The sequence below is a fragment of the Cutibacterium sp. LaCa_89 genome, from assembly GCF_058177555.1.
In genome coordinates, this window is record NZ_CP190889.1 from 2588759 (window position 1) to 2646429 (window position 57671).

Sequence of the window (57671 nt, forward strand, 5' to 3'; positions counted from 1 at the left end):
CGACGCCCTGATGTCCTCCACCGGCTACGACCTCGACGACGTCGCTCGCATCCAGGCCGAGACCAAGGTGGGTCACACCCCGCTGTACGAGCTGCACCGTCTGACCGAGGCCGTCCGCGAGATCGCCCGACCTGGCAAGGGAGCTCGGATCCTCCTCAAGGACGAGGCCGCCAATGCGTCCGGCAGCTTCAAGGCTCGTCGTGCATCCCTGAGCGCCCACGAGGCGGAGGTCAAGGGATTTGCCGGCATGGTTACGGCCACCAGCGGAAACTACGGTGCCGCCGTCGCCTCCCAGGCCGCTCAGCGCGGACTGGCCTGCATCGTCATCCAGGAGATCTACGACTCCCACCACGTGGGCCAGCCGGAGATCGTCGAGAAGTCCCGGGCCTGTGAGGCCTACGGCGCCGAAGTGATCAAGCTGACGGTCGGGCCGGAGCTTTTCCACGTCCTGCTGCGTACCCTGGAGGACACCGGCTACTTCAACGCCAGCCTCTACACGCCCTACGGAATCGCGGGCATCGAGACCCTCGGCGCCGAGATCGGTCACGAGGTACAGCAGCGTTACGGACGCCAGCCCGACGCTGTCGTGGTCACCAATGCCGGTGGCGGCAACATCACCGGAACTGCCCGCGGCCTGCGCAAGGTGGGCTGTGACGAGACCAAGGTCGTCGCCGTCTCGGTGGATCTCACCGGATTGCACATGGCCTCCGACCACGACTTCAACAACAAGTCGTTCACCACCGGCCACACCGGTTTCGGCGTGCCGTTCGCCACCTGGCCCGACCGCGTTGACGTCCCACGCAACGCCGCTCGTCCGCTGCGGTACATGAATGGCTACCATCTGGTCTCCCAGGGCGAGGTCTTCTACATGACCGAGCTCCTGACGAAGATCGAAGGTCTGGAGCGGGGCCCGGCCGGAAACACCAGCCTGACGGCCGCGGTCGCCATGGCTCGCCAGATGGATCGCGACCAGATCGTCGTCGTTCAGGAGACCGAGTACACCGGCGCCGGAAAGCACCACAACAGCCAGCTGTCCTTCGCCCGCTCGCGCGGTATCGAGGTCCGTCGTGGCGACCCTGCCGGCAACATCCCCGGCAAGGCCATCGTCATTCCGGAACGCCTCGACCAAGTCGGCACCCGTGCCCTCGACCTCGACAAGCTGCGTCGCAGCTACCTGCGCCATGCCAGCCAGGTGATGCCCCCCGACAAGTGGGGAGACGCCGAGCTGGAATTCCTGGCCGACGAAACCAACACCACCACCGATGCCGTCCGCCAGATCGGCGCTGATCTGGCCAAGGAAGGAGCATGATGTCCGACCCGGATCAGGAGCGCGTCGAACGCTACGAGGCCCTGCGTGCCGAGCTCGCCGACCTCGATGACGCTGCTCTCAAGGAACGCTTCTGGCAGCTGTGCGAGCAGGTCATGACCCCGGTCGTCGACCTCGCCCGCACCCACACCACGCCGTCGATCGAACGGTCCGTCCTGCTGCGCATGGGGATCGACTCCGTGACGACCCACGCCGTACTGCGACTGTCCCGTCGTGACGGCATGGACCTGCGCGACGCCGCCACCCGCATCGCCGAGGACCCCAAGGCCCTCGACGGACTGTTCGACGGCAGCCCACCGCCCCCGGCAATGGCACCGACGGAATCCGAGGAAGGAGTCCCGGCATGACCATCCAAGACCCGTGCCTCCACCACAAGCACGCTCAGGAACGCGAGCAGCTCGACCCCATGGACCCGCCGCGTGAGTCCACTGTTCCGCCTGTCGAGTCGACGGAGCCCACTGAGCCCCGCCCCGAGCAGGAGTCCCTCGGCCCGAACACCAAACTTGACGTCGAGGAAATCCTCAGCGACCTCGAGCACTATCACCCCCGTCGCAAGGGATGGACCTGGCGCAACGTCCCGGAGGAGGGAGTCGACATGGGCGACTTCCACTACCGGAACATGTCCACCCCGCTGAAGCAGAGCATGCCCCTGCCCGCCGCGGAGTACTTCGAGAACATCGATCCCCAGCCGGCCCCAGTCGTCACCTCCGAGATCGCCTCCGGACATTTCGAGGATGACCTGCGCCGCATGAGGATGGCCGCCTGGAACGGTGCCGACCACATCATGGTCATCCGCACCACCGGACAGAGCCACATCGACGGGCTCCTCGAGGGCACCCCGGAAGGCATTGGCGGCGTCCCGATCACCCGCAAGCAGCTGCGCGCCAGCCGCAAGGCCTGCGACCTCATTGAGGACGAGGTGGGACGCCCCATCAACTTCCACTCCTACGTCTCCGGAGTGGCCGGCCCTGAGGTGGCCGTTCTCTTCGCCGAGGAGGGAGTCAACGGTGCTCACCAGGACCCGCAGTACAACCTGCTGTACCGCAACATCAACGCCTACCGCAGCTACGTCGACGCCGGTGAGGCCAAGAAGGTGATGGCGGGAGCCCAGATCTTCCAGATCGACGGCGCCCACAACGCCAATGCCACCGCTCGCCATGGCTGGAAGGTCATGCCCGAGCTGATGGTCCAGCACGGTCTCAACTGCATATTCTCGGTGTTGGTGGGTATGCCGAAGGATCTCATCGGTCTGTCGACGGTCCCGCCGAGCGCTCCCCCGGCCCCGAAGCTCTGGTACGACCTGCCGTACGCGGTGGCCCTGCGTGATCTGTTCAGCGAGTACAAGATGCGCGCCCAACAAAACACCCGGTACATCGAGTCCGACCTCGCCGAAGCCATCCGCACCCACACCATCGACACCCTCATCTCGATGCTGACGAGCGCGGACATCCAGAGCACCATCACCCCTGACGAGGGTCGCAACCTGCCCTGGCACCACAACTCCATCCGTGGTGTCCAGACGGTCAAGCAGACCTGGGCCGCCCTGGACGGCATCAAGGACATGGTCACCATCAACCGTGAGGGGCCGCTGGGCGCCATGGTCCGCGACCTCAAAGAGAGGGCCATCGGGTTCCTCACCGAAATGTTGCACGTCGGTGGGTACTTCGCCGCCGTGGAGGATGGGTTCTTCGTCGACTCGGCAGAATTCCCGGAGCGCAACCATGACGGCATCGCCCGTGACGGCCAAGGCGGTATCGCCGAGGGAACCGTCGTCGAGCGTGACCCCGACTACCTCGCCCCGGTCTGCGACCATTTCGGCAACAACAACCTGCCCGAGGGGCTCGACAAGCCGTGTGACCTCATCGACGGCTGCACCCTGTGCAAGCCCGAGAAGATCGTCTACATCGACGAGCTCGACCCGAACGACTCCGCTGCCACCCGTCTGGCCCGGACCCGTCCGTTCCGCGACGGCACGGCACTGCGTCCGGAGGCCGAGTGGGCTGGCGACGGCGTTGTCCTGGTGCAGATGAACATCACCGCCTCGGAGGACATCGCCCGTGAGGCAGCTGTCGAGATGGCGCGCAAGATGGGCATTAACGACCCGCAGGTGTGCAACCTGCAGGTGCTGCACCCGGCCGAGGGATGCTTCGTCGAGGTCAAGGGCCAGGCAACCCACGTCGACGTCGACCCGTCCAAGCTGACGATCCCGAGAAGATCGAGCTGCTTCCTTCCGACGAACTGCGTCAGTACGTCACCGACCACGAGTTGTCGGTGGTTGCCGGCACCGTCGGCGAGGACGAACACAGCGTCGGTCTGCGCGAGATTCTCGACATCAAGCACGGCGGCATCGAGAAATATGGCGTGAAGTACCGCTACCTCGGGACTTCTGTACCGGTGGAGAAGATGGTTGACGCGGCCATCGAGAGCGGCGCCGACGCGATCCTCATCTCGACCATCATCAGCCACAACGACATCCATCGCACGATGATGCGCAAGCTGGCTGATCTGGCCACCGAGAACGGCATTCGCGACAAGGTCGTGCTCGTCGCCGGCGGTACCCAGGTGAGCCGAGAGATGGCTGCCGAGACTGGTCTCGATGCCACCTTCGGACGCGGCACCAAGGGCATCGACGTCCTCGACGCCATCGTCCGCACCATGCGGGCCCGCGAGGAGGCCTGACAAAAATGACCGTGCTCACGACTCTGGAGATCGGCTCCACCATCACCAAGGCCAACGCCTTCAAGCTGGAGTCCGGGTTGTTGCACCACATCGGTCAGGGCTTCGCCCCCACCTCAGTGGCCGCCGGCGACGTGCGTATTGGCGCGGACGCTGCGATCGCCCAGATGAGTGAGCGGTGTGACCTACCGCTGGACGCCGGGGAGGTCTTCGTGAACTCCTCGGCGGCCGGTGGGTTGCGCATGAGCGTCCACGGTCTGACCAAGTCCATGACGGCCAGGGCTGCCCGCGAGGCAGCCCTGGGTGCCGGGGCCATCGTCACGATGACCACCGTCGGGGCGATCGACGAGTTCGATCTCGAGGATCTGCAGGAGAACAACCCCAACATCATCCTGCTGGCCGGCGGAGTCGACGACGGGGAGAAACGGACCGTGGTCGAGAACGCGAGGATCATCGCCTCTGCCAGGTTGGGGGTGCCGGTGATTTACGCCGGGAACTCTCGAGTCCGGAGACGGATCCAGGACATTTTTACCGAGGCAGGCCAGCCGCTGACATGCGTTGACAATGTCTTCCCTGATGTCGATGTTTTGCGCGTCGAACCGGTGCGAGCCGTCATCCACGACGTCTTCAATGACCACATCACCGCAGCACCGGGGATGCAGGGGCTGGCCAAAATGACCAGACACGAGATCCTGCCGACCCCGGGAGCGGTACTTCTCGCCACCGAGCTCTTCGCCGACGCGGTCGGGGACGCCGTGGTGGTCGATGTCGGTGGTGCCACCACTGACGTCCACAGTGTCACGGACGGGTCCTCGGAGTGGACTGCCCGAGTCATCGATCCGGAGCCGCGTACCAAGCGGACCGTCGAGGGGGACCTGGGAGTTTTCGTCAACGCCCGGCGGGTCGCTGCCATGACTGACGAGGGCGAGGACGAGGAGCGTCTGGAATGGTTGAGTGCCATTCCCAGTGATGAACGCGAAGCGGAAGTCACCCGATGGCTGGCTAAGGAGGCCGTTGAAATCGGGGTGGGTCGCCACGCCGGTACCGTGACTGAAATATTCACTCCCACTGGTAAGACCCAGGTGGTGCGTGGCAAGGACCTCAGTGCCGTGCGTTGGGTGGTGGGAACCGGCGGTGCTCTGACGCGAATTCCTGGTGGTGCGGACATCCTCCGTCGTATCTGCACCGGAGCTGGAGCCCAACTGCTGCCGAGCCCCGAGGCCACCATCGTCATCGACCGCGACTATCGGTTCTCTGCCCTCGGAACGGTGGCCCAGTGCTACCGCGACGAGGTCCGTCAAAGCTTCGCAGCCTGGATCGACGCCATCACTGACAACACAGAACTGCCGGGTGACGAGGGGCCAGGCGTCAACGGAGACGTCCCCTCGCCCGACGTGACGAAAAACGACATCTCACATGGGATGGAAAGCACATCATGAACGGCCCCACACCCCGGTTGGAGATTTTCGCCGACCGGATTCACGACAACGCACGAGCAATCGTGCACCAGTGCGCCGACCACGGCATTCAGGTTGCTGCCGTCACCAAGGTCTTGCACGCCCACCCAGCCCTCTTGCGGGCTCTGGACGATACCGGTATCACGATGCTCGCCGATTCCCGGTTGCAGAACCTGCGCCGCATCGCTGAAACCGGAACCTCCCTGCCAACTCTGTTGCTGCGAGCCCCGGGACGTCACGACATTGACGCCGCCGTCCAGCTCGCCGACATTTCTCTCAACTCGTCGCTCATCACGATGACCGCATTGTCGGACGCCGCCGTCCGAGCGGGAACCCGCCACGGGGTGATCATCATGGTCGACGTTGGTGACCTGCGAGAAGGCGTCTGGCCCGACCATCTCGTCGAAGTGGTGTCTGCAGCGGCCAAACTGCCCGGGATCGACGTCAGGGGAGTTGGCACCAACCTCGCCTGCTATGGCGGAGTCCAGCCAAGTGCCGAGAACATGACCCGCCTGGTCCAGCTCCGCGACCTCGCTCGAGAGGCGACTGGTCTGGAACTCGGCCTCATCTCCGGCGGGAACTCGGCCAACCTCCCCCTCATGATGAGCGGGGACATGCCGTCGGAAATCAACAATCTACGTATTGGTGAGGCCATCATCCTGGGGCGTAACACCTTGGACCGGTCCCCGTGGCCAGGGACTTGCCAGGACACCATCGATGTGGTCTCCGAGATCATCGAACTCGAGCGGAAACCGTCAATCCCGCTCGGCCGCACCGGCGAGGACGCTTTCGGCCAGCACGTCACTTTCACCGACCGCGGCGTTCGGCTGCGCGCCATCTGCAATCTCGGGCGTCAGGACGTCAACCCGTCTGATCTAACGCCCATTGATCCTGGGCACATCGTGCTTGGGGCCAGCTCGGATCACCTCATCGTCGACGTGACCGATTCTGCCAGCCCGGTTGAGATCGGGACCGAAGTGAGGTTCCGTCCGACCTACGCGGGCTTACTTGCCACCGCCACCTCCTCTGCTGTCTGGAAGGAAGCAGCTACTCCCCATCGCCTGTGAGGCGTCCGTTATCACGCTCAGTGGACAAAGGAGTTCCCCATGAGTGCACGAGAAACGCAATCCGGCGGCGCATCCCGCCGCAGCAATCTAACCAGACCGATGAAGAATGCATCAGCGACCCTCAAGTAGATCGACCCTGCTGAAGAGCGGGAACTGCAGCGCGGCCTGACCAACCGGCATCTGCAACTCATCGCCCTGGGTGGGGCCATTGGCACCGGAATGTTCATGGGCTCCAGCAGCACCATTCACCTTGCCGGCCCATCCAGTGCCCTCATCTACGCGCTGATCGGCTTCTTCATGTACTTCATGATGCGTGCCTTCGGCGAGATGCTGCTCTCAAACCTCCACGACAAGTCCTTCCGTGACATCGCTGAGGACCTGTTGGGGCCTGCCGGAGGTTTCATCGCCGGGTGGACGTATTGGTTCTCGTGGATCGTCGCCGCCATGGGAGACCTCGCGGCCATCACCGCCTACGCGCAGTACTGGTGGCCAAACATCCCGAAATGGCTGCCAGCGACTGCCCTGGCCACCGTCCCATCATTGCCGTGCAGTTCTTCGGCGAGGCCGAGATCTGGTTCGCGCTCATCAAACTCATCGCTGTCGGTGCGCTGGTGGTCGTCGCCATTGTGCTCGTGGCCACCCGCTTCGTGTCCCCGGACGGGGACCCAGCCACGATTGCGAACCTCTGGAACGACGGTGGCTTCTTCCCCAACGGAGTGATGGGATTCCTCGGCGGATTCCAGATTGCCTTCTTCGCCTTTGTCGGCATCGAGCTCGTGGGCACCGCCGCCGCCGAGATGAAGGACCCCTGCACTACCCTTCCCAAGGCGATCAACGCCATTCCTGTGCGGTTGGCCCTGTTCTACGTGCTCGCCCTGTTAGCCATCACCACCGTCATCCCCTGGCGCAAGGTGGTGCCTGGTGTCAGCCCGTTCGTGTCGCTGTTTGGCTTGGCCGGTTTCGGAGCTGCTGCCAGCGTGATGAATTTCGTCCTGCTCACCGCCGCGGCATCGTCGGACAATTCGGAGCTGTACTCCACATCGCGGATGATGTACGGCTTGGCTCTCGATGGTCAGGCTCCGTCAAGGTTCCGAAAACTGTCGGGCAACAACGTCCCGCGCAACGCGCTTGCCGCATCCTGCCTGCTGCTGCTTTGCGGCATCATCTTCCTGTACACCTCAGACTCGATCATGCAGGCTTTCGCCCTCGTGACGACTGTTGCCGCTCTGCTGTTCCTGTTCAGCTGGTCCCTCATCGTCGTCTGTTGCATCGTGTACCGCCACAAGAGCCCCGACCTGCACGAGGAGTCGGTGTACAAGATGCCTGGCGGCGTCCCGATGTGCTGGGTCGTGCTGACATTTTTCGCGATCAGCCTCGTCATCCTCGCCTTGGATCCGACGACGCGAATCGCGGTGCTCATCACGCCGATCTGGTTCGTCTTCATCGGTTCGATGTACCTCGTCTACCGCCACAGCACGCAGCGCAAGGAGGGGTTGCGCTGGCCGTCATCGACTTCTGGTCCGCGGAGCAGACACGCCTCGCGAATCAGAGATGCTCCCTGGAAGCAGCCAGCCTCGATCGAGGTTCTTGACCACACAGACACGGCAGTTGTCCTGACGGGGTCAATGGTTGTTGATATGGGTTGATAGCCATCTCATTGGCGGATGGATCACCATAATGATTAGAAATCGACGAGCATGGCACTCGTACTCCAACCACGACTATTTGGCCATCCTTTAAATGACGATCACCAGGGGTCGACCGGCCGGTGCTATGCTGCAAACAAATTTCATCGTGGAAGGTTGAGACACCGTCGATTCACCCTCACCGCGCGACTCTGACGTCCATTTCACGGAGGCGACACATGACTGGTTTCGGCGAAAATCCAGACACTTCGCGGCGCCCTCAAATGCCAATGAGTGAGGCTTCCCTGGCTGCGGATTCATCACATTCCGAGGAGCACGGCGAGGTGCACCTCCACCGCAATCTGAACAACCGTCACATCCAGCTGATCGCGATCGGTGGCGCCATCGGGACCGGCCTGTTCCTCGGATCCGGGAAAGCCATCCACGCTGCCGGACCAAGCATCATCGTGTCCTACCTCATCATCGGGACCATGCTCTACTTCGTCATGCGAGCCATGGGCGAGTTGCTCATGTACAACCTCGATTACAAGAGCTTCCAGGATTTCACAGCCGATCTGATCGGCCCTTGGGCAGGATTCTTCCTGGGATGGACCTACTGGCTCTGTTGGATTGTCACTGGAATGGCCGAACTCATTGGAATCACCACTTACTGGGATTTCTGGATCAAAAACCATAGCCTTGCTACTTTACTAGCAGCTGCGACACTCTTCCTACTTCTCTGTTTGAATCTCCTCACTGTTAAAATGTTCGGTGAACTGGAGTTCTGGTTCGCACTAATTAAGATCATCGCGATTATCTCACTTATCATTCTTGCCATCGTGCTGGCAATCATTGGATTCAAGTCCCTCTCTGGGGGCGCCGCATCATTCACCAACATGTGGGATCACGGTGGATTCATGCCAAATGGATGGAGTGGGTTCTTCGCTGGATTCCAGATGGCGGCCTTCGCATTCGTAGGGATTGAACTCATCGGCACAACCGCAGCCGAGACCCAAGACCCTGAAAATACGCTTCCCCGAGCCATCAGTGCTGTTCCGGCACGAATCCTCATCTTCTACATCGGCGCTCTGGCCGCGATCATGACAGCCGTGCCGTGGAACGAGGTCCGCCCGGATTTATCCCCGTTCGTACAGGTTTTGGGACTCGTCGGATTCACTGGGGCCGCCAGCGTGATGAATTTCGTCGTACTCACGTCCGCTGCATCGTCATCGAACTCCGGGATCTACTCCATTTCACGGATGCTCTTTGGCCTCGCGCATAAGAGGATGGCTCCGAGACAGTTTGGGCGCCTCAGTAAAAATGGCGTCCCGCGATGGGGGCTCGTCGTCACCGTCCTGGTTCTCAGCACAGCGCTTTTGCTGGCGGCGTCAGAATCCTTCATCGAGGCTTTCACTCTTGTGACGACAATTTCCTCAGTGCTGTTCATCTTTGTCTGGAGCATGATCGTCATCAGCTACATGAAGTACCGAAAGATTGCTCCGGACGCCCATTCAACGTCGAAGTACCCCATGCCTGGTGGGCGCGGCATGTGCTGGGCGATCCTGGCGTTTTTCGTCTTCACCCTCGTGTTGCTGGCCCAGGAACCTGACACCGCCCATGCTCTCGCACTCACGCCTCTCTGGTTCCTCATTCTCGGAATCGGCTGGTTCTTCGACCGCCACGACGCCATCCGCGACGACGCGGGGACCGACGATACCGATTAGAGAGGGACAGTCGAGCGACGATGATGACCAGCACGTTCTATCCGGACCGCACCAAATCTTGGCTGGTAGGGAATTGGACCCGAGTGTGAGGCACGATGACAACTGATGCAACCGGCCCGCAATGAAGTGCCCGGAATGGGGCCGTCCGCCAGCCACGCGGACGTGGCCAGTTCCATCATTCCGTCATGCGTGCCGGCGCCGCCCTCCCCTATCCGTTGACCGCATCGCAATTTCTGACAGCTCAAAGGAGTTATGACACATGTCAAGATGCCCGTCGCCCTCACACGCCATTGTTGATCTGTCTGCCATCGCTGCGAACCTCGCCGTCGTCAGGAAACGGGCTGGTGGCCGGAAGATCCTTTTCGCCGTCAAGGCCGATGCTTATGGGCACGGTGCCGTCGAAGTCTCCCGCTATGTCGAAAAACATCACTGCGCTGACTGGCTTGCCGTCGCCACTGTCGCGGAAGGCCAAGAGCTGGTGGAAGCCAACATCACACTCCCCATCCTCAAGCTCTCCCCCGTTGACCCCTGGGACCTCGATGCTGCTATCGAATCCGGCATGCGCCTCACGGTGGTGGATTTCGACACCCTGGATGCAGTGAACTCTGCCGCCGGGAAACGGGGAGTCACCGTCAAGATCCACATTGCCGTCGATAGCGGTATGGGGCGTATTGGGTTGCGGCCGGAACAACTTGGCGAACTCACGGCCGCCGCGGATCGTGCCGAGAACGTCGAGGTCGAGGGAGTATTCACTCACCTGCCCATCAGTGACGTCCCCGAGGGAGAGGACTTCACACGACGCGAGATAAGCACCTTCATGGATGCTGTATCCCGGATCGAGGCGGAGCGCGGACCCTTCCCATTGGTGCACCTTGCCAACTCCGGCGCCATCCTTGGACATGACCTGGGACGAACGTCGATGGTGCGCGCAGGCATCGTCGGTTACGGATACGACCCCGACCCGCACGCTGATCGCGCCGAACTGCACCCTGCTTTGTCCTGGGTGAGTCACGTCACCTTCGTCAAAACTGTCAATCCAGGCGACACTATTGGCTACGGACGAACTTGGACCGCAGGCGAGACGACAAAAATCGCCACCGTGCCTGTCGGATACGCCGATGGGCTATCCAGGGCGTTGTCGAACAAGGGGCGCGTGCTCATCGGAGGCGCTGTTCACCCCATCGTCGGTCGGGTGTGCATGGATCAGTTCATGGTCGATCTCGGCCCTGATTCAACTGCCACCGTGGGTGATGAGGTAGTTCTCATTGGAACCCAGGAAGACGAGGTCTTGACCGCCGACGACATGGCCGAGCAGCTCGGAACCATCAGTTACGAGATCACCTGTGACATTTCGACGCGGGTGGATCGTCATTGGACCGGGGAATGATGGGCTAATCGTCACTGGGCTGCGTGGATAGCAACAAGGCACATCCTCACCTCATCCGCGCGTCGTGCCCCCTGCCCCCGAGCCCAATACCGGGCAAAATCCCCGCTTGGTGTGTGGTCACGTCACGCCTCTGTCGCAACCACACACCAAGCGGGGAAAACCCATCACCAGGCCAACTGCCCGGGTCGCCGGGCCCAGCCCCTTGGCGTAAGCAGGGCCACCCCGTCACTCGAATTGATAGTGCTCAACGACCTCGTCGATGCACGCACGGGCCATCTCAGCGTCCGGCATCTCGCAGAACACTCGTAGCAGGGGCTCGGTACCGGAGAAGCGAACAATGATCCACCCACCGTTGGCGAAGTACACCTTGACTCCGTCCATGTCGCTGATGTGGTCAATCTCGAGGCCAAAGTCGGGAAGATCCTTCTCCTCGTAGATGCGCTTCTTGAGCGCCTCCTTGTCCTCGGACGCGAAGGAGAAGTCGTCCTCCACCATCTCGAGGCGACCGTAACGCTCCTCGATGTCAGCGTAGATCTGGGAGAGCTTCTTGCCCCGTTTGGCGATCATTTCCACCAGCAGGGTGCCCGCGTAGACGCCGTCCTTGCCCGCAATGTGTCCCTTGACGGTCAAACCTCCCGAGGACTCACCGCCGATCACAGCGCCGGTCTCAGCCATCTTGGACGACACCCACTTGAAACCGACCGGAACTTCGTAGCACGTCTGCCCGTGGGCCTCGGCAACGCGATCGAGCAGGTGTGTCGTCGCGAGGTTGCGCACGCACCCGCCCTTCCAGCCCTTGTCCTCCAACAGGTAGGTGTACAGCAGGACCAAGATCTGGTTGGGGTGCAGGAAATGTCCCTGATCATCAATGATACCGAGTCGGTCAGCGTCACCATCGGTGGCGATGCCGATGTCGGCTCCCCGCTCGACGACCTCCTGGGTCAACGCCTGCAGGGTCTTGGAGTTCGGGGAAGGGAGACGCCCGCCAAAGAGGGTGTCGCGGCGCTCGTGAATGGTGTCGACGTCGCAACGAGCCGTCATGAGGATGGTCTGGAGGCAGGTGCGAGAGACTCCGAACATCGGGTCGAGGACAACCTTGAGGTGGGCGTGTCGAATCGCTTCGAGGTCGACATGGTCGAGGATCGCGTCGATGTACCAGTTCATCGAGGTTTGCACCTCGACCAGCCCGTCACGAAGGGCGTCAGCGCGGTGTACGCGCTTGATGTCGGATGGGCCGATGGAATTGGCACGACGCTGGATGGGTTCAGTAATCTCCACCTTGGCGTCACGACCGCCCTCCGTGAACACCTTGAGTCCGTTGTACGTCGCGGGGTTGTGGGAGGCCGTGACCGCCATGCCATAGGCACAGTCCAGGTCGCGGACAGTCCACATGATCATCGGGGTCGGAGCAGGCCGGTCAATGATCCGAACGGTGAGCCCATTAGCCGCGAGCACTTCTGCCGCCCACCATGCGAATTCTGGGGAGAGGAAGCGTTGGTCGTACCCAATGACAACCGGGCGCTGCTGTTGGTTCTCGTCATGTATACGGTCTGATAGAGCTTGAGCGACTCGCTCAACATTGAAACGAGTGAAGGTATCCGCGATGATCGCTCGCCAGCCGCCAGTGCCAAATTCGATCTCTTCCGCCACGGTTCAAGGATAAGCTGGAAAACGCCTTCAGGTTCCAGGACGACCGCGGTCGCGAAGATCCGCTCACCACCCCTGCGCGATGGCGAGATGGCGATGAGCGGACTCCCGGCTTTTCAGTCCAGGCGCCGAGCAGAGGGTCCCGGACGGGCAACGACAGTCATCGCTTGGGACGCTTCTTCCGGGTACTCGTCGCGATACGAGGCGATCCATTTTTCGGCGAACTCCTTCGACTCCGCGGACGGAACCAACGCCCACACCGAGCCGCCAAAACCAGCACCAAAGGAGGTTGAACCAACCGCTCCGAGATCATGCGCGATGCGCGCCAAGGCGGCGGTCTGCGGAACCTGGTTGCCAAGAAGATCCTCGGCCGCTCGCTGAGATTCCTGGGCCATTCGACCGAACTCCTCGAGGTCGCCACACGATAGCGCCTTGGACGCCTCCGGGATGATCTTTTCGGACTCGGTGAGGAAATGATCCAGGCGTCGGGTGAGGTCCTCTCGATCCCGCACCACCTCGTAAAGCTTCTCGGCGTCAGGGTCAACGGCAAGGACATCGCCGATAACCGCGTCATGACGACCAGTGTTCGAATTCCACCGACTGACGATCTCCCGAGTCGCCAGGGACGCTGCGTTGTAGAGATCCCGCGCAGCTCCGGTCTTCTCAGCCGCCACCCCAGAAACAATGACGACGAACGACATGTCCTCGGGGAACGGGACTCGTCTCTCCAGTCGGATCGGGCAGAAGCGGAATTGCCCGAGTCGACCGTCCTCGCTGCACACCATCGCCGTGTGGTCCTCTGAGCCGCCAAAAGTTCCCACGCCAGCGGCACCAGCAAGGTTCTTGAAGGTCATGCCGTTCTCGTGGCAGGCCAGGTATCCTGCCAGGTCAACGTCATCGGTGATGTTGTCTTGCCAAGCAGTGGTATCCGACAGCCCGTTGAAATCGGCCAGACCAAGCACAATCGCGCTGACCAGAGCTGACGAGGAGCTCATCCCGCTGGCAAGCGGCAGGTCGGAGATCAACCGGATCCTCGCCGGGGCCAGGTCGCCAAAATTGGCCGTCAGGCGATCGAGTACGGCCTGGGCGTACCTGCCCCAGTGCCCTGCCGGCAATTTTGGATCGTAGCCAGCCTTCAACGACAACTCACCGGGAGCTGCGTCGGTCGATGCCGTGAGCCCCCTGTCCCCTGGCTCCACCGAAATTGTCACGCCGCGATCCACTGCGGCCACCAACGTCGACCCACCGGCGTAATCGGTGTGCTTCCCGAGGACCTCGATACGCCCTGGAACGAACCAACGCGTCATAGTTTCACCTCGCGACCACCGAGCGCGTCAACCACCGAGGCGATGTCCCCACGGTTCGACATGTCAAGAACGCCCGCTTCGACGGGAACAACGGCAAACCGCTCGCCTTGCTCGACCATCCACCGCACCGCATCGACGATCTCGTACTCACCACGCGCAGATTTCTCGATGGAACGACAGGCTTCGAAAATCCTCGGGGTAAGCAGGAAACAGTTCATCGAGACCAAGGCGGTCTCCCCAGCAGCGTCAACAACTTCGGGGGCCGGCTTCTCGATGATGTCGGTGAGCTGACCAGAATCGTCAGAATCCAGCAGAGCGAAGGCACGAATACGCTCCGGGTCGATATTGGACTGATCGATCATGGCACGCTTCGTGAAGCCGAGCGTCGCAGATGCGGGTACTTCGCGAAGCCTGGCAACAGCGTCCTCGGGGTAGAAATTGTCCGAGTTCACAACAAGGACTCTGTCGTCACCGGCGAAGTCCTCGGCAGCTGCAACTGCATCAGCAGTACCTAGCGGCTGTTCCTGAATCGCGTATGTGATCTCGACTCGTGACTTCTCGCAAGAGTCGTAGTAATCGCGAATCAGATCATGCTCCGGACCAATCACCAGACAGAATTGGTCAAACCCGGCATCTGCGAGGGAAGAAATCACATAATCGAGGAAAGGACGGCCATCCAGACTGATCATTGCCTTGACGCCCGCTTGTGCGGCGCTTGCCTGCTCTGCAGTGAGGGAGACACCCACAGCGGCCTTGCGCATGCGGGTTCCCAGGCCTCGAGCCATGATGACGGCCTTGTGAGGAGCTCGTTGTGTCACGGGATCGTGTGTCATGTGAGTAATCCTAGGAATCGTCTCGTTCTCGCACGCAGCTAGGACGGCACACGGTCACTTCAGGTGATCCTTTTCCATTTCCGCCGGCAGAGTGTCGGGGACACCAATCACGTATCCTCGTGACATGGCCACCGGTAGCAAGGGCACCTCGGGCAAGGGCTCGTCAGCTAGCAAGCACTCATCGACGATAGTCTTCCTCACCATTCTCCTTTTCGTCATGAAAGACAGCGCCTTCGATGGGATCATCGGCTTGGTGCTGCTCGCGACGGTGATCATGTGGATCGTCCAGGCGCAGAAGGACAAGAAAAAACGCAAGACCGGTCGTGATTACGAACACGAATCTGGCTCGGATGACCAAGAACTGCGGATTCTGAGTCCCGGCTCCTTGGGGCAGAAGAAAGTCATCAAGCGGCGGCCTCACACATCGGCGAAAGCTACTGACCCGCTGTCGGGCCTCTCAGCTGACAAGTTGCTCAGCGATTCCTTCACCGCCCTGACCAGCGCGCTCTCAGGTATTTCTGACGACTGCGAGAAGCACGACGAACCTGCACGTCCTCACCCTCGTCAGACCCTTCCGACACCGTCGTATTCTCAGCGCTCGTCGTCTCCTACCCCGGATCCACGTGAAGACGTTCCCGAATCCTTGGGGATTGACAATTACGAACCCCCTCCGTCCGAAGTTGCTGCCCCTCGTTTCGACGCAGCGAGTCTCCCAACTCCCAACGCATCCTCGGCTCACCTTGTGCAGGGCGCGCATCCATCGGCACCCCCGAAGACTTCCGCTACTCCCCGGAAGCCCTCCACTACTGCAGGCACGAAATCCCCCAGCGGCCTTGGCACGGCAGGACCCGTCAGGGAGCGTCGTTTTGACGACATGTATCGCGGTTCAGCTGCCATTTCCATGACCCACGAATCATCAACCATGCACCTTCATGACGCCTCGGAGGACCACGGCTCGTGTCTGTCCGCCTCGTCCCTCTTCTCTCAGGACTGACAGCCTTCAACATGTGGCCGATTCTCACTGTGAGGCATGAAAAGTCTCCGGTGCTCCAGGGGATCTACACGAATCTGCTCCGCCCCTTCTTGAGGTGACAGTTTTCGCACCCGCGTCAACCACCCATCTTGGGCACGCTCCAATACTCCGAGCCGAAGCACCGTCAGCCGCGCCTCACACCGGAACGAGCACCCCTTGATGTCGACGCCACAATGCTGACCTGATGGTGTCAAGAACCAGCTCCGGAGCTTCGCGGATCATCGTCGGTGTCACGCGGATGACACGCCACCCAGCCCCCGCCAGGAGCGCATGACGCCGAGCAGTCATCTCGTAATCCCGGGGCTTCCCATGAAAGGTGTAGCCATCAACCTCGACGATCACCTTCTCGTGCTTGAACCAGAGATCGGGGAAGAGCACGCGCCCGTTGATCCACAACCTCTCATTCGCCCTCCACCCGTTGACTCGATACTCGTGCAAGAGCGCATGAAGCTCCCGTTCAGCTACCGACCAGGGTCGATCGAGGAGCTGCCTCAAGACCTCTTTGGTGGTTCCAGGTGACACCTTACGGGCCAAGCGACGTCGGGCATCTCGGAGCTCCTCAGGACTCACCCATCCTGCGCGAAGGGATGCCGTGGCCGCTTCCCAGTCCCCCCGAAGTGCCAACCAGAAGCACGTATAGGCATGAGTCGTCCTGAATCCATTACGGTCGTCAATGATCGACTCGCGTCCGGCTCGGTGAAAACGTAGCCAACTCCTCCTTGGCAGCCGGGGCATCGCATGCGGGATTATGACGTCGATCTCCGTGACGTCAACGTCTCTCATTCCCGCCAAGTAGAGAGCGGCACGCCCGGTGAAGATTGCATTTGGTCGCCACAGCATGACGGCCCGCATCCAGGCATCAGGTCGCCGCACTGCCTCCGTTGTCATGACGATTCGGGGCAAGGGTCTGATGACCCAACCTTCTCGTGCGGCTTTACGCGCCTGTCGCGCAACTCGGCCCACCGAACTGATTTTCGCCACGCCACCGCTGGCCTCAAGGATGTCAACTAGTTCCATATCTTCAGTTGTCGTTTCCGGGCGGGCGTTTCAGTCATCCAATGTGAAATTTGTGGATAACCCTGCGATCGGGACTCGGCGTTATCCACAGGCATCTTCCCAAGCCGACGGACCGGGCTTCTTCCCGTCCCATCGAAAACCGTCGATTCGAACGTGATGCTTGCACCCCAATGCCCACGGCTCCAGCGAGATGACCGTTTTCGTCCGCGCCCCCACAGAACCGTGAACATTCCGGCAGATCATTTGCCAGGAGTAGGCACTCTGCGTCATCCCGCCACCAGTGCTCGTTGACGAAAAATCCCAACACCCCACCCAGTCCCGTCACCCACCTGCAAAGTAGGCTTGCGACATGGCAGAGATGCGCATTGAGAAAGACAGCATGGGCGAGGTCGAAGTACCCGCCGAGCATTACTGGGGCGCCCAGACACAGCGCTCCCTTCACAACTTCGAGATCGGTCGTGACACCTTCGTCTGGGGCCGAGACATGATCCGTGCTCTCGGAACCCTCAAGAAGTCCGCGGCACTGGCCAACAAGGAACTGGGTGAGCTGCCGGGCGACGTCGCCGACTTCATCGTCCAGGCCGCTGACGAGGTCATCGCCGGAAAGCTCGATGACGAGTTCCCACTGGTCGTCTTCCAGACCGGTTCGGGCACCCAGTCCAACATGAACACCAACGAGGTCATCAGCAACCGCGCCATCGAGCTGGCTGGGGGCGAGCGCGGCTCGAAGAAGCCGGTCCACCCGAACGACCACGTCAACCGCGGCCAGTCCTCCAACGACACCTTCCCGACGGCCATGCACATCGCCGTCGTCTGCGCCCTCAATGAGCGCCTGTACCCCGCCGTCCAGCAGCTTCGCGACACCCTCGACGAGAAGGCCAAGAAGTACGACGACGTCGTGATGGTTGGCCGCACCCACCTGCAGGACGCCACCCCGATACGGCTCGGCCAGGTCATCAGCGGCTGGGTCGCCCAGATCGACTTCGCCCTCGACGGCATCCGTTACGCCGACTCCCGCGCTCGCGAGCTGGCCATCGGCGGCACCGCTGTCGGCACCGGCCTCAACGCTCACCCCGACTTCGGCCCGACCGTCGCCAAGCATGCGACCGAGGAGACCGGCATCGAGTTCAAGCAGGCCGACAACCTCTTCGCCGCACTGAGCGCCCACGACGCTCTGGTGCAGGTCTCCGGGTCCCTGCGAGTTCTCGCCGACGCCCTCATGAAGATCGCCAACGACGTTCGCTGGTACGCATCCGGCCCCCGCAACGGCATCGGTGAGCTCCTCATCCCCGAGAACGAGCCCGGCTCCTCGATCATGCCTGGCAAGGTCAACCCGACCCAGTGCGAGGCCATGACGATGGTCGCCACCCGCGTATTCGGCAATGACGCGACGGTCGGTTTCGCCGGTTCTCAGGGCAACTTCCAGCTCAACGTGTTCAAGCCCGTCATGGCTCACGCCTGCCTGGAGTCGATCCGCCTCATCGCCGATTCGTGCATCAGCTTCGACAAGCATTGCGCCTACGGCATCGAGCCGAACCCCGACAAGATCAAGGAGAATCTCGACAAGAACCTCATGCAGGTCACGGCTCTCAACCGTCACATCGGTTACGACCTGGCCTCAAAGATCGCCAAGAACGCGCATCACAAGGGCATCAGTCTGCGTGAGTCCGCTCTGACGATCGGTGGCATGAGCGAGGAGGACTTCGACAAGTGGGTCGTTCCCGCCGACATGACTCACCCCAGCGCCGCTGAGTGATTTTCGCCGCCCCAACGACGTATCGGGCCGGTCACTGCATTGACAGTGACCGGCCCGATGTTTTTATACACGGCAGGAAGGGGACAGGAGGAGCAAGCGTCCTCAGGGCGCGAACTGCCCTTGACCGGTCCGAGGGTCCCCATAGGGGGGATCCCACCGAGGATGGAATCCATGCTGCTGAAGTCCTATCGGACCCCAGCTGTCATCAGCCCTTGACGGCGCCGGCGGCGAGCCCGGACTGCCAGTAACGCTGGAGTACCAGGAACAAAATCACCAGCGGAATGACGCCAATGACAGAGGCCAGCATCACGGCACCCTTGTCCGGGGCGAAGTAGGCCATCATGCCGTAGAGGCCCTGGGTCACCGGCTGCAGACTCTCGTTGGTGATCATCATCAACGGCAATAGGAAGTTGTTCCACGTGGCGACGAAAATGAACAGGAAGATCGTCACCATGGCAGGAGCCAGCAGGCGCAATACCATCGTGGAGAAGATTCGGAATTCGCCAGCCCCGTCGATGCGAGCAGCCTCTAGAAGCTCAGTCGGAACCGACGAATCGGCGTAAACGTTGCCGAGGAAGACCCCGAAGGGGCTCACCATCGACGGGATGATCATCGCCCACACGGTATTGACCAGATGCATCTTGATGAACAGCAGGTAGAGCGGAACGGTGAGCAGTGCCACCGGCATCAGCAAGCCGGTCATGATGACGACGAGCAGCACCCGGCGCCCCGGGAACTGGAACTTTGCCATCGCATACCCGCAGGCGACAGAAATGATCGTCCCAACGGCACCTGCCACGGTCGAGTAGACCAGCGAGTTGAGGACCCAACGCGGGAACATCCCCTTGGTCCAGGCCATCAGGGAATGCCAGTTGGTGGCCCAGTTGAACTCGCCGAAGGCGAATCCGGGGGTGCTCACGAGATCGGTGTTGTTCTTGGTTGATGCGACGACCAACCAGATGATGGGAAGCAAGAAGTAGCAGGCCACGAAGGCCAGGATCACGAAAGTGATCGTCCTAGCTGTCTTGGAGGGAGCAATGGAGCGCGGCGGCAGCCCCGCCAGCGACGGACGATAGCGAATGCCATCCTTGGTGACGGCGGTCTTGTCGCGTGCCATGTCAGTCCGCCTTCCTCTGGACGAGGGCATAGATCATTGCGAGCACTCCAGCAACCAACGCCATCATGATGGACACTGCCGAGGCCGGTCCGGCACCACTCGGGCTGATATTTCCGTTCATGGTGTTGTAGGCCATCATCATCGGGGTGTAGTCACGCGGCATCCAGGTCGCCACGGTGGCCAGAACCGTCGGCTCGTTGAAGAGCTGGACGGTGCCGATGATCGACAGCAGGACGGCCAGCAGCGCAGCACCGCGAACCATCGGGATCTTGATCTTCGTCATGATCTGCCACCCGGAAGCACCGTCGATGCGAGCTGCCTCGTAGAGATCCGACGGGATGGCCTGCAAGGCGGCCAAGAAGATGAGCATGTTGTAGCCGGTGAACGTCCACGTCGTCATGTTGGCCATTGAGCCCAGGATGACGTGGGAGCTCAGCAGACTGAAGCCGAGATGCCCGGCGAACGGGGAGATTTCGGGCAGGTAGAGGTAGGTCCACATGATTGCGCCGACGAGACCCGGAATCGCGTAGGGCAGGAAGTAGGAGAGGCGCCAGAATCCGGGGTGGCGCACCAAGTAGGAGTCGATGACCAGGGCCAGGAACAGCGCCGCCAGGATCATGATCGGGATCTGGAAGATTCCGAAGAGCATGACGCGACCAATACCGTGCCAGAAGGCCGGATTCGTGCACACCTCCTGGAAGTTCTGCAGACCGACGAATTTCTCCACCGTCTGGCCGCCACCGAACAGCCCACCGCCTTCGGCAACCTGCCTGTGGAAGCCTGCCCGGATGCTCTCGATGATGGGGGCGATGAACACGATGATGAAGACGACGGTGAACGGCAACGCGAAGAGCCAGCCGGTCAGCGCCTCGTGTCTGGCCTTTCGACTGGCCATCGTGGTTGAGGACATGACGTCTCCTGTAAGGAACTGTCACGGTGTGGATCGTCTCGCACCGTTCGTGAGGTGGCCAATTGCCGACCACCGGGAACCGCGTCCATGGCGGACCAAAAATGTCTGCTGGGGTGAGGACCGGGGCCTCTTGGAGCTCAAGAGGCCCCGAGCTGACGAAAATCGTTGTCCCGATCCGCGCTCGTCATGCGACAGATGGGATCTGGGGCCGGCAATTGATCCCGGCCCCAGTCGACATCACTCGTTGACCGGAAGGCCGGCGTCCTTGAGCGCCTTGACCGAAGTGTCCTGAGCGGTCTGGAAGATGTCCGATACCTTGACCTTGCCGGCTGCGGCATCGGCAGCCTTCTCATTCATCTTTGTGCCCACAACGGCGAATCCAGGGATGTAACCGAACTTAGGAGCGAGCTTCTCGTTGGCCTTGGCGAGCTCAGCCATGACGTCCTGTCCGCCGAACTGCTTCTTCATCTTCTCGGGGGTGGTCACCTGGCCCTTGGCGGCGGGAACCAGCCCCTGGGTGGCAAGGTCATCGACCTGGGTGTTGAACCAGTCGTTGAACTGCATCGCCTGGGCGGCGTACTTGCAGCCCTTGACCACCGCCACGCCGGAACCACCGTCAGGACCGGTCAGCTCAGAGCCACCGAAGGGCGGCAGCTGAGCCACACGCCATTGGCCGTTGTAAGGCGTCTTGTCCAAGGCGTCGAGCATGAAGCCGGTCTCCCAGGCAGCAGCAATGTTGCCGATGAGCTTTCCGTTGACGAGAGCCTTCGTGTAGGCGTCGCTCCAACGAGCGTCGGTGAGGGCGCTCTTGTCGTCGAGGGCCTTCTGCCAGAAGTCAGCAACGACCTTGGTCTTGTCGCCGTTGGTGTCAACCTTCCACTTGTCACCCTCGGCGGAGTACCAGACGGCACCAGCGGCAGCCGCCTGGGCGGACAGCGAGTTCTGGGCCTCATCGGGCTCGAACCCGAGAATGTACTTGCCCTTGGCCGCGGCTTTCTTGGCAGCGGTGAGCAGTTCATCGGAGGTCTTCGGAACCTCGATGCCGAGCTTCTTGAACTCAGCCTCGTTGTAGACGTAGATCAGCGGGCCGGTGTCCTGGGGGAGACCGACGACCTTATCGCCGACCGACATCTGCCCGTAGGCGCCGGAAAAGTGGTCCTTGTACTTCTCAGCTTCGCTGGTGACGTCCTGGACCAGGCCCTTGACGTACATGTCCGGGACCTCGGCATATCCGGCCTGCACCAGGCAGGGGGCGGTTCCGGCCTTGACGTCGGCCTCGAGCTTCGGCATGAGCTCGTTGGCCTTGCCTGGGAACTTCGTCGTCTCGACCTTGATGTCGGGGTGCTCGGAGTTCCACTTCTTGACGACGTCAGCAACCTTTGTCATGCCCTCGCCGTCGGGAAGACGATGCAGGTACTTAATGGTGACCGGGCCGGACGCAGATGTGGCAGCGGACTGCGAAGCGCTCTGGCTCGACGACCCGGATCCTTCCGAGGAACTGCCACAGGCACCGAGAACGAGCGTTCCGGCGACCATCGCAGCCACAGAGGCCACCCGACGAGTACGGCGTGTGATCATGTCAACCCTCTTCCTTGAGCGTCGGGACGCGGAGAGCCCGCATCCTCGGGATGTTGACCGGCGTGTGGTGGAGACCGCCTTGGATCCGCCACAAACGTCGTGTACACGTGTACATTACGGCATGCCACCCCACTCCGACAAGTGAGGGCCCACAATCGGAGCGTCGCCGATGACGATCCGGGGACAAAAGGAGGATTGCCGATGAGCGAGGACACAGGTCGGCCCACCATGCATGACGTGGCTCGGGTGGCCGGCGTATCCCATGCGACGGTGTCACGAGTTCTCAACGGTCACACCAATGTGGCCCCCGCAACTGCTCGTGCCGTGGCTGACGCGATCATCACCACCGGTTACGTACCCAATCGGGCAGCAAGGTCACTACGGGTTCAGTCAACTGACACCGTGGTCCTCGTCGCCCGCGAGAACGTCAATGTCTTCTACACCGAGCCGACCCTGTCCCCGATGGCATCCGGCGCGAACCTTCGTTTGTCGGAGCACGGCTACCAGATGCTGCTTGCCCTCGTCGATGATCCCCGCTCAGCAGAACGTGTGGGATCATTGATTGCCGGAGGATCCTTCGACGCGGCGATTCTGGTCGCCATGACCAACGAGGATCCGCTCGTTGCACGCCTCATGGCGACAAATATCCCGCTCGTGACGGCATCAACGCCATTCCCCGGATCCGACATCCCCTCCGCTGACACGGACAACGTCGGAGGTGCCCGAGCCATTACCGAACGGCTGGTGGCCACTGGTCGGTCAAAAGTGGTCGCCATTGGTGGGCCTTCCTGGGCACCAGTCACCCCGTTGCGTCTCGACGGGTTCCACCAAGGTGCGAGAAATGCCGCGCTCGGGCACACCACGGTCGATGGGTGGACCCTCGCCGCAGGCGAACGGGCAATGTCCGAGCTCCTCCAGCGCTACCCGGATCTCGACGGAGTCGTCGCGGCCTCCGATCTACTCGCCACCGGTGCGATCCGCGTCCTCAACGAAGCTGGGCGGCGAGTACCGCAGGATGTCGGAGTCGTCGGGTTCGACGATGCGCCGGCTGCGACCCTCAGCGATCCGCCATTGTCGACCGTACGAAGTGATGCCAGGGCGACCGGAGCCGCCCTGGCAGACATGGTGGTTGCACAGATTCGTGGTCAGGAACTCCCCCAACGCCACCTCGTCATACCGAACGAAGTGCTTTGGCGGGAGTCAGCCTGAGACGTCACACCGCCGACGGACGCTGCAGGTCGGTGTAATTCACCGCCTTGGCGTCCAGCAGATCGACAAAATCGTCGAAGCCGTTGACCTCCAGCCACTGACGTTCGGCCTCGGTGATCGGGACGCCCAGGAGCCAGTGCACCTTGAGATCACCAATTTCCACCCGGTCGAGTTGCGGGGTGGTGAATGGATGACACCACATCAAATGCGGGGTGGTGGAATTCGGCGCGTACATCGACACGACGTCGCCGAAGACGATTCCCGGGGCCATCGGCCAGTGGTCACGCAGCACCGCAAAAGCGCACGACCCCAGAACCTTGCCCATGACGTCGGAGCCGGGAGCGCCCACGACCATGAGCTCAGCGCGAATGTCACTGCTGGTCCCGTCGACGAGGGCTATTGAGTTCGGCTCAGCGTGCAAGCTCACCGTCGACCAGGTTGACCATCCCGGTGCAGGTGCGTCCGCGAAGGACAGGACGTCGATACGAACTTCTTCAGCGGCATCGACCATGCCGTCGGCGCGCGGAGTGCCGCCGACGGCCTCGACCACGGCCTGGGCAACCTGAGGGCCAGTCGAAGGCATCTGTGTCGGCTCGGCCAGATGCTCAGGCAGGTCTTGCGGATCCAGCGGTCGCTCTGCGGCCGGCTGATCACCGCCGGGAAGGCGTGCTGCAGGGGAGACGTTGTCGTCACTCATGCCTTGATCCTGTCATGTTGATGGCTCGGACGCGTCCGGGGAGGGTTTTTTCTTGCCCGGAGTGGGAAGGTGGAAGTGTTACCAAGAGCACATCTGTCACCTGAACCCGACCGCGAAGGGAGACCATGCCTCCGCTGAAGTCCGACGTGTGGACCTGGGACACGCTGATCCACATCCTCATCATCATCGCCCTTGCGATAGTTGCCCGCTGGCTGCTACGCAAAGGCGTCGACTGGACGATTCGCCTCATGGTGTCGCGCTCGGAGAAGCGCGAGGCCACCATGCCCGGGCGCACCCGCCGTATCCTCGCCGAAGCGACAGGTGCGACTCTCGACAGGCAGAATCAGCGCACGACGACCGTCGGCGGACTGCTCTCGAATGTCGGCGTTGCCGTCATTATCATCGTCGCCCTGCTGTCGGGATTCAGCACCATTGGCATCAAGATCACCCCAATCCTGACCTCCGCCGGAATCGTCGGCGTCGCCCTGGCCTTCGGCGCGCAAACGCTCGTCAAGGATGTCCTGGCGGGACTTTTCATCATCTTCGAGGACCAGTATGGCGTCGGTGACGCGGTGAAGATCAACGAGGTGGAGGGCCTGGTCGAGGACGTCGGCCTGCGCGTGACCCGAATCAGGGATTGGAATGGTGCCGCCTGGTACCTTCGAAACGGGGAAATCACCAAGGTCGGCAATGTGACTCAAGGATGGACGACCTCGTTCACCGACATCAAGGTGCACGCCTTGGAGGACCCGAATCAGGTCATCCGGGTCATCCGGAAGGTCCTCGACGATATTGCGGTCGAATTCGAGGGCACCCTGCTCGACAAGCCCCTGGTCTTGGGAGTCGGCGACATCACCGGCGACACCATGACCTTCCAGGTGATGACGAAGTGCATCGCGAACCAGCATCATGACGTGCTGCGCGCGCTCCGCCGGGACTGCAAGAATGCCTTCGACGCGGCACACATTCGCGGGGCGTTCTGAGTCGACCTTGTGGACACCACGTCATCCACATGACTTGTGTCACATGATTCCCGGACCATCATCAAGCAGATGCTCACCCAACTGTAATGATTTCTGTTCTGAATCTGGACATGCTCTGACCTGCATTCAATGATCAATTCCGTGCGATATTCCACAACGCACGGAGAGGTCGCAGACAATGACAACAGAAAGCATCCCCACGCGGCTGCTCGTGTGGCACGAGCAGACCGATCCGACCAAGCTCCTCAGGATCACCGACGCGATCAGGAGGGGGGATCCCCTTCCCCCCATCGAGGCCATGGCGATCGGCCACAGATTCCTCGTCCTCGACGGTGCGCACCGGGCCCAAGCCCACCAGTACTGCCATCGATCTGAGATCCGAGCCCGCCTCCACAACCTCCCCCTCAGCGCGGAAGTACCAGGCTGGAGCCACTCCATACCCCGCGATGCAGCAGCGAAACTGGCTCACCTACTCCTCCCCGTGGACGCTCTCGGTCAGGCGGAAGTCGTCCTGCACGGGGTGCGCCGTCAGGTGGGGACCGCTTCACAACGACCGCGCGACATCTTTCTCGCCTGCCACCGGATCGCGCGAGTTGCCTACGCGCATGGAATCAGACCTCTCGGCCCGGAGTTCTCCAACGCTCCGACGATCGACGCCGCCACCATGACCTGGCGCCCGCCGAACGTGGGCACGTTGTGGGCCATCGCCAGCAGTCTCGGACCCCTGCCCGCAACTGTGACCCGGTTCGCCCCGATCCTCCGGCACGACGCCATCGGGGATTCCGCGATGACACCCGTCACCTCCGCCGCGTGACGACCCGCGCCAATTCCGCCCCACCACTGGATGAGGGGCAGCCGCGTGGACGATGCTCCTGTTCAGGCAGGGACTCCATACGAGACCAATAGGAAAATCATGATCAAAAACACAAGCCCTCTGACCGTGAAAAATGTCTCGAAAACATTCCGTGGCTCCAGCGGAGAAGCCATCAAGGCCGTGCAAGACGTGTCATTCACCGTTGAGCGTGGTGAGGTTGTGGCATTCCTCGGCCCGAACGGCGCCGGGAAGTCCACCACCATCGACATGGCTCTCGGCCTCACCCGCCCCGACAGCGGCCAGATCGAGGTCTTCGGTACTGACCCGCTCAGCGCGGCCCGGTCGGGACGCTGCACCGCGATGACACAGACCGGCGGGTTGCTGCCCGACCTCACGATTGGGCAGACCATGGAGATCATCTCCTCGCTCTATCGTGGCTCCCACATGAATGCCTGCATGGAGCGAGCAAGGATCACGCATCTGGCCGATCGGCAGGTGTCGATGTGCTCGGGAGGCGAGCGCCAACGACTTCGCTTCGCACTGGCTCTGCTGCCCGATCCTGACTTCCTCATCCTCGACGAGCCCACTGCGGGGATGGATGTGGAGGCGCGCCGGGACTTCTGGGCAGAGATCCACGAGGACACGCGTCGTGGTCGGACAATTCTGTTCGCAACGCACTACCTCGACGAGGTGGACGAGTTCGCCGATCGGGTCATCCTCATCAAGGAGGGCCGCGTCATCGCCGACGACACCTCCGACGCGATCCGCACCATGTCGGGGGGTTGCACCGTTACGGCGACCATTCCCGACTTCTCCCTGGCACGACTGAATCTGCCGGGCACCCAACTCATCAAGCAGGGCGGCGCACGCGTTGATCTGCACCATCCCGATTCCGATGCCCTCGCAGCGCGAGTCATCCAGCTCGGCGGCACCGACCTGCGCGTGGTCCCCCGCAGCCTCGACGACGCCTTCCTCGCTCTCACCTCAACCACCAAGGAGTCCTGACATGACCGCCCAAGCGCTTCCCGCAGTCGCCACTCCCAAGGCCCGCCACCGATCCGCCATCTCGCTGAAGTACTTGTGGTGCGAGATGCGTCGCCCCTTCCGGCGTTCGACGATGCTGTTCAACCTCGCCCTCCCCGCAGTTCTGTACCTGGCCCTGTTCCGCACCGTCCACACCGCCGAGCTGCCGGACGGGAACTTCGCGATGTGGATGATGATCGGCATCGCTGTCTACGGAGCGGCCACTGCGAGCACCAGCTACGCAGCCTCCATCTCCGTCGACGAGGCCAACGGGTGGACCCGCACCATCCGCCTGACGCCGTTGTCGTCGGTCGGGTACGTGCTGGTGAAGGTCCTCTGCGCCATGGCCATCGCCCTGGCCCCGACCCTGCTCATCGGTCTCATCGGGCTGTTGACCGGAGCTCACGGCACGCTGCGGGTCTGGGTAATCGGACTGGGGGCGGCTTGGCTCAGCTCAGCAATCTTCTCCGCCTTCGGCCTGGCTCTCGGACTGTCCCTGCGTCCCGAGGTCGTCATGCACGTCCCCGGCCTGGTCATCACCGGTCTGGCGTTCCTGGGCAACGTCTTCGTCCCCCTCAGCGGGACGATGCTCACCATTGGCCGCTGGAGCCCCGCCTACGGCATCACCGCGCTGGCTCGTTACCCGCTCACCAACGGCATCGACATCGGGGGCGGCCACGACTCCCTGACGGCTGCCCTCATCGGCACCTTCTGCTGGTTCGCCGGATTCGTGTTCTGGGCCTCCCGTCGATTTACCAAGAGCACGGGTCGTCAGTGACAGATTCGGCCGATCTCCGGAAGGAGCAGTGTTATGACCAAGCCCCTCATTGCAGTGGTCACCGCGGGCCAAGGAGCGCAGAAGCCTCGCCTGCTCACGCCATGGCTCAAGGTCCCCGGCGTCACGGAGAAGCTTGCTGCATGGTCCGCTCAGGCCGATGTGGACCTCGTCGAGCTCGGTACCAGGGCGAATGCAGAAACCTTGGCAGCGACCGAGAATGCGCAGCCACTACTGGTCTGTCTCGGAGTCCTCGTCTCGGATCTCCTGGCCGACCAGAACATTGTGCTCGCAGGACACTCCGTGGGCGAGCTGACAGCAGCGTGTCTCGCCGGGGTAGTTGATCCCGGGACGGCCGTCACTCTTGCACGACGGCGTGGACTGGCCATGGCGCGGGCCTGCGCTCTCCACCCGACCACCATGGCGGCCATCATTGGTGACAATCCGGATGACGTCCTCCGGCGGCTCTCGGAACTGGGACTCACGGCTGCCAACATCAACGGAGGCGGACAGATTGTTGCGGCCGGCTCCACCGACGCGATCGCGGAACTGGTGGCGACCCCTCCCAACGGGACCGCAGTCAAGCCGTTGCGAGTTGCTGGCGCCTTTCACACCAAGTACATGACACCTGCGCAGGACGCTTTCGCCCAAGCTGCTCAGGACGTCACCTTCTCCGACCCGCAGCACCCGATCATCTCCAACCTCGACGGGCAGGAGGTCCGGTCCGGCAATGACCTGCGTGAACGGCTGATTGCCCAGGTGACCGCGCCAGTTCGATGGGATCTCTGCATCCAGCAGATCGCGGATCGTCAGCCGGAACTCGCCCTATCGGCCCCTCCGGGGAAGGTGCAGGCGTCGCTCTTGTCTCGGCAGATCCCGGACCTCGTGACGGTCTGCATCACCACACCACGGGAGGCAGCCCAGGCTGCACAGCGGATCGACCAGTCCGTATCCGTCCTTCAGGGGGCATGATGCTCATCCCCGAGTACTTCCTCACAGCCTGTTCGGACCATGCTGAGCGCCTGGCGATCATCACCCACAATGACGTTGTGACGTGGGCCGAACTGGCGACTCGCGTCGACGGTTTTCGGCGCTGGCTGCGGGACCATGGCGTGCACCGCCAGGACAGGGTCGTTCTCCAGACGCCAAGCACCGTAGGCACGGTAGCCCTCATGTGGGCCTGCCTGCTCGACGGCGTGACGATGGTCCCGGTGCACCAGGACCTCACTGCCTCCCAGGTGCAGCAAGTCATCGACGACTGCCGTCCAGCTCTGGTGTGTGGCAGCCCGGACCTCGTCCAACTCCTCAACTCCCCCGGAATGAAGACAAGCACACCTCCAACGCGGCCGGAGTCAACGAGTATTCTGCCGTCCTTGTCCCGGGTCAGCCCCGATGACCTTGCGATGCTCATCTATACGTCCGGCACGACGGGTCTCCCGAAGGGGATCATGTGTCCCCACCGGCAGGTCGCCACCGCCGCACGGATCGTCCATGACTGTCTCGGGTACCGCACGGACGACGTCATTCTCTGTCGCCTGCCGTTGTCCTTCGACTACGGGCTCTATCAGATTCTGATGTCTGCCATCTCCGGTAGCGCGGTTGTCCTGCGGGACGGAGGCGCGCAGGACCGCAACCTGGTGCGCGACATCGCCCGTCACGGCGTCACTGTCGTTCCAGTCGTGCCGTCCATGGCGTCAATGCTCATCACCCTGCAGCGTCGTGATCAGTTGCCGACCATCGTCAGACTGTTCACGAATACCGGGGCGCGTCTGGCACCCGAGACCGCGAACCAGTTGCTCGCAAGCTTCCCCGGCTCCCGCTATGCGTCGATGTATGGCATGACGGAGTGCAAGCGCATCTCCATCCTTCCGGTGGAGGAGTACGAGACGCATCCGGACAGCGTGGGAAGAGCTCTGCCCAGCACTCACGTCGAGATCGTTGACGCTCAGGGAGTTCCGGTTCCGGCGGGCGAGCACGGGGAGATCACGGTGTCCGGCCCGACCGTGATGAACGGCTACTGGCAGGTGCCGAACAGTCCCAGTGGACGATTCCGACCCAGCGGCCACGGCCTCACTCTGTTCACCGGTGATCGCGGCTGGATGGATGAGGAGGGACGTCTCTACCTCCTCGGGCGCGACGACGAGATCGTCAAGCATCACGGCATCCGAATCAGCCTGCAGGAGATCGAGATAGCCGCCGAAGCCGCGCCGGGCGTCGACGCAGTCATCGCTCTCAAGCCGGCCTCCGACTCGGCCCCCATTGAAATCGCCTACTGCGGCAGCACGAGTCCCGAGAACCTGGCCCGCCATCTCGAAACCGTCCTGGACCGGGCGCGACGACCCCAATTCATCCACCAACTCCAGCAGATCCCCCTGACCCGTAACGGGAAACCAAACCGGTCAGCAGCCGCCGAGGCCATCCGCTCAAGGGCGTGACGGCGAAGGCCAACACCCACAGACGAAAGGAAACCACCATGACCCAGGCCGAGTTCAACCAGTTCATCGAGTCCACCTGCTCCGCGACGATCGTGGATCCCGACCGTCCTTTGGTCGATCAGGGCATCGACTCCCTCGGAATGCTCACCCTCATGGTCGCTATCGAGGACAGCCTCGGCATCGAACTGGATCCCGAGTCCCTCGCCGACGGTAGGGGTTCCACGCCCTCCGGTCTTCTGTCCCTTGTCGAGCAGCCGAAAGCGACGGTGTGACGACATGACGACGATGGTTCCTTGCCGCCGTGTGGAGATGCCGCAACTGTTCGACCACATCCCCGGAAGCATCTCTCTCTCAGGAGGGCTGCCCGATCTGAGCGTGCTCCCGAGCAATCAGATCGCCGAACTGACGTCCCGGATCATGCGTCTCGGCTCAAGAATCCTCCTGCAATACTCCACCCCTTCGGTCTCGTCCTCCTTGGTGCCGGCCATCCTGGACCTGGCGGAACGAACATGCATGTCACCGGATCCGCGGAATCTGATCCCGACCGCGGGTTCCCAACTGGGCCTGGCCATGGTGATCAATGCCTTTGACGGCGATGAGATCATCTGTGACTGCGCCACCTATCCCGGGGCGCTGGCCGCCTTCGCCTCTGCCGGCGTGGAAACAACGGGGGTGGCCAGTGACGAGGAGGGGCTCAACCCAGACGCGCTCGCTCACGCCGTCGCAGAGGGTCGGGCCAATGGCCGCCGCATCGCAGCCGTCTACACCACGCCCACCTTCCAGAATCCCACCGGCTCCGTACAGTCCGAGAACCGCCGTGCGGCCCTGCTCAAGGTGTGTGCTGACAATGACCTCCTCCTCATCGAGGACGATCCGTACGGCATGCTGTCCTTCGACGGGCAGACGTGGCCAGCTCTGAAGTCCATGGACCCACAGCGCGTCATCTACCTGGGCACCTTCTCGAAGGTGTTCGCACCGGGCGTCCGTTCCGGCTGGATCGATCCGCCCGCCAATCTTGTCGAGAAACTCCGCGCTGTGTGCGAGATCATGACACTCTCGCCATCAGCCCTCAACCAAGCGATCATCGGCGAGTACCACCGTCGTCACGGATGGGACGAACTGTTGGAGGGCTATCGCGCCTCCTACCGCGACCGAGCCCGTCTCCTCATCGGGGCTCTCGAGGCTGAACTGGCAAGAACGAATTGCACTGGCACGTGGACCTGGCGTGAACCACGGGGCGGCTTCTACCTGTGGTTGGAGAACGTCGCCAGCACCAGCGGTATCGACGTTGCGCGTCGCGCCGCCGACAACGGAGTGGCCGTGGTGCCCGGGAAACACTTCGACGCAGCCGGACACGATTCGCCGAGCCTGCGGGTGTCGTTCAGCAATTCACGCCCGGCTGATCTGGTCGAAGGAGCTCGTCGTCTCGCCCGTGCACTGGTGGGAGAGGACGTTCAGAAATGACTCTCGCGACACGCACCGCCACCGACACCCTGCAGCAGACCTTGCCCTGGGGCACCCACGAACGTCTCGTCTTCGGGCGGGCGCTCCTGCGCAGCACCGGCTTCCCAGCCGAAGGCTTGGCCCTGCTCGACTCCGACGACATCCTCCCCCTCCTCGACTCCTTTCTTGCCGGGGACATCGACAGAACTCACTTCGAGAAGGAATACACCAGTCGCGAGGAGTCCGGCGCAAGGGCGCTCATCAACGTCTTGAAGGACGATGCAGTATCGCGCGCCATCGCATGGCAGAACCCCACCGCGTGGAGGTCCTTCGAATCCCTGTCGTCCACGAGCGGAATCAATGCTTCGACTCGGCGCAAGGTACGCCAACTCGCCCTCTACTGGCAACGTTACTGTTCCAAGGCTGAGACCATTGGATACTTCGGCCCGTTCGCCTGGGCCGAAGTCGACCCGGAGGCCTCTGCGGTCGAATTCATCTCCTCCGACCATCTGATCGACCGTTCCCACGTCGCAATGGAGGCGTGGGCGGTCATTGAGATCGGGAAAGCCCTGGCATCACGGGCCGACCTTCAGTGGTGGATGCCACCAATCCTGTCCCCCGCCGTCGACCTCAACATGGAGAGAGGCACCGTGACGGTGGCTGGACACCAGCCACGACGGGTCCGGGAGGACGAGGCACGAGTTCTCTTCCTGACCGACGGCACCCGTCCCGCCGCCCAGATCGCCAAGAGCCTCGACATGGAGCCCGAGCGGTTGCGCAGGATCCTCGTGGCCCATGAACGTCGTCACACCGTGATCTGGGACGCCAACATCCCTGTCTCAGTGCACGCGTGGGACATCCTGCACGAACGCATTGCCCAGATCGGAGACGCTGGGCTGCGAGATGAGGCCACTGCTGTTCTCACGAGGTTCGACGAGCTTCTGGAGGTCATCCGCAACATTCCCGACGCCCGGTCCCTGACGGAGGCGACGGAATCCCTGTCCCGTCTTTTCGAAACCGTGACAGGAACCTCTTCGAACAGACGTGCGGGCCAGGCATATGCAGCCCGCAGCCTGTGCTACCTGGACTGCACCCGCGCCGGAACCGCCAAGGTTGGGACCCGGCTTCTCGAAGCCCTCGACGCCCCCCTCAACCTCGTCCTACAATCCGCTGACTGGTTCGCGGCGACCTTGGCAAAGGAATACACCACCGAAATCACGGACCTCGCAAATCGAAAGCAGCGGGCCTCCCACCAGCCACTGACCATGGCTGATGTCTGGCCGTCCACGATGTCGCTGTTCTGGGGGGACTCACCGTCCCCACTGCAGCGAGCCGTGACCGAACTGTCACGGCGGTGGAGCAGAGTCCTCGAGGGGCTGCAGCCAGTCGACGGTCGCATCGACACGACATCGTCCGCTCTCTCGGGCGCCGTGGACGAGCAGTTCCCCGTGTGCACCCCGATTCCAGAACTGTCAGTGCACAGCCCGGACCTCCAGGTCATCACCTCGAGCACTGACAACATCGCCTCCGGACGAGTCACTGCAGTCATGGGTGAGCTACATGCCTGTCTGAGCAGTCTCGACATGCCGTTGCTCGAGTGGTCGCTGCCCCATGGTTCCATTCGCGATCGCATCAACACCGCGCTCAACCTGCGACGTCTGGTTCCCTTGTTCCCCGAGACATGGAGGCGCAACACCGGCCGCATGGTTCCAGCGACGGTCGGAGTGGGGGATCGCGCAATCGGGTTCACTCGGACGGCCGATCAAGACCGTGCGAACACATGGTCGATGTCGGCACTGCTGTTCGAGCAGACCGAGGACGGACTCATGATCCGTGATCCCGATGGCAGGCTCTGGACCATCGCACAAGCGTGGAGCGTGCCCATCTCCATGGTCGCCGCCGATGCGTTCAAGATCGGGCTGCCCGGCTCACCAGCCCCTCGGCTCACCATTGACAATCTCGTCGTGTTCCGTCGTACCTGGAGGTTTCCCGCTGGCTCCATCGACATCATGCACGGTTCAGCCGCCGAGAAACACGCTCGGCTGAGGGAGTGGCAGGTCACGAATCACCTTCCTGACCACCTCTTCGTCAAGTTCCCCTCCGAACCCAAGCCGATCTACTTCTCCTTCGAGTCCCCCGCCATGGCCACGGTCTTCACGCGATCACTGCAGCGCGACGCCCGAGAGAATCCAGACAGTCTCGTGACGATGTCCGAAGCACTGCCCGAGCCTCAATCCTCATGGCTGCACGACACCCGGAGCCACCACTACGTCCACGAATTCCGGCTGCAACTGACCAAGGAGCGACATGACGACCACAGTTGAGACACATCCCGAAACACGTGGCACAACCGCGACATCCATCTCCAATCTGATCGGTCACACCCCTCTCGTAAGAATGGACCATCTGTTCGACGGCCTCCCCTTCGAGGTGTACGGCAAGCTCGAGAAGCTCAATCCTGGCGGAAGCATCAAGGATCGAGCAGCACAATCCATGATCGAACGGGCAATTCGACGGGGTGAGATCGTCCCGGGCCGTACGACCGTCATCGAGTCCAGTTCGGGAAATCTCGGCATCGCCGTGGCGATGCTGTGCCAGGAGCACGGCCTGAATTTCATCTGCGTAACCGATGCCAAGGCCACGCCAACGAACATTCGACTCATCGAAGCGTTCGGGGCCACTGTTGAGGTGATCGAAGAACCTCATCCCGAGAGTGGCGAATTCCTCCCCATGAGGCTCAAGAGGGTAAGAGAACTGCTGTCAGAGATTCCAGATGCATGGTGGCCGAATCAGTACGGGAACCCCGACAATCCGGCGGCTCACGAGCGGACTGTCCGCGAGATCATCGAGGCAATCCCGCGGGTTGACACGATTGTCTGCGCGACCGGCTCGTGCGGAACCCTTCGCGGCTGCCACGAAGCATTGCGAAAGCTGTCCCCACGCACCCGACTCGTCGCCGTGGACGCCAAGGGCAGCGCCATCTTCGACGAGGCAGGAGCACCCCATCCCCGCTGTGTCCCGGGACACGGTGCGTCAGTGCGACCGCCGCTGTGGCGCGCGGGGCTCGCCGACCAACTGGTTCTGGTCTCCGACGCGGACTGCGTCGTGGGATGCCAGGAGGCCCTGCGCACCGAGGCTCTTCTCCTCGGCGGATCCTCGGGAGCAATTCTGACGGCCATTCACCGAGTGTCTCCCACGATTCCCGCTGGTTCCACCGTGGTGACGATCCTCCCCGACGGCGGCGAGCGCTACATCGACACCATCTACAGCCGCTCGTGGGTCGACTCACACATCCCCGGGCTGCCCTCTCTCGCCGACTGGGGGGCTCCCAACCCCGCCAATTCGTATGACCTGAACAGAAGTGCCTCATGAAGCTCTACACCAGAGAGACCGTCGAAACTGCGCTTGTCGGGCGTCATGGCCAGGTTCTCAGTGCCGTACAGAGTGCATACATGCTGCATTCGACGGGAGAGACATCGCTGCCATTCTCAACCTTCCTCCGCCCGGCCGGGTATCCGAACGATCGGATCATCGCACTTCCCGCCCACATCGGAGGCGACTTCGACATAGCCGGTATCAAGTGGATCTCATCCTTCCCGGAAAACCTCGACCGGGGCCAGCAACGAGCTTCCTCCGTACTCATCCTCAATAGTCTGGAGACGGGATACCCGACCGCCCTGCTGGAGTCCAGTCAGATTTCAGCAACGCGAACGGCAGCATCAGCCGCCCTGGCCAGCGCCGCCCTCCATGGCTCCGAAGACCATGTCAGCACGATTGGCATCATCGGCTGCGGAACAATCAATCTTGCAACGATCGACTACCTCTTCCACGTGCACCCCCAGATCAACGAGGTCCTCTCCTTCGATCTGAGGCGGGAGCGGGCCCATGAGTTCTCGCACCTCGTCAAGGCTTCGCACCCAGAGGCCCGGGTCCGTGTCGCCAAGGAGCCCGACGAGATTCTGGCCGCAAGCAACACCATCGCGATCGCCACGACCGACTCGAGTCATTGGTTGGACCTTCCGCCGTGGCACGGGCCGGGGCACCAAGTCGTCCTGCACACGTCGCTGCGAGACCTGTCAGTGCCCTCGATCCTGGCAGCGGCCAACGTCGTTGACGATCCTGATCACGTCTGCCGTGAAGCGACGTCCTTGGATCTGGCAACTCAGCAGACCGGCAACCGGGACTTCATCACGGGGAGAATCGGAGACCTCCTTCTTGGCGCGCCGCTGTCCTCAAGTCCTGACTCCCGTGTCATTTTCTCACCCTTCGGGCTCGGCATCCTCGACCTCGCAGTCGCCTCCGTCGTCATTGCTGCCGCCTCCTCTTCAGCAGTCGAGATCAATGGGTTCGACCCCGGGAAACACGCCACAAGCATGATTGAGGTGAATCGATGACCACCACACAGATCAACGACAACACGGCCGTTCTGCGCGACGTATTCCCCGCCGGCTCCGTCGCATTCGTGAGCGGTGCCTCACGCGGAATTGGCGCTGCCTGCGCGACAGCCCTTGCGGCCGCGGGATGCAACCTCGCCATCACTTATCGAAGGAAGGAGAACGAGGCGGCACAAATCGCCGAATCCATTGAAGCCATCGGGCGCCAGTGCATCACAATGCAGATGGACGTAACCGATGAGAACCAAGTGACCAGAGCCTTCCGCATCATTCGCCAGCATTACGGACGCCTGGACGCCGCGGTCTTGAACTCGGGAATCACCAGTGACGGGCATCTTGCAACAATGAGCCGCTCCAAGTGGAGCTCGGTGATCGACACGAATCTGACCGGAACCTTCCTCTGCACGCGCGAGGCGACCAAGGCCATGTACTCGTCCGGTGGCTCGATCGTCATGGTCGCGTCCACCAGTGGAGTTGCAGGGCGACCGGGCCAGGCCAACTACGCAGCCAGCAAGGGCGGAATCGTTGCCATGATGAAGACGCTGGCCCCGGAGGTTGCGGCAAAGAACGTCCGGGTGAATGCGGTGGCACCCGGCTTCATTCAGACCGACATGGTGGCGGCCGTTCCAAAAGCGGCACTCGCCCAGGCAATCCAACACATCCCCATGGGCCGTCTTGGCCTGGCACAGGAGGTTGCGTCAGCCGTTACCTTCCTGGCCTCCCCGCTCGCCGCCTACATCACAGGGAAGACCCTCACTATCGATGGCGGAATGATCAACGGCTGACCCCAGGACCCGCACACCCCCAGTACCGAGAAAGGAACAACAATGACCGAGATCACCCACACTGCCAACAGCATCCGAACCCGCGCCGAGGAACGTTCCAACAAAGCTTGGCGCCTGAAGGAGGAGATCATCTCCAAGCTCGGTCTCGAGACCAAGCCAGAATATGTCTCGGACAACCAACCGCTCTTCGGACGTGGCCTTGAGATGGATTCCCTTGACACTCTCGAAGTCGTCGTCGCCGTCAACAATGAGTTCGGAGTCTCGGTCAACGACGACGACGTACAGGCGTTCGGCTCGATCAATGCCATGGTCGATTTCATCGAGGTGAACGAGAAGTGAGTTCTCTTGCGCTCGAGGCGCCACCCAAGGACGCCCGTAAGAAATTCGCCTACGACAGCGATGCCATCAAAACGATGCTCCCACATCGTTGGCCGATGCTCATGATTGATCGCGCCTACGACGTCGTCCCAGGGAAATCGGGCAAAGGCATCAAGTCGGTCAGCGTCAATGAGCCGTTCTTCGCCGGTCACTACCCTGACCATTCCATCATGCCCGGCGTCATGATCGTCGAGTCGATGGCTCAACTCGTGGCCGTCATCTACGTAGCCGAGGCCATTCAGAACAATCCCGGCATGACGTCGCACGACGCACGTTCAAGCGTTGGTTATCTCGGCGCGATCCGTCAGATGAAGTTCCGACGCCTCGTCACTCCGGGCGACCAACTCACCCTCCACGCCCAGCTCGGCGAGAAAGTGGGGGCTCTGCGCGAGGTTTCCGTGAGAGCACTCAATGGCCGGGATGTCGTCGCCCAGGGGGAACTCGTCGTCACCGAGCGGTGACACCCAGCCACACACGAGAAGGAAGTCCCATGATCGTTCGCCCCTACAGGCCACGTGATGCGGAAGCGATCGTACATCTCTACAACAGCCATTCCGACTCCCCCAATCCAGTGTCGGGAGGGATTGTTGAGGAGGAGTTCCAGAGGGAGCTCGAAGAACGTGGTTCGACAGTGTTCCTAGTGGCCGAGGAGGCCGGATCCATTGTCGGCACATTCGGGATGTTCCGCACGAATGGCCGACACACCATGGCCGATGATGAAGTCTTCGCCGACATGTTCTATGTCACCCCGTCACATCGACTCTCGACAGTTCCGGGACAGCTAATCACTGAAGCCATCAGCGAGTGCTTCATCCAGGGCATCAACGTGATCCGCCTCACCGTGAACCCCGCGAACATCTCCGCGCTCAAGGTTTACAGAAAAGTCGGTTGTGCCTGTCTCGGGGCCACCGATGCAGGCGAGGACGGGAACATTGAGCTGTACAACTTCATCCCTCTGGTTCTTAGGGCAACCATCACCAAACTCGACCACGATTGTATTCGAGCCCTGGCGGACATGACTTCGTTCGCCTGCATCACCGAGGGACGTCCACTTGATCTGTCCCACGACTTCATCGTGGACGCTGGACGGAAGATCGTCTCCCACAGCATCCAGATCGGGCGTTCAACCATCCACGCCATGGTCGACACGGGCTCGAGGACCATTGTGGAGGCCACCCTCGACAACCGCGACTGGGATGCTCCTCGCCAGATCGTCGCCCCCACCCCCTGTCAGAACCGGCCCGAGGAACAGCGAGGCAACCCTGTCCGGCTGGTGCACAAGAAGCTTGAGGTCACCTTCAACGAAGGAGTCATTGAGATCAGTACGACTGGCCACTGGGGCCCGGTCCTCGCAATGTCCTGGCCCTCCTCCGTCTCGCACCGCGCTCACGGGTGGCGACAGGGCCCCGCCAAGTCGTATCGATGCGAGCTTCTCGAGAATTGCCTCGTCCTGGATGACGAAGGAGGAGTGAAATGCACCATCAGCCTCAATGATTGCCAAGTCGCGATCCGGATGGATGGTGCCCCAAAAACGGAATTGAGAATGTACCAGTGGTGCAGCCTGCGCCAGGGCTATCTGACGGCTGACACCGGCATCACGAGCTTCAACCGGGCATCCAGTGGGCTCGGAGTCGCCGTCCGGGACTCGTCCGAGATTGTCGCCGCGGGCCTTCCCGTCATCCCTGACACACCGATCACATGGAGTGAGGGTGACATCACGGTTCAGCTCGATCCCTGCGGCCGCGCCTCCCTGATCCACTCGACCCTGGTGGACCGAAGAATCCACTTGGACGAGTCTGGCTCGGCAAGTCTCACCATGACCGTGTTTGGTGATTCCCAGCCCCATCGTGCCGACACCGTCGAGCTGCCTCCCCTCGCGGCAGGCACCGACAGGATCGTCCTCAAGCCGGCTGCCGGAGGCGTGACCACATGGCGCTTGGGCGCCACCAAGGTGCTCAAGTCACCGTGGCCACACGCCCGCGCGCTCGGGCCCAATCCGATCTGGCGAGCCGGCCTGTGGGTCAGTCACGAGCCGGATCGCCACGACCGTCGCCAAGGAATGGGGTGGGGTCCCGATCATCGCAGTTGGACCCTGTCGGAAGACACCATGACCAGTACTGACGGGACACTCTCCTGGCGCTTCAGCGGCTCCCCAGACACCGGCTGGACGGTCGACGTCACGACGAGCAACACGCACGGGGAGACCGTCGTCTGGCTCACCCCGGACTGCCCGGCGGGCGAGAGGATCCGCACGTCTGATCATGCCGTGACGACCATGCTTGACATCTCGAAGCCATGGCAGCGCTGGACCACCCGATGCGCAATTCCTCTCAGACACGGGAAGTGGTTCCTCATCGAGCCTGATCATGACCTCACTGATTCCCCCGAAATCCTCATGCGCTCTGTTCACGGGGTCCTGCTCGTCGGCTGTGTCGGACGAGCCCACTCCGGATCCGCTTCCTGGCGCTTTGCCATCACGTCAGAACTCCCCACCTCCAACCCAAGAAGAAACGACTACACCTCAGCCGCCTGAACCCAACCAGTTGGAACACCCACTACAGAAGAAATGGAGCACCACCATGTCCATCACTGAGCAGTACAAGACCCTTCGCACCTCGGTCGGCCTCCACACGCCTACCGGTCCCCTGGTCCGTATCACCGGTGATGATCGTCTCGAGTTTCTCGACACCTTCCTGTCCCGCGCCTCGGACTTCGTGGACCCCGACACCACTCGGGAGTGCCTCGCTCTCACCGAGGACGGCCTTCCGCTGACGATCTTCCTCCACATCGAGCGCGAGGAGGAGTCATGGCTCCTTCCCCGCACCGCCATCGATGCGGCGACCCTCGCCACGTACCTCGGCAACCTCGAGACCGATGGTGACCTGTCAATCGAGATTGCTCCAGAGGGTTGGGGAGCTGTCGCTGTCGAGGGGCCGCTGTCGTGGCAGATCGCCGAAAACCTTCTCGACTTCGACGTGGCTGGCCTCGTTCTTCACGCCGTCACGGACGTCGTCGTTCCCGGGGCCCCCGAGGGATCGAAGGCATGGCTCGCCCGGGTCGGAACCACTGGGGAGTACGGCTACCTGCTCGTCTCCAACGTTCCCGACCTCGCCCGCACTTATCTCCTCAGCCGCGCCACGGAGCTGGGCGGTCAGGCAGTCGACGCCGATGCTCTCGCACGAGTCCAGGCCGAGGCCGGGATGCCCTATTACGCGATGGGCGTGTGCCACCTCGATGTCGCCGGGGGTGACCTCGCCTGGCTCGTGGACTGGCAGCGCATCGGCGAGTTCCAAGGATCCGAGAATCTGCCCACACCCGTCCGAGACCAGCGCCGACTGGCCGCCATCGCCCTGCCCACCGGCAACCGCCCGGAAGCTGGTCAGACCGTCGCTGCCGGGGATGAGGAGATTGGAGTGGTGGTGTACGTCACCCCGTCCGCCAATCCCGATGAGGAACTCGCGTTCGCACTTCTGGATGCTCCTTTCTGGACTCCCACCCTTCCGTTGACCGTCGGCGCCCACGACGGGACCACGGTCACCCTGCCCCGCGTCGTGGCAGCCTCCAGCCTCAACAAGCTGGGGTGACAGCGATGACGATCACTGCTGAGAACGCCACCACCCGCAGCGACATTGCCCGGAGCATTGCGGTGACCGGCGTGGGACTGGTCACGGCACAGGGTGACCATACCGACGAGTGCTGGACCGAACTTGTCGATGGGGTTTGCGGAATCACCATGAACGTCACGTTCGATGACTCTGGCACCACGATTCCGTGTGCTGGCGTGGCTCCCATTCCGAACTCTGATTCGATCGACCGCTGTTACCTGCTCGGCGTCCATGCCATGCGTGAAGCTCTCGAGATGAGTGGCATCGACCTGGACTCCGTGGGTCGTGATCGCATCGGACTCGTGGTGGGCTCAAGCCTCGGCGCGATGCCCACCTTGGAGGCGGCTCATCGCCGGGCCATTGAGACCGGCGTGCTCGATGCCGGATTGGCGGCAGACTCCCAGCTCCACTGCGTCGCCGACCACCTCGCCGCTGAGTTCGACATCCGTGGACCCCGCGTCGTGACATCGAATGCGTGTGCCGCTGGTGCCGTGGCGATCGGCTACGCCGCAGAACTCCTCTGGTCCGACGATGTGGACCTGGTCGTCTGTGGCGGTGTCGATCCACTGGCCCAGATCTCTGCCAATGGGTTCACGTGCCTGGGAGCTCTCGACAATCTCCCATGCAGCCCGATGGCCGGTTCCTCCGGTCTGACTCTGGGCGAGGGAGCCGGGTTCATGGTCCTCGAGAGAACAGATGCGGCGGCTGCCAGAGGCCAGGAGGTGATGGCCGAAATCGCCGGCTACGGCACAAGTTGTGATGGTTACCACCAGACTGCCCCGGACCCGGGTGGCAATGGCGCCCGCAGCTCAATGGAGGCCGCCCTGCGCTCAGCTCATCTCAAGCCGTCCGACGTCAGCTACGTCAATCTCCACGGCACCGGTACTCCGACCAACGACGCCGTCGAGCCGAAGGCACTCCGGTCATTGTTCAAGTCCGATGACCTTCCCCCTGTCAGTTCGGTGAAGGGCGCCATCGGTCACACTCTCGGCGCTGCTGGCGCCATCGAGGCCGTGTGCTCGATCAAGGCCATCCACGAGGGGGTCCTGCCGCCAACCGTCAACAACCGCGGGCAGGCTTCCCGAACTGGTCTCGACATCGTGCCGGAGTGCGCACGCAAGGCCGCTCCCGACGTGGTCATCTCCAACTCCTTCGCCTTCGGGGGCAACAACGCATCAGTGGTCATCACCGCACCTCGAGGAGGCGTTCACTGTACCGCCCCGGCGCAGCTTCGCGAGGTCGGAATCTCAGGAATGGCAGCTCTGGCGGGAAAGGCCGCCAACTCGGAGGAGCTTCTTTCGGCCCTGTCAGAAGATTGTCCAATCTGGATGGCCGATGAGAAGACCTGGGAAGGGGATGCTGTCCAAACCGGCCATGTGGACATCAAGCGCCTGTCCCGCACAATCAACCCGTCCAAGGTTCGTCGGATGGACCCCTTGGGAATCATCTCCAGCGCGGTGGTGACTGATCTGTATGCCCGACACGGGAAGCTGAGCCGCAAGGATGCCGAAAGCACGGGAATCATCTTCGCAACCGGCTACGGTCCTGTGACGGCGGTGACGCAGTTCAATGACGGGATCATCCGCCACGGTTCCGAGGGTGCCAACGCCCTGGTGTTCCCGAACACCGTGGTCAACGCAGCCGCAGGCCACCTCGCGATGCTGAATCGCTACCGTGGTTACACGGCCACCTTGGCATGCGGTGGAACCAGTTCACTCATGGCGCTGCTTCTCGCTGCTCGCGTCGTTGGCCGCGGCGCTGCGGATCGCATCATGGTCGTTATCGCTGACGAGTTTCCCAGCATTGCCGTCCAGGCCGTCGCGAAGCTTCCTGGCTACCGACACAGGGTTGATGGTTCCGGAGCCGTGCTCTCGGAAGGCGCGGTATGCGTCCTGGTGGAGGCCGTCGAAGTCGCCGAAGCACGCGGTACCGCCCCCATGGCGCTGCTACGCGGCTTCGGATCCCGTGGAGAGTCCGTGGGAGTCGGTCACACCGCATCCGATGGACGGGCTTGGGCCAAGGCCATGGCCGCTGCACTGGGCCCGGCCGGCCTGACTGCCTCCGACGTGTCGACCGTCGTGGCGGCATCAAGCGGACATCCTCGCGTCGACCGAGCCGAGCAGGCGGCCAGGCGGATCGTCGGACTGTCCGCAACCGCTACGACCTTCCCAAAGGCGATTGTCGGAGAAACACACGGATCGGCTGCCGGGATCGGGCTGTTCGGTGCCCTGTGCGGTTCGAGGTCAGCCGCGCACCAGAACATCCTTGTCAACGCCTTTTCCCACGGCGGTGGTTATGCCTCGATGGTGGTGGAGTCACTGTGACCACGACGCTTCTGCCACGGGTTGCCCAGCCGGGACCGGGCGTCAGCCATGTCGACACCGACCGTCCCATCGAGTGCATCATCACCCACCACCCCCACATGCCGCGTGATCGCGGAGGCCACGCCACCTCCGTGTCAGGCAGGTACTTGCTGCGCCAAGCCGCAGAACTCATGCTCGGCACGGATCCTGCGCATTGCCCCGTCGTCGACCCTTCGCGGCGCTGGTACTGGCCCGGAATCAATCTTCACGGTTCTGTCTCCCATGTCCCGGGCTGGAGCCTGACGACGCTGAGCACCGGCGGCCACATCGGGGCAGACATCCAGGACTTCCGGGAGCGTCCCGGCGCAATGGCATTCATCGGTGACCTGGTCAAGCTGTCGCGATCGGCGTCACTCCGAGAATTCGCGGAGTGCGAGGCCGTCGTCAAGGTGTCCGAATTGACCAAGGAGACGTTCGGGCACGTGCGACTGCCCGAATGGACACCCGGATGGCGCCACGTTTTCGAGGACTACTGGGTCTGGAGTCTCGAGATGCACGGGATGGGAGTCATCGCACTCGCATCCGATCTCCCCCGAGCCATTCGCTGGTGGCGGTGCGACGCCGATGCCCGTGGCCGTCTCCAGGCTCTCCGACCCATAAGCAGTCTTGGACCAGGAAGGCCGTCATGAGCCGGTACTCACGTCGAATCTCAGGCATCGAACGCGGCTATCTCAACGCCGCAACCCGGGGCCCGCACCCCACCATCCACACGATGATCGACTTCGAGGGCCGCGTCCCCGCCGACTGTTGGCGGCACGCATCCACGATTGCGTCGGCCGCCAACCCTGGCATGACAGTGGTCCGGAGGTCGGGCCGATGGACATCCGATCCAGCGGGCTGTCCGGTTGTGTTCCACGACTGGACCGCGGACCCCAACGACGTTGCCGACTTCCACGCTGACATGGATCTCGTGACGGGACCATCGTCCACGCTCCACGTTTTCGAGGGGGCGGAACGCACCCGAATCACCTTGGCAGCAAGCCATGCCGTGACCGATGGGCGGGGCATCGAACGATTTCTCGTCGACCTGCTTGCAGCGTTGGACGAGCGTGAACCCATTGGAAGCCCCGACACCCTGACCGATGTCGATATCAAACGATCCTTGGAGAACAGCATCAAGCCCCGACGCCACCTGGCCGCTGTGCCCGCCGATGTCCTTTCTCCACTGGGGGGGAGGAAGAACCAACGTATATGGGCCTCCAGGACGTGGCACAGTGCCCCGGGAGCCATGAGCGGAAGAATCGCTGCCGCTGTGGCCGAGATGATCGACCACGCCGCAATGATCATCATCCCGGTTGACATCCGGCGGCACGTCCCAGAGGTCCGATCCACAGCAAACCTAAGTGCCCAACTGCCAGTGATCATCACCCCGAACCAGCGCTGGCAAAGCATCCATGGGCATCTGCTCACGGACCTTGCTCGCCATCGAGACCTTGCGATCATCAGTGAGGATTTCCGCCACAACAATCCGTTCGCATCGACCTTGGAGGAAAGCCAGGCCATCGGCCTCGATGGTGTCTATCCCTGTGCCGCAATCATCTCCGACCACGGAAAGCTCGACCTTTCAAGGTTCCAGACCTTGGAACTCACCCCGGTCTCGATGCGAAGCCTCCCGATGCTCGTTCCCTACTCCGCAATGTTCATCAGCAGTTGCACCGTCGGCGAGACCACCACTGTCACCATCGCTCATCGCGCTGATGACGATCCCGATTCCATAAACACCTTCTTCCACCACATCGAATCCCAGATGTCCATCTGAGCCACGTCGTCCCTGGAGAGCAAACATGACCACCCAAGATGTCATCACCCCGCCGCGCCCCGTCACCTCCCATGCCACGGCGACCAGGTCCGAGGCTCCACCGCGAAGCGTCATCAGAGCCATGGCCATCTCGATGGTCGCGACCCTCATGGTCATGCTCGACACGACCGTCGTGAACGTGTCCTTGAGCGCGACCACCGCCCGCTTCGGGAGCATGGGCAGCGTGCAGTGGGTCCTCACAAGTTACCTACTTGCACTGTGCGCGACGATGACGGCCTCCGCCTGGGTCATCGACCGCCTTGGTCCACGGCTCACCTTCATCGCCTCAATGACCATGTTCCTCATCGGCTCGGTGATGTGTGCACTGAGCGATTCAGTGTGGCAACTCGTCACTGGCAGGACCATCTCCGGTGCCGGAGCTGGGATCCTTGTTCCGACAGCATCCGTCCTGCTTATCCGTGGCATCCCACGCGAACAACTTGGCAGGGTGCAGGCACTGAATGGGAGTGTCCAGTTGATCGCTCCCCTGATCGGCCCGACTGTGGGCGGTCTCCTCGTTGACAGGTGCGGGGGCTGGCCGGCCATCTACTGGGCGAACGTCCCCGTAGCTCTTGTTCTTCTGATTGAGGCCGTCCGCGTCGATCCGGACGAACCACACACCGCTAAGCGCCGCCTCGATGCTCTCGGCCTGGTCTGTGGCAGCACCGCGATCGTGCTGACAGTGCTTGGTGTCTCACTCTTCGGCAGGACGTCGCGAAACACCACCTTCCTGCTTACGATCGGCGCGCTTGCAGTCCTCGCATGGGCGTTCTTCATCACCCACATCCGAAGGGCTACCAACCCTCTGCTTGACGTTTCCCTGTATCAGAACCCTGTCTATTCATGGTCCAGCTTCAACGTAGCGGTGCTTGGTTTCGGTCTCTACGCCCCCATGGTCGTCATGCCCCTCTATCTCGAGGCGACGCGCCACCTCACTGCCGTCCACACTGGTCTGGTGATGTCAGTGGCCGGCGTCGGCGTCATTATGGCCGGAATCCTGTGCACGAAGATCATGGGCCGGATCGGTGGAGGCCTCACGATGACAGTTGGCATAACTCTGAGCATCATCGCCACTCTGCCCCTGGTCCGGCTGACGAACCACACCTCCTACATACTCCTGGCAGTCTGCTTGGCCTTGCGTGGAGCAGGAATCAGCCTGACAATCGTCCCAGCCATGACACGGGCCTTCGAGTCCATCAAGAGGACGGCCATGGCGGACGCCTCTGCACAGCTCAACCTGTTGCAGCGAATCGGCGGGACAATTGCGACAGCAGTCATCATCGCAGTTATCCACCACGAGGCCATGCTCACCCGCGGACTCTCCCCCACAGTGTTCTCGCACGCCAACGTGTGGATCCTCACCGCGACCGCCGTCACCCTTCTGCCGGCCTTCGCGCTTGCGAAGGCCGAAAGACAACAGCAGGATCTCTGAGCACCGAGGAGTACTCCCTCATAGACCCTCCTCTGATCTAATTGGGTTTGTTCCAAGTGTGTATCTCACTCCGGGGAGCCCCGATTGCTGAACCACATCCCGTTCACCCTGGCGAGTCCCTCGTGGTACGACGTCCCCTGGGCGCCCGGATCTCCGTATCTCACAGGAGATATCTCGGTCCTGCCAGCGGACTCGCCAAGGTGGACGACGACCATCCGGGGTCCTTGGCAAATCCACATGCCACCTCGTCCGACCCTTCCAGAGGTGGGGTGGAAAGTGCATGTGTCTGCCAAGCCATCGGAATTGGAATCGGTTGCCTCAGTCGTAGCACTGTGGTGCGTACGCCACAGCGTCCCCTTCAAAGTACTTCGCACCCGAGGTCTCGTTCACGCGAGTCAAGTCAAGTATGCGGACCGAAGTCAGAGCGGCAAGGTCTGCACCTGCTACCCCGACGGCGAGAGCCTTGAGCACTTCTGCTCCGGTCTTGCCGAGCTGCTTCAGAACGTCGATTCACCTCCGGTGTCCGGCGAGCTGCGAGTCGGATCCTCCCCTCTGTGGTTGCGTCACGGGAGTTTCCGAGAGGCATGGGCGGTGTCATCCACAGGAGTACCGTTCCCGGTCTACCCGGGAACAACACATCCTGATCGTCGAGGCCCCGCGCCCGCAGAATCCGATCACGACACGCCGTGGATCCGGAGGCTCCGTCGGACGAATCGCCCCAGCACGGTTCTTCCCATCGACGATGTCAGACTCCTCCACCGATCAAATGCTGGCGGCGTGTATCAGGCAACATGGAGAGACGGCACATCGGTAGTCGTCAAGGAGGCCCGGCACCTGTCCGGACTTGATGCGGCGGGTGTCGACGCCCGAGTGCGGCTGCGTCACGAGTACGAGGCCCTGAGAAGACTGGACCCCTATCGGGCCGCTCCCCATCCCATTGATCTCATTGAGACCGAGGACGGCTCGTTCCTGATCATGGAATTCCTTGACGGAATGACAGTCCACCAGGAGATGTCGAGGTTCCATCCTCTGATTGGTAGGCGACCTCATCGGCTATCGATGACCGATTTTTCACGCTGGTGCCGAGAGGTCGAAGATCGCTTGAGGAATGTCACGAGGGTCATGGCCGGGTGCGGAATCGTTCACGGGGATCTTCATCCCGCGAATCTGATACATGTCGGCCATGAGGTTTTGGTTACTGACTTTGAATCCTGCTCAATCGACGGGGTCGCCGTCTCGTCAGGGATCGCCGCTCCCTGGTTCCAGTCGGACGACACGATTCCCGATCCGGCGACGACTGACGATCTCCACACTCTTCTCGTGGATCCGACTTGCGGCCCCGCGCTTGTCCTCCATCCAAATCTTCGCGCGCTCATCAGCCAGGCCGCAGTCGAGGACATGATGGGAAATCCGACTGGTTTACCACATGCCTGGAACCTCGAGGACATGACAAGCGAACTCGCCAAGGGGATCCGGGCATCAGCCACTCCCGCACGAGCCGACCGCCTCTTTCCCTCAGACCCCTACCTGTTCGGGCATCCAGGTTCAGAATTCGGCCTGATGCATGGCGCCGCCGGAATCATGGCTGCTCTTGCCGTGACTGGGTACGGTGTTGACGCGAATCACGTGACCTGGATGAAGGACCGCTTGGCCACCCGCCCGACCCTGCTGCCGGGGTTGGCCAACGGAATCGAGGGAATTGCCCTGGGTCTCTCCCTGTGCGGTCAGAACGACATGGCTGCATCCCTGCTCCACCAGTCCGGAATTCTCACGATCACAACGAACGGATCGACTGACCTCACCCTCGGTACTGGTATGGCGGGCCGAGCGTGCGCGCTGCAGTCCCTCTCACAACGACTGTCATCGAAATCTCTCGCCCACGCTGCATATACCCTCTGGGAACAACTCGCCGTGGCTGTGCGGAACACTGATGTGGCCTTGCCGAACGGCCTGTTCTCCGGTTGGGAGGGAATCGGGCTCTCCCTGCTTGCCTCTCCCCTGCCGGATCGTCATGATCTCGCCCGCCACTCACTCCGACTGGCCCTGGCCACGACAACGATTGTTGACGGTGCGCTCTTCTCAGGCGAGGGACAGATCCGATGGCCATATCTGGGGCGTGGTCCCGCGGCATGTGGCCCGCTCGCCGCCAGGCTTGATGATGACCAGACGGCCAAGGCCGTGGCACAGACCTGTCGTTGTCCCCTGACTGAGTCATCCGGTCTCCACAATGGCCGCGCAGGTCTCCTACTCGTCCTCCGCCAGCTCGTGGGAGACCAAGACGACGCCGTTCGCCGCCACCTCATGAGACTGTCGTGGTCGATGGACCGTCGCGAGGAAGGCACATTGCTGCTGGGTGATCATGGCCTGCGTTTCTCATCCGATCTCGCGACGGGGTCAGCCGGCGCCCTCCTCGCCCTGAGCAGGGACCCATGGCGGAACATGACACGAATGCTCGGAATATGCGATGACACCTGTCATGGCCCACTAGTGACAGTTTGATCTAGCGCCGATAGTTCACAACTGAAAGACTCCAAACATCGAGGAAAACATGCTGAGCCAAAACGCCTTGGCAGGCGTGGCTCGTTTCACCACGATGAACACCAGGAGACAGAATGTCCGTTGAGGCCATGCAATCCATCGAGATGGACGAGGAAAACAGCGCCAGCCAGACAGGTTGCGCTTGTTACAGCTTCTTCTCGTGGTCAGGATGCTGCGTAGTCTCCCAAGCGGTGGAAGCATCTTGATCGTGTGAGACGCCGCCGACTACCCTGTCCCCGTGGTACGCACACGCCCCGTCCTGGACAGTCCCGGAAGACCGCTCATCGCCTCCGGAGTCGTCCTGGCGGTCCTGCTCATCATCGCGGTGATGACGATGGTGCTTCAGCGCGACCCCACTCTCACCCCCGGACGCCGCATTCTCGGTATCGTCCTGTCCACGGTCCAGGCCGTCGGATTCATGTGGCTGCAGACCCGCATGGTTCGTCACGGCAAGGGTTCGCGCAACATGCGTGCGACCCTTGGAAGGGTCGGTTTCTGGGCCACGTGGGGACTCGTCGCAGTGGGAGTCGCCAATCTGTGGCTGACCAACTCGTGGACCCTCTTCGGGGCCTCCGTCGCCACGCCCCTCCTTCTCCTGCCAGGGGTGTGGAGTGTGGTGGCCACCCTCGTGACCCTGATCGTCGGTTTCTCCGACCTCGTGGTCACCCACACCTCGCCACTGACCTCAGCCGCGGTCGTGCTGGTGACCATCGCGGTGTCGGTGAACCTCTACGCATTCACGAAGCTGTCGACGGCACTCGTTGAACTCCGCTCCTCCCAGGAGGAGATCGCCCGGCTGCGCGTGGACGCCGAGCGTCACCGGATATCGCGAGACCTCCACGACATCATCGGTCGTACCCTGGTCGCCACGTCGATGCGCCAGCAGGCGGCCCTCCACCTCGTCGACCGCGACCCGCAACGGGCCAAGGAACAGCTCGACGCCGCCCATGACGCAATCACCGAGGGGCAGCACCAGTTGCGTTCCATCATCCAGGCCGAGATGAGCACCAGCCTCCCCGACGAGATCAGCGACGCCACATTCCTGTGCGACCGACTCCACATCGACTTCCGCATGGATGACCGCGGCAGACCGCACAAACCCTTCGACTCGGCGGCGGCGGCGGCCCTGCGCGAGGGAATCACGAACATGCTCAAGCACAGCGCGGCGGGCTACTGCCACGTCGCCATCTCCCCGGACCTCCTGACCGTCACCAACGACGGTTGTCCGCAATCACCTCGCCCCTCCACCACACCGGGCACCGGAATCGACCATCTCCGGTCCCAGATCGAGGCGCTCGGTGGGTCGGTGACGACGTCGCGGCCCTCGCGGGGCACCTTCCGGCTCCGCTGCTCCTTCCCGACCCGGGGGGCGTCCACGACCACACCCGCGACCGAAGGAGGACGATGACGACGAGAATCCTCCTCGCCGAGGACATCAAACTGGTGGCAGAGGCCTTCGAGGCACTGCTCTCGGTGGAACCGGAGTTCGAGGTCGTCGCACGGGTGGCACGCGGCGACGACCTGGTCACATCCGCCACCCGCCTGTTCCCCGACGTGATCCTGGCCGACATCGACATGCCCGGGATGACCGGCATCGAGGCCACCCGAATGCTTCGCGACAAGGGATACCGCGGCAGAATCATCCTGCTCACCGCCCTGCCGGGAAGCGGGTACCTGCACGCCGCGATGGCTGCCGGAGCCGACGGGTACCTGCTCAAGTCGATCACCGCGCCCTCCCTCATCAACGCCATCCGGGCGGTGTGCAACGGCCAGTCGGCCATCGACCCAAACGTCGCCGCGGTCGCCATGCGCAAGGGACCCTCGCCCCTCAACGACCGGGAAACCGAGATTCTGCGCCTAGTCGCCGACGGTTCCTCCACCGCGCAGATCGCCTCGCGGCTGTACCTCAGCAAGGGCACCGTCAGGAACTACCTGTCGACGGCGATGTCGAAGCTCGACGCCGACTCACGCACAGCGGCGGTCACGCGGGCACGCGAGGAGGGCTGGCTGTAGCAGGCGACCCGCTCAGCCCACCGCCCCTCAGCCCGCCGACTCCTGACGCACGGCCTCCTCGACCGCCCGGCTGAGCAGGGACCCGGCCCTGACCATCGACGTCTCCGGGTCCGGCTCGAGGTCGGACAACGCGATGATCCGGTCGAACGCGGACCGTTTCTCCTCGGGCAGGTCACAGCGTCCGCACACCGCCCAGACGGGCACCCCGGCGTCCCGGGCGATCTTGCGGATGGTGTCGGGAAGCTTGCCGAGCAGGGTCTGCTGGTCCAGCCGCCCCTCCCCCGTGACGACGAGACTGGAGGCGGAGATCCGCGACACCGCGCGGGACCATCCCAGGACGACCGCCGCGCCCGGGCGGTACCTGGTCCCCAGGCACATCAGCGCCCAGCCGACCCGGCTGGGCGGCTGCGAACCCCCTGGCCACCGCCCGGCAGGCCTTTCCCGAACTCAGCGACCCCTTGAAGGAGTCGACGGCAACGATGACCGGCGCATTCGGATCAGGACGCATGGGATCAGCATGTCACGTCGATACGGAGCAGTCGCGCCGCCTACCCCTAGACTCGGGGGCATGGTCAACCGAGTCTACCTGTCCCTGAGCGTTCTCGCCCTCGTGCTGTGGGTGGTCGCCTACCGTCACATGCCGGGCTGGGCCGCGGGCATCACCCTGGTGGGCATCGTCGTGCTGTCGCTGTGGTGCGAGTGGTCGCGGGTGCGCACCCTGGCCAGGATCGGCAAGTCCCGCCAGCAGGGCCCCCGCTCCTCCCGAGGACGCAACCTGTCGTGAGCAATACGATTCCCGCAGCCCTCCACCCCGGCCCTGACGAGGCCGACATGACCGTTCCGCAGTTGCTGGAGCACCGCATCGACACGCTGTTCGAGCAGTTGCCGCTGGTGGGACGGCTCGGCCAGGCCTTCCAGGAGGCGGGCCACGAACTCCATCTCGTCGGCGGCTCGGTCCGCGACGCCCTCATGGGCACTCTCGGCCACGACCTCGACTTCACCACCGACGCCACCCCCGACCAGACCGAGGCCGTCCTGCGCACCCTCACCCACGCCACCTGGGACATCGGCCGGGCCTTCGGCACGATCGGCGCCCGGATCGACGACTGGGTGGTCGAGGTGACGACCTTCCGCACCGACGCCTACCAGCCCGACTCCCGCAAACCGGTCATCGCCTACGGCGAGACCCTCGAGGAGGACCTCGTCCGGCGTGACTTCACCGTCAACGCCATGGCCCTCAACGCCGCCACCCGGGAGTTCCACGACCCGCACGCCGGGCTGGCCGACATCGTCGCGGGGAAACTGCGCACCCCCTTCCCGCCGGAGCGCTCCTTCAGCGACGACCCGCTGCGCATGATGCGGGCGGCCAGGTTCACCTCCCAGCTCGGATTCACCGTCACCGACGAGGTGCGTGCCGCCATGACCGACATGGCCGGGCGCATCAGCATCATCTCCGCCGAACGGGTCCGCGACGAACTGTCCCGGACCCTCCTCACCGACCACCCGCGCGCCGGGCTGGATCTGCTGGTCACCACCGGGATCGCCGACCACGTCCTGCCCGAACTGCCCGCCCTGCGGCTGGAGCGCGACGAACACCATCGTCACAAGGACGTCTACGAGCATTCCCTGACAGTCCTGGACCAGTCCATCGACCTCGAGAAGCGCCGCGGCCACGAACCCGACCTCACCGGGCGGCTTGCCGCCCTGCTCCACGACGTCGGCAAGCCCGCCACCCGCCGTTTCGAGCCCGGGGGCAAGGTGAGCTTCCACCACCACGACGTCGTCGGGGCGAAGCTGGTGCGCAAGCGTCTCAAGGCCCTCGCCTACCCCAGCCAGATCGTCAAGGACGTCTCCAAACTGGTGGAGCTGCACCTGCGCTTCCATGGCTACGGCGACCAGGGGTGGACGGACTCGGCGGTGCGTCGTTACGTCCGTGATGCTGGCGACCAACTGGAGCGTTTGCACATCCTGACCCGCTCTGACTGCACTACCCGGAATCGTCGCAAGGCCGAGCGGCTGGAATTCGCCTACGACGACCTCGAGAGGCGCATCGCCGACCTCACCGCCAAGGAAGAGCTGGCTGCGATTCGTCCCGATCTCGACGGCGAAGAGATCATGGCCACTCTGGGCATCAAGCCCGGCCCAGCGGTCGGCAAGGCCTACAAGTTCCTCCTCAACCTCCGCCTCGACGAAGGCCCGCACACTCCTGACGAGGCAAAGGCCGCGCTACTGGCGTGGTGGGCCAAGCAAGAGCACTGAACCTCACGCGGACCACGGTTCAATCCCGTCCCCGGCCAACTACCATGACAAACGTGTCACCTGCTTCCCGCTTTTGCCCAGCCGCTTGGCTGCTGGGGCTGTTGATGGTCCTCACGACCGTCTTCGCGGAGTCTTCCCCTGCCCAGGCACGTACCGCGGCAGAATTGGTCAAGGTGACGATTACTTCTGTCAGCCCACCGACAGGGGATCCCAAAACTCCCATCACCATCAAGGGAACGGTGACAAATACCTCTTCGGTGTCGATGACATGGGTTCAAGCGTCGTTCTGGCGCTCCCAGGACCAGATCAACGACACCCGTGACCTTTCTGACCTGCTGGCATCCCCCGCCACCGTGCCGGTTGGCATGCGGTGGTATCGGGAGCCCAACGAGGCGTCAATTTTCAACATCACCGACCCAGAGGCCAACCAGACCTTCAAACCAGGCGACAGTGGGTCCTTCACCGTGACTGGAACACCAGCCCAGATGGGGTTGACGTCACCCAACGCCGTTGACGCAATCGGTATCCACGTGCAGGCGTCCCCCGAGAACCAGTCGCGCAGAACGGTCGGTCGAGCACGAGTACTCACGGTTCTCTCAGATGCTCATACCAGCGCGAACCTCGCCCCCGTCATCGTGCTCTCGACCATGCCCACCCGCAGGATCGATGGCACCTTCACCGACGAGTCGCTCGCGGATGACATCACCCATCGACTGAAGCCTCTTGCTGAAGCGGCACACACCCGTAACGCGACAGTTCTCGTCGATCCAAGCCTCATCGACGAGGCCCGGGCGATGGCCTCGGGATATCGCGTGGCTGGCAAAGGCACGGCCACCGTCGAGGGCAAGGGCCAGCAAACAGCCAGGGAATGGCTCGACCTCGTCGACCCATTACTGACCACCGGCCAGGCATATCGCCTACCGTACGGAAATGCCGATGTCATTGGAGCGGTTCGGCAGGGCCGCCCCAACGTCCTCTTGACGGTGAAACACGCTCTCGACCCCTCGAATCCAGCCGCGAAGTTACCGTTAGCAGTCGTCGACCCAGCGGCTGAGCTCGACAGGTCCTCGTTCAAGACCCTCACCAAGGAACTCTCCCCCGCGCTGGTCCTGACATGTGCGGCATCGGCTCGTGACGGCGTCCGGGAGGAGTCCGGAGTCAAGGTGATCGGTCTGGCCGACACCGCCCGAACCGACGGCCATCCACAATCCAACAGCGACCCCCAGCGGCGCGGAATGCTGCTGTCACAGGCCCTCCTCATGACTCACGAGTCGATTCCGGCGGTCACCCTCGTCACCACCGTCAACGATGTTCAAGCCACCGCGCCGGTGGGGTGGCTGCACCTGCAGAATCTCTCGGCAGTTCTCACCGGAGCCAAGCCGGGCCTTCGGCTACCGGGAACACGCGCCGGTGACATCACCCTGAAGGGCCCTTGGTGGCGCGTCCAGCACGACGTCGGGATCGATTCAGACGACTGGTCCGACCTCGTGGGTGCCCCCACGGAGGCGACCTCCTTGACCTCGGCGAAATTTGTCAGCAGGTCGTTGTCGTCGTCACTCCAGGATCGTGAGGCATGGGCTACTGACGTCATGCGCCCAGCAGCGGACGCCATGGCCGGCAAGGGCCTGGTCCTGCATTCAGCCCCGCAGTTCGTGATGTCCTCCTCGACCAATGACTTTCCCCTGACGGTCACGAACTCGCTCGCACAGACGGTTCACGTCAAGGTCGTCGTCTTCTCAGAAAACCCACAGCGCATCGACATCCCGGACACCCAGGTCGTCACGATCCAGCCCAGGGAAACGCAAACCATCAGGTTCGCCCCGAAAGCAAGCTCAAATGGAGTCGTTGAGATGCAGGCACACCTGTCGACTCCGTCAGGACGCAGCCTGGGGTCCCAGACCAGTTTCGTTGTCAAAGCGACGCAGATGGACGATGTCGGCTGGATCATCATTGTGGTGTCGGCGCTGGTGCTCATCATCGCCACGGTGCTGCGCATTCGTCAGGTGACCGCGAGTTCCCGGCGTCAGGCCGAATCCAACGGTGAGCCCCAGACCAGTGGCCCCACCGCTGGCTCGACCTCCGATAACATTTCTGACACCACGCCTTCCCCTTCGGCAGTAGAGGATCCTGACACGGCCTCGGACGACGATTCTGAGCATCACCTCCCCACCGGTGAGGGCAACCCCGCCGAGTGACAATCCCGGGGTTCGCGGCACGGATCGGTATCGTTGACGATGCACATTCGGATCGATCGGGCAGGAGGTGGCAGTGTCTTTCGAGGACCTCGCCGATCGTCACGGCGGTCAGTACGACTCGGATCTCCATGCCGCGGATGACCTCCCCGACCTTCTCCCAGGATCCTTTCTGGGTGAGCGTTACCGTCTCGACCAGGAGCTCTCCCATCCCGAGTCCTCACTGACCTGGCGAGCCTTCGACACCAAGTTGCACCGCCCGGTCCTGATTCACGCTCTGGCCCCGCACGGTCGTCGCACACCCGCTGTCCTGGACGCGGCCCGACAAGCTGCCGTGGCCACCGATTCGCGCTTCTTGCGGGTCCTCGACGCCATCGTCGCCGGACCAGGCGAACCAGCATCATGGGTTGTCAGCGAATACGCCCCTGGAAAGTCGGTCGAGGAACTGTTGGAGACCGGGCCCCTCTCGGCGTTGGAGGCGGCATGGATTGCCCATGAAATCGCCGACGCGATGGCACCCTTGCATGCCCAAGGGGTCTTCCACGAACGCATCAACCCAGGAACGGTTCTCGTCACCTCGACCGGGAATCTCAAGATCAGTGGCTTGCTCGTCGAAGCCGCGTTGCATCCTCGGCCGGGCGACAATTCTCGTCCCTGGCCGGACCGCGAGGTCGCCGACGTGACAGACATCGGACGGGTTCTTTATGCCTGTCTGGTCTCGCGCTGGCCAGTCGGACGTGGCCACCGCCCGTCCGTCGAGCCAGCCTCGACGATGTCCTGGGGACTGCCACCCGCCCCGACTGACTCCCACGGCTGGCTCACCCCACGTGAGGTCCGCGCCGGGGTCTCCCCGGCCCTCGATGTCCTCTGCGACCAGATCCTCTCGCAGGTTCCCCGTTATGACGAGGTGCCATTGCGCACCGCGAATGAAATTGCGCATTCCCTGCGCCGGACCCTCGGCTCAGCTGACGCCGCCGCTGACCTCGAGCGTCGCATCCGGTTCCCGGTGGGACCGGCTTCCCGTGCCGGGGAAGAGCCATGGCGCTCCGACGAATCCGCCGCTTTTGCGCCGGACCAGGATGAGCCGGAACGGGCAGAGGAGTACGGACCTGACGACGAGGGGTACTGGTCCCCGGACGCGGCTGCCGGAGAGTGGGGGCGTCAGGCAGGGCCAGTGCCGTGGACGAGCAACAACGATCCCCACACCACACAGCTCTCCCCCGCTGGGCAGGATTCCTCGGAGAACGGCAGTGCCGAGCTGGTATTGGCCAAACCGCGCCCTCACAACCGTCGATGGCCACCAGTACTTATGGCTGCCGTTGGCGTGGTCATGATCGTGTGTCTCATCATCGCAGGGGTGCGTCATTCTGGCAGCAACGCCCCGGAGGCATCCAGCGAGCCGACGACCGTCGAGGTGACGCACGTCCAGGAATTTGATCCCGAAAAGGACGGTGGCGACGCCAGGGAGAACCACGACGAGGTCAAACTCGCGATCGACGGCGACCCGTCAACGGCCTGGCACACAGTCGTCTATCACAACTCTGCGAAGCTCGGGAACCTCAAGCCCGGAGTCGGCCTGGTCATTGATTTGGGACGCGTCACCGAGGTCATATCGGTGAAGGTGCGGCTGGTCGGATCCGGAACGGACATTTCCTTGTGGCAGCCGACCAGTGATGTCTCCTCCGATGAGGCTCCCATGACGACGATCAAGGAGTGGACTCAGGTGGCGGCGGTGCCGGGGGCCGGATCGACGGTCACGTTGAAACCATCCGGCAAGACGAAGGCCCGTCATCTCCTGATCTATCTGACGGAGCTTCCTCCGAAATCGACCTCGCGGTTCCAGGGTGGGATAGCAGATATCACCGTCACCGGGTCCTGACGACATTTTTCGACGCCCGGGGCTGGCGACCATCTGCTCTCCGACATGTGCTTTCTGGCAGCGACCCAACTGCTGACCGACAGCTTTCCGACGGAACCGTCGTCAAGTGAGGCATCTTTTCTGTCGCCGCACCACCTCAGTGACGAAACCCCCGACTCGTCCCTCCTCCGCGGCCAGGATTTTACGACCTTCGCT

General features: G+C 62.6%; 45 protein-coding genes and 5 pseudogenes (1 of these 50 cut by a window edge). 39 read left to right on the plus strand and 11 right to left on the minus strand.

Translation table 11 applies throughout. The features are described 5' to 3' along the window. The 8 genes and pseudogenes from ortB to alr form a co-directional block, all read left to right on the plus strand. A protein-coding gene (ortB, locus tag ACP8LP_RS11915; protein ID WP_484483185.1) for a 2-amino-4-oxopentanoate thiolase subunit OrtB crosses the window boundary here: on the plus strand, window positions 1-1309 show its 3' portion. 107 nt of this gene lie to the left of the window's left edge; the window shows 1309 of its 1416 coding nt (coding positions 108-1416); its start codon lies beyond the left edge, outside the window; its stop codon occupies window positions 1307-1309. Further along, a complete protein-coding gene (gene oraS, locus ACP8LP_RS11920) occupies window positions 1306-1674 on the plus strand; it encodes a D-ornithine 4,5-aminomutase subunit OraS (protein ID WP_036975574.1) in 369 nt (122 codons plus the stop codon). Before ortB ends, oraS begins: the two co-directional genes overlap by 4 nt. After that, window positions 1671-4006, plus strand: a pseudogene (gene oraE / locus ACP8LP_RS11925) (D-ornithine 4,5-aminomutase subunit OraE). Before oraS ends, oraE begins: the two are co-directional and overlap by 4 nt. A 5-nt stretch (window positions 4007-4011) precedes the next feature. Further along, entirely contained in the window at window positions 4012-5442 is a 1431-nt protein-coding gene (locus tag ACP8LP_RS11930) for a glutamate mutase L (protein WP_016666506.1), read from the plus strand. Continuing rightward, window positions 5439-6527 (plus strand): alanine/ornithine racemase family PLP-dependent enzyme, encoded by a 1089-nt coding sequence (locus tag ACP8LP_RS11935; protein ID WP_063279420.1) that lies wholly within the window; start codon window positions 5439-5441, stop codon window positions 6525-6527. The genes ACP8LP_RS11930 and ACP8LP_RS11935 overlap by 4 nt, the downstream gene beginning before the upstream one ends. Before the next feature lie 129 nt (window positions 6528-6656). After that, a pseudogene (locus ACP8LP_RS11940) lies at window positions 6657-8026 on the plus strand (amino acid permease); the annotation flags it as partial. Window positions 8027-8391: 365 nt separating this feature from the next. Next, complete coding sequence (locus ACP8LP_RS11945; RefSeq protein WP_434285510.1) at window positions 8392-9876, plus strand: amino acid permease; 1485 nt, start codon at window positions 8392-8394, stop codon at window positions 9874-9876. Window positions 9877-10135: 259 nt separating this feature from the next. Further along, a complete protein-coding gene (alr, locus tag ACP8LP_RS11950; RefSeq protein WP_063279418.1) occupies window positions 10136-11263 on the plus strand; it encodes an alanine racemase in 1128 nt (375 codons plus the stop codon). Window positions 11264-11488: 225 nt separating this feature from the next. On the opposite strand, the gene ACP8LP_RS11955 is transcribed toward alr, so the two are convergent. The 3 genes from ACP8LP_RS11955 to ACP8LP_RS11965 all read right to left on the minus strand — a co-directional run bounded on the left by ACP8LP_RS11955 (window position 11489) and on the right by ACP8LP_RS11965 (window position 15050). Continuing rightward, window positions 11489-12913: a phosphoglucomutase/phosphomannomutase family protein gene (locus ACP8LP_RS11955; protein WP_063279417.1), complete on the minus strand. Its 1425-nt coding sequence runs from the start codon at window positions 12911-12913 to the stop codon at window positions 11489-11491. A 113-nt stretch (window positions 12914-13026) separates the two neighbouring features. Then, window positions 13027-14217: a galactokinase family protein gene (locus tag ACP8LP_RS11960; protein WP_063279416.1), complete on the minus strand. Its 1191-nt coding sequence runs from the start codon at window positions 14215-14217 to the stop codon at window positions 13027-13029. Continuing rightward, window positions 14214-15050 carry a nucleotidyltransferase family protein gene (locus tag ACP8LP_RS11965; protein WP_016666513.1) on the minus strand — a complete coding sequence of 279 codons (837 nt, stop codon included), beginning with the start codon at window positions 15048-15050 and terminating at the stop codon, window positions 14214-14216. The genes ACP8LP_RS11960 and ACP8LP_RS11965 overlap by 4 nt, the downstream gene beginning before the upstream one ends. Before the next feature lie 124 nt (window positions 15051-15174). On the opposite strand from ACP8LP_RS11965, the gene ACP8LP_RS11970 reads away from it, so the two are divergent. Further along, window positions 15175-16044 carry a hypothetical protein gene (locus ACP8LP_RS11970; RefSeq protein WP_334353327.1) on the plus strand — a complete coding sequence of 290 codons (870 nt, stop codon included), beginning with the start codon at window positions 15175-15177 and terminating at the stop codon, window positions 16042-16044. Between the two features lie 174 nt (window positions 16045-16218). On the opposite strand, the gene ACP8LP_RS11975 is transcribed toward ACP8LP_RS11970, so the two are convergent. Then, entirely contained in the window at window positions 16219-17100 is an 882-nt protein-coding gene (locus tag ACP8LP_RS11975; RefSeq protein WP_016666516.1) for an endonuclease domain-containing protein, read from the minus strand. A gap of 349 nt (window positions 17101-17449) precedes the next feature. Here ACP8LP_RS11975 and fumC point away from each other — a divergent pair, with 349 nt between their 5' ends. Continuing rightward, a complete protein-coding gene (fumC, locus tag ACP8LP_RS11980; RefSeq protein ID WP_484483186.1) occupies window positions 17450-18856 on the plus strand; it encodes a class II fumarate hydratase in 1407 nt (468 codons plus the stop codon). 205 nt (window positions 18857-19061) lie between these two features. On the opposite strand, the gene ACP8LP_RS11985 is transcribed toward fumC, so the two are convergent. The 3 genes from ACP8LP_RS11985 to ACP8LP_RS11995 form a co-directional block, all read right to left on the minus strand. Then, the gene (locus ACP8LP_RS11985; protein ID WP_016666518.1) at window positions 19062-19973 is read right to left on the minus strand and encodes a carbohydrate ABC transporter permease; all 912 of its coding nucleotides are present in this window, start codon (window positions 19971-19973) and stop codon (window positions 19062-19064) included. 1 nt (window position 19974) lies between these two features. Next, the gene (locus tag ACP8LP_RS11990; protein WP_279187109.1) at window positions 19975-20868 is read right to left on the minus strand and encodes a carbohydrate ABC transporter permease; all 894 of its coding nucleotides are present in this window, start codon (window positions 20866-20868) and stop codon (window positions 19975-19977) included. Between the two features lie 252 nt (window positions 20869-21120). After that, complete coding sequence (locus tag ACP8LP_RS11995; protein ID WP_279187108.1) at window positions 21121-22437, minus strand: ABC transporter substrate-binding protein; 1317 nt, start codon at window positions 22435-22437, stop codon at window positions 21121-21123. Window positions 22438-22689: 252 nt separating this feature from the next. On the opposite strand from ACP8LP_RS11995, the gene ACP8LP_RS12000 reads away from it, so the two are divergent. Continuing rightward, a complete protein-coding gene (locus tag ACP8LP_RS12000; RefSeq protein WP_171023559.1) occupies window positions 22690-23670 on the plus strand; it encodes a LacI family DNA-binding transcriptional regulator in 981 nt (326 codons plus the stop codon). Between the two features lie 4 nt (window positions 23671-23674). On the opposite strand, the gene ACP8LP_RS12005 is transcribed toward ACP8LP_RS12000, so the two are convergent. Continuing rightward, complete coding sequence (locus tag ACP8LP_RS12005) at window positions 23675-24367, minus strand: suppressor of fused domain protein (RefSeq protein WP_002526085.1); 693 nt, start codon at window positions 24365-24367, stop codon at window positions 23675-23677. Window positions 24368-24492: 125 nt separating this feature from the next. Between ACP8LP_RS12005 and ACP8LP_RS12010 the strand changes: the two genes are divergently transcribed. The 24 genes and pseudogenes from ACP8LP_RS12010 to ACP8LP_RS12125 all read left to right on the plus strand — a co-directional run bounded on the left by ACP8LP_RS12010 (window position 24493) and on the right by ACP8LP_RS12125 (window position 51146). Then, window positions 24493-25350: a mechanosensitive ion channel family protein gene (locus ACP8LP_RS12010; RefSeq protein ID WP_138237738.1), complete on the plus strand. Its 858-nt coding sequence runs from the start codon at window positions 24493-24495 to the stop codon at window positions 25348-25350. 178 nt (window positions 25351-25528) lie between these two features. Then, window positions 25529-26164 (plus strand): ParB N-terminal domain-containing protein, encoded by a 636-nt coding sequence (locus ACP8LP_RS12015; RefSeq protein WP_063279834.1) that lies wholly within the window; start codon window positions 25529-25531, stop codon window positions 26162-26164. Between the two features lie 30 nt (window positions 26165-26194). Continuing rightward, the gene (locus ACP8LP_RS12020) at window positions 26195-27169 is read left to right on the plus strand and encodes an ABC transporter ATP-binding protein (protein WP_002522745.1); all 975 of its coding nucleotides are present in this window, start codon (window positions 26195-26197) and stop codon (window positions 27167-27169) included. A gap of 1 nt (window position 27170) precedes the next feature. Continuing rightward, window positions 27171-27965: an ABC transporter permease gene (locus ACP8LP_RS12025; RefSeq protein ID WP_002522746.1), complete on the plus strand. Its 795-nt coding sequence runs from the start codon at window positions 27171-27173 to the stop codon at window positions 27963-27965. A gap of 33 nt (window positions 27966-27998) precedes the next feature. Next, a complete protein-coding gene (locus ACP8LP_RS12030) occupies window positions 27999-28934 on the plus strand; it encodes an ACP S-malonyltransferase (protein WP_138237737.1) in 936 nt (311 codons plus the stop codon). Further along, window positions 28931-30397 carry a class I adenylate-forming enzyme family protein gene (locus ACP8LP_RS12035; RefSeq protein ID WP_002522748.1) on the plus strand — a complete coding sequence of 489 codons (1467 nt, stop codon included), beginning with the start codon at window positions 28931-28933 and terminating at the stop codon, window positions 30395-30397. The genes ACP8LP_RS12030 and ACP8LP_RS12035 overlap by 4 nt, the downstream gene beginning before the upstream one ends. After that, window positions 30394-30669, plus strand: coding sequence for an acyl carrier protein (locus tag ACP8LP_RS12040; RefSeq protein ID WP_002522749.1), 276 nt, complete (start codon window positions 30394-30396; stop codon window positions 30667-30669). Before ACP8LP_RS12035 ends, ACP8LP_RS12040 begins: the two co-directional genes overlap by 4 nt. Before the next feature lie 4 nt (window positions 30670-30673). Beyond that, window positions 30674-31861 (plus strand): aminotransferase-like domain-containing protein, encoded by a 1188-nt coding sequence (locus tag ACP8LP_RS12045; RefSeq protein ID WP_002522750.1) that lies wholly within the window; start codon window positions 30674-30676, stop codon window positions 31859-31861. Then, window positions 31858-34164: a lantibiotic dehydratase gene (locus ACP8LP_RS12050; protein ID WP_063279835.1), complete on the plus strand. Its 2307-nt coding sequence runs from the start codon at window positions 31858-31860 to the stop codon at window positions 34162-34164. The genes ACP8LP_RS12045 and ACP8LP_RS12050 overlap by 4 nt, the downstream gene beginning before the upstream one ends. Next, the gene (gene sbnA, locus ACP8LP_RS12055; RefSeq protein WP_002550502.1) at window positions 34148-35212 is read left to right on the plus strand and encodes a 2,3-diaminopropionate biosynthesis protein SbnA; all 1065 of its coding nucleotides are present in this window, start codon (window positions 34148-34150) and stop codon (window positions 35210-35212) included. The genes ACP8LP_RS12050 and sbnA overlap by 17 nt, the downstream gene beginning before the upstream one ends. Continuing rightward, the gene (gene sbnB / locus ACP8LP_RS12060; RefSeq protein ID WP_063279836.1) at window positions 35209-36234 is read left to right on the plus strand and encodes a 2,3-diaminopropionate biosynthesis protein SbnB; all 1026 of its coding nucleotides are present in this window, start codon (window positions 35209-35211) and stop codon (window positions 36232-36234) included. Before sbnA ends, sbnB begins: the two co-directional genes overlap by 4 nt. After that, the gene (gene fabG, locus ACP8LP_RS12065) at window positions 36231-37019 is read left to right on the plus strand and encodes a 3-oxoacyl-ACP reductase FabG (protein ID WP_002522754.1); all 789 of its coding nucleotides are present in this window, start codon (window positions 36231-36233) and stop codon (window positions 37017-37019) included. Before sbnB ends, fabG begins: the two co-directional genes overlap by 4 nt. 42 nt (window positions 37020-37061) lie before the next feature. Beyond that, the gene (locus tag ACP8LP_RS12070; protein ID WP_002526080.1) at window positions 37062-37358 is read left to right on the plus strand and encodes an acyl carrier protein; all 297 of its coding nucleotides are present in this window, start codon (window positions 37062-37064) and stop codon (window positions 37356-37358) included. Continuing rightward, a complete protein-coding gene (gene fabZ / locus ACP8LP_RS12075) occupies window positions 37355-37858 on the plus strand; it encodes a 3-hydroxyacyl-ACP dehydratase FabZ (RefSeq protein ID WP_002522756.1) in 504 nt (167 codons plus the stop codon). Before ACP8LP_RS12070 ends, fabZ begins: the two co-directional genes overlap by 4 nt. Before the next feature lie 29 nt (window positions 37859-37887). Further along, a complete protein-coding gene (locus tag ACP8LP_RS12080; RefSeq protein ID WP_002522757.1) occupies window positions 37888-39930 on the plus strand; it encodes a GNAT family N-acetyltransferase in 2043 nt (680 codons plus the stop codon). Window positions 39931-39976: 46 nt separating this feature from the next. Next, on the plus strand, window positions 39977-40981 hold the full coding sequence (locus ACP8LP_RS12085) for an aminomethyltransferase (RefSeq protein WP_002522758.1): 1005 nt from the start codon (window positions 39977-39979) through the stop codon (window positions 40979-40981). A 5-nt stretch (window positions 40982-40986) separates the two neighbouring features. Then, window positions 40987-43326: a beta-ketoacyl-[acyl-carrier-protein] synthase family protein gene (locus ACP8LP_RS12090; protein ID WP_002522759.1), complete on the plus strand. Its 2340-nt coding sequence runs from the start codon at window positions 40987-40989 to the stop codon at window positions 43324-43326. Further along, window positions 43323-43994, plus strand: a complete 672-nt coding sequence (locus ACP8LP_RS12095; protein ID WP_002522760.1) for a 4'-phosphopantetheinyl transferase family protein — start codon at window positions 43323-43325, stop codon at window positions 43992-43994. The genes ACP8LP_RS12090 and ACP8LP_RS12095 overlap by 4 nt, the downstream gene beginning before the upstream one ends. After that, window positions 43991-45124 (plus strand): hypothetical protein, encoded by a 1134-nt coding sequence (locus tag ACP8LP_RS12100; protein ID WP_002522761.1) that lies wholly within the window; start codon window positions 43991-43993, stop codon window positions 45122-45124. The genes ACP8LP_RS12095 and ACP8LP_RS12100 overlap by 4 nt, the downstream gene beginning before the upstream one ends. Before the next feature lie 25 nt (window positions 45125-45149). After that, the gene (locus ACP8LP_RS12105; RefSeq protein ID WP_002522762.1) at window positions 45150-46595 is read left to right on the plus strand and encodes a DHA2 family efflux MFS transporter permease subunit; all 1446 of its coding nucleotides are present in this window, start codon (window positions 45150-45152) and stop codon (window positions 46593-46595) included. 237 nt (window positions 46596-46832) lie between these two features. Next, a pseudogene (locus ACP8LP_RS12110) lies at window positions 46833-47192 on the plus strand (class III lanthionine synthetase LanKC N-terminal domain-containing protein); the annotation flags it as partial. Window positions 47193-48041: 849 nt separating this feature from the next. Next, entirely contained in the window at window positions 48042-49094 is a 1053-nt protein-coding gene (locus ACP8LP_RS12115) for a glycoside hydrolase family protein (protein WP_237726223.1), read from the plus strand. A 277-nt stretch (window positions 49095-49371) separates the two neighbouring features. Continuing rightward, window positions 49372-50541 carry a sensor histidine kinase gene (locus tag ACP8LP_RS12120; protein WP_484483187.1) on the plus strand — a complete coding sequence of 390 codons (1170 nt, stop codon included), beginning with the start codon at window positions 49372-49374 and terminating at the stop codon, window positions 50539-50541. Beyond that, window positions 50538-51146 carry a response regulator gene (locus ACP8LP_RS12125; protein ID WP_138237735.1) on the plus strand — a complete coding sequence of 203 codons (609 nt, stop codon included), beginning with the start codon at window positions 50538-50540 and terminating at the stop codon, window positions 51144-51146. Before ACP8LP_RS12120 ends, ACP8LP_RS12125 begins: the two co-directional genes overlap by 4 nt. Before the next feature lie 27 nt (window positions 51147-51173). Here ACP8LP_RS12125 and ACP8LP_RS12130 read toward each other — a convergent pair. Next, window positions 51174-51542, minus strand: a pseudogene (locus tag ACP8LP_RS12130) (glycerate kinase); the annotation flags it as partial. Window positions 51543-51579: 37 nt separating this feature from the next. Next, window positions 51580-51654: pseudogene (locus tag ACP8LP_RS12135) on the minus strand (hypothetical protein); the annotation flags it as partial. A gap of 60 nt (window positions 51655-51714) precedes the next feature. Between ACP8LP_RS12135 and ACP8LP_RS12140 the strand changes: the two are divergent. Both ACP8LP_RS12140 and ACP8LP_RS12145 read left to right on the plus strand, forming a co-directional pair. Continuing rightward, entirely contained in the window at window positions 51715-51930 is a 216-nt protein-coding gene (locus tag ACP8LP_RS12140) for a hypothetical protein (RefSeq protein WP_002522770.1), read from the plus strand. Then, window positions 51927-53405 (plus strand): CCA tRNA nucleotidyltransferase, encoded by a 1479-nt coding sequence (locus ACP8LP_RS12145; RefSeq protein WP_138237734.1) that lies wholly within the window; start codon window positions 51927-51929, stop codon window positions 53403-53405. The genes ACP8LP_RS12140 and ACP8LP_RS12145 overlap by 4 nt, the downstream gene beginning before the upstream one ends. A gap of 19 nt (window positions 53406-53424) precedes the next feature. Here the strand turns inward: ACP8LP_RS12145 and ACP8LP_RS12150 are convergent, their stop codons facing one another. Next, entirely contained in the window at window positions 53425-53670 is a 246-nt protein-coding gene (locus tag ACP8LP_RS12150) for a DNA-binding protein (RefSeq protein WP_171023558.1), read from the minus strand. Between ACP8LP_RS12150 and ACP8LP_RS12155 the strand changes: the two genes are divergently transcribed. Together ACP8LP_RS12155 and ACP8LP_RS12160 are read left to right on the plus strand one after the other, a co-directional pair. Beyond that, window positions 53669-55600 carry a DUF6049 family protein gene (locus ACP8LP_RS12155; protein ID WP_484483379.1) on the plus strand — a complete coding sequence of 644 codons (1932 nt, stop codon included), beginning with the start codon at window positions 53669-53671 and terminating at the stop codon, window positions 55598-55600. The two genes, ACP8LP_RS12150 and ACP8LP_RS12155, sit on opposite strands and share 2 nt — an antisense overlap. Before the next feature lie 67 nt (window positions 55601-55667). Then, window positions 55668-57476 carry a protein kinase family protein gene (locus ACP8LP_RS12160; protein ID WP_202711800.1) on the plus strand — a complete coding sequence of 603 codons (1809 nt, stop codon included), beginning with the start codon at window positions 55668-55670 and terminating at the stop codon, window positions 57474-57476. The last annotated feature ends 195 nt before the right edge of the window (window positions 57477-57671 follow it).

Coding starts and splice junctions, on each gene's coding strand:
- oraS (WP_036975574.1), top strand. CDS start 1,306: ATGATGTCCGACCCGGATCAGGAGCGCGTCGAACGCTACGAGGCCCTG.
- ACP8LP_RS11930 (WP_016666506.1), top strand. CDS start 4,012: ATGACCGTGCTCACGACTCTGGAGATCGGCTCCACCATCACCAAGGCC.
- ACP8LP_RS11935 (WP_063279420.1), top strand. CDS start 5,439: ATGAACGGCCCCACACCCCGGTTGGAGATTTTCGCCGACCGGATTCAC.
- ACP8LP_RS11945 (WP_434285510.1), top strand. CDS start 8,392: ATGACTGGTTTCGGCGAAAATCCAGACACTTCGCGGCGCCCTCAAATG.
- alr (WP_063279418.1), top strand. CDS start 10,136: ATGTCAAGATGCCCGTCGCCCTCACACGCCATTGTTGATCTGTCTGCC.
- ACP8LP_RS11960 (WP_063279416.1), bottom strand. CDS start 14,217: ATGACGCGTTGGTTCGTTCCAGGGCGTATCGAGGTCCTCGGGAAGCAC.
- ACP8LP_RS11965 (WP_016666513.1), bottom strand. CDS start 15,050: ATGACACACGATCCCGTGACACAACGAGCTCCTCACAAGGCCGTCATC.
- ACP8LP_RS11970 (WP_334353327.1), top strand. CDS start 15,175: ATGGCCACCGGTAGCAAGGGCACCTCGGGCAAGGGCTCGTCAGCTAGC.
- ACP8LP_RS11975 (WP_016666516.1), bottom strand. CDS start 17,100: ATGGAACTAGTTGACATCCTTGAGGCCAGCGGTGGCGTGGCGAAAATC.
- fumC (WP_484483186.1), top strand. CDS start 17,450: ATGGCAGAGATGCGCATTGAGAAAGACAGCATGGGCGAGGTCGAAGTA.
- ACP8LP_RS11985 (WP_016666518.1), bottom strand. CDS start 19,973: ATGGCACGCGACAAGACCGCCGTCACCAAGGATGGCATTCGCTATCGT.
- ACP8LP_RS11990 (WP_279187109.1), bottom strand. CDS start 20,868: ATGGCCAGTCGAAAGGCCAGACACGAGGCGCTGACCGGCTGGCTCTTC.
- ACP8LP_RS12000 (WP_171023559.1), top strand. CDS start 22,690: ATGCATGACGTGGCTCGGGTGGCCGGCGTATCCCATGCGACGGTGTCA.
- ACP8LP_RS12005 (WP_002526085.1), bottom strand. CDS start 24,367: ATGAGTGACGACAACGTCTCCCCTGCAGCACGCCTTCCCGGCGGTGAT.
- ACP8LP_RS12010 (WP_138237738.1), top strand. CDS start 24,493: ATGCCTCCGCTGAAGTCCGACGTGTGGACCTGGGACACGCTGATCCAC.
- ACP8LP_RS12015 (WP_063279834.1), top strand. CDS start 25,529: ATGACAACAGAAAGCATCCCCACGCGGCTGCTCGTGTGGCACGAGCAG.
- ACP8LP_RS12020 (WP_002522745.1), top strand. CDS start 26,195: ATGAGGGGCAGCCGCGTGGACGATGCTCCTGTTCAGGCAGGGACTCCA.
- ACP8LP_RS12025 (WP_002522746.1), top strand. CDS start 27,171: ATGACCGCCCAAGCGCTTCCCGCAGTCGCCACTCCCAAGGCCCGCCAC.
- ACP8LP_RS12030 (WP_138237737.1), top strand. CDS start 27,999: ATGACCAAGCCCCTCATTGCAGTGGTCACCGCGGGCCAAGGAGCGCAG.
- ACP8LP_RS12035 (WP_002522748.1), top strand. CDS start 28,931: ATGATGCTCATCCCCGAGTACTTCCTCACAGCCTGTTCGGACCATGCT.
- ACP8LP_RS12045 (WP_002522750.1), top strand. CDS start 30,674: ATGACGACGATGGTTCCTTGCCGCCGTGTGGAGATGCCGCAACTGTTC.
- ACP8LP_RS12050 (WP_063279835.1), top strand. CDS start 31,858: ATGACTCTCGCGACACGCACCGCCACCGACACCCTGCAGCAGACCTTG.
- sbnA (WP_002550502.1), top strand. CDS start 34,148: ATGACGACCACAGTTGAGACACATCCCGAAACACGTGGCACAACCGCG.
- sbnB (WP_063279836.1), top strand. CDS start 35,209: ATGAAGCTCTACACCAGAGAGACCGTCGAAACTGCGCTTGTCGGGCGT.
- fabG (WP_002522754.1), top strand. CDS start 36,231: ATGACCACCACACAGATCAACGACAACACGGCCGTTCTGCGCGACGTA.
- ACP8LP_RS12070 (WP_002526080.1), top strand. CDS start 37,062: ATGACCGAGATCACCCACACTGCCAACAGCATCCGAACCCGCGCCGAG.
- ACP8LP_RS12080 (WP_002522757.1), top strand. CDS start 37,888: ATGATCGTTCGCCCCTACAGGCCACGTGATGCGGAAGCGATCGTACAT.
- ACP8LP_RS12085 (WP_002522758.1), top strand. CDS start 39,977: ATGTCCATCACTGAGCAGTACAAGACCCTTCGCACCTCGGTCGGCCTC.
- ACP8LP_RS12090 (WP_002522759.1), top strand. CDS start 40,987: ATGACGATCACTGCTGAGAACGCCACCACCCGCAGCGACATTGCCCGG.
- ACP8LP_RS12100 (WP_002522761.1), top strand. CDS start 43,991: ATGAGCCGGTACTCACGTCGAATCTCAGGCATCGAACGCGGCTATCTC.
- ACP8LP_RS12105 (WP_002522762.1), top strand. CDS start 45,150: ATGACCACCCAAGATGTCATCACCCCGCCGCGCCCCGTCACCTCCCAT.
- ACP8LP_RS12115 (WP_237726223.1), top strand. CDS start 48,042: ATGACAAGCGAACTCGCCAAGGGGATCCGGGCATCAGCCACTCCCGCA.
- ACP8LP_RS12125 (WP_138237735.1), top strand. CDS start 50,538: ATGACGACGAGAATCCTCCTCGCCGAGGACATCAAACTGGTGGCAGAG.
- ACP8LP_RS12140 (WP_002522770.1), top strand. CDS start 51,715: ATGGTCAACCGAGTCTACCTGTCCCTGAGCGTTCTCGCCCTCGTGCTG.
- ACP8LP_RS12155 (WP_484483379.1), top strand. CDS start 53,669: ATGACATGGGTTCAAGCGTCGTTCTGGCGCTCCCAGGACCAGATCAAC.